Annotated in this window: 51 protein-coding genes (1 of these 51 running past the window's edge); 19 read left to right on the forward strand and 32 right to left on the reverse strand. The window is 59.8% G+C overall.

All coding sequences use genetic code 11. From position 1 onward, the window contains the following. Positions 1-3,430, reverse strand: a 3,430-nt coding sequence (locus EFR00_RS29650) for a N,N-dimethylformamidase beta subunit family domain-containing protein (RefSeq protein WP_125864881.1), incomplete at its 3' end; no start/stop codon positions are given. A 566-nt stretch (positions 3,431-3,996) separates the two neighbouring features. On the opposite strand from EFR00_RS29650, the gene EFR00_RS29655 reads away from it, so the two are divergent. Beyond that, positions 3,997-5,307, forward strand: coding sequence for a polysaccharide biosynthesis/export family protein (locus EFR00_RS29655; protein WP_040112889.1), 1,311 nt, complete (start codon positions 3,997-3,999; stop codon positions 5,305-5,307). Positions 5,308-5,437: 130 nt separating this feature from the next. Then, positions 5,438-6,946: an O-antigen translocase gene (locus EFR00_RS29660; RefSeq protein WP_077993527.1), complete on the forward strand. Its 1,509-nt coding sequence runs from the start codon at positions 5,438-5,440 to the stop codon at positions 6,944-6,946. A gap of 67 nt (positions 6,947-7,013) precedes the next feature. Here the strand turns inward: EFR00_RS29660 and EFR00_RS29665 are convergent, their stop codons facing one another. From EFR00_RS29665 to EFR00_RS29690, 6 genes are read right to left on the reverse strand one after another with little or no spacing between them, the layout of a single operon-like run. After that, positions 7,014-8,225, reverse strand: coding sequence for a DegT/DnrJ/EryC1/StrS family aminotransferase (locus EFR00_RS29665; protein ID WP_077993447.1), 1,212 nt, complete (start codon positions 8,223-8,225; stop codon positions 7,014-7,016). Next, the gene (locus EFR00_RS29670; protein ID WP_077993449.1) at positions 8,222-9,196 is read right to left on the reverse strand and encodes an NAD-dependent epimerase/dehydratase family protein; all 975 of its coding nucleotides are present in this window, start codon (positions 9,194-9,196) and stop codon (positions 8,222-8,224) included. Before EFR00_RS29670 ends, EFR00_RS29665 begins: the two co-directional genes overlap by 4 nt. Then, positions 9,193-9,912 (reverse strand): acyltransferase, encoded by a 720-nt coding sequence (locus EFR00_RS29675; protein ID WP_077993451.1) that lies wholly within the window; start codon positions 9,910-9,912, stop codon positions 9,193-9,195. Before EFR00_RS29675 ends, EFR00_RS29670 begins: the two co-directional genes overlap by 4 nt. Next, the gene (locus tag EFR00_RS29680) at positions 9,902-11,005 is read right to left on the reverse strand and encodes a DegT/DnrJ/EryC1/StrS family aminotransferase (RefSeq protein ID WP_077993453.1); all 1,104 of its coding nucleotides are present in this window, start codon (positions 11,003-11,005) and stop codon (positions 9,902-9,904) included. The genes EFR00_RS29675 and EFR00_RS29680 overlap by 11 nt, the downstream gene beginning before the upstream one ends. After that, positions 11,002-12,039 carry a Gfo/Idh/MocA family protein gene (locus EFR00_RS29685; RefSeq protein ID WP_077993455.1) on the reverse strand — a complete coding sequence of 346 codons (1,038 nt, stop codon included), beginning with the start codon at positions 12,037-12,039 and terminating at the stop codon, positions 11,002-11,004. The genes EFR00_RS29680 and EFR00_RS29685 overlap by 4 nt, the downstream gene beginning before the upstream one ends. After that, positions 12,036-12,542, reverse strand: coding sequence for an acyltransferase (locus tag EFR00_RS29690; RefSeq protein WP_040112884.1), 507 nt, complete (start codon positions 12,540-12,542; stop codon positions 12,036-12,038). The genes EFR00_RS29685 and EFR00_RS29690 overlap by 4 nt, the downstream gene beginning before the upstream one ends. Before the next feature lie 559 nt (positions 12,543-13,101). On the opposite strand from EFR00_RS29690, the gene EFR00_RS29695 reads away from it, so the two are divergent. Further along, positions 13,102-13,881: a response regulator transcription factor gene (locus EFR00_RS29695; protein ID WP_077993460.1), complete on the forward strand. Its 780-nt coding sequence runs from the start codon at positions 13,102-13,104 to the stop codon at positions 13,879-13,881. A 195-nt stretch (positions 13,882-14,076) separates the two neighbouring features. On the opposite strand, the gene EFR00_RS29700 is transcribed toward EFR00_RS29695, so the two are convergent. The 6 genes from EFR00_RS29700 to EFR00_RS29725 form a co-directional block, all read right to left on the reverse strand. Next, positions 14,077-15,918: a glycosyltransferase family protein gene (locus tag EFR00_RS29700; RefSeq protein WP_077993468.1), complete on the reverse strand. Its 1,842-nt coding sequence runs from the start codon at positions 15,916-15,918 to the stop codon at positions 14,077-14,079. A gap of 4 nt (positions 15,919-15,922) precedes the next feature. After that, positions 15,923-16,966: a UDP-glucuronic acid decarboxylase family protein gene (locus EFR00_RS29705; RefSeq protein ID WP_077993470.1), complete on the reverse strand. Its 1,044-nt coding sequence runs from the start codon at positions 16,964-16,966 to the stop codon at positions 15,923-15,925. 45 nt (positions 16,967-17,011) lie between these two features. After that, on the reverse strand, positions 17,012-18,505 hold the full coding sequence (locus EFR00_RS29710) for a sugar transferase (protein ID WP_164519072.1): 1,494 nt from the start codon (positions 18,503-18,505) through the stop codon (positions 17,012-17,014). Positions 18,506-18,511: 6 nt separating this feature from the next. Next, a complete protein-coding gene (locus EFR00_RS29715) occupies positions 18,512-19,375 on the reverse strand; it encodes a WecB/TagA/CpsF family glycosyltransferase (RefSeq protein ID WP_077993529.1) in 864 nt (287 codons plus the stop codon). Positions 19,376-19,926: 551 nt separating this feature from the next. Continuing rightward, positions 19,927-22,050, reverse strand: a complete 2,124-nt coding sequence (locus EFR00_RS29720; RefSeq protein ID WP_077993475.1) for a right-handed parallel beta-helix repeat-containing protein — start codon at positions 22,048-22,050, stop codon at positions 19,927-19,929. Positions 22,051-22,066: 16 nt separating this feature from the next. Beyond that, positions 22,067-23,365: an O-antigen ligase family protein gene (locus tag EFR00_RS29725; RefSeq protein WP_077993477.1), complete on the reverse strand. Its 1,299-nt coding sequence runs from the start codon at positions 23,363-23,365 to the stop codon at positions 22,067-22,069. 388 nt (positions 23,366-23,753) lie between these two features. Between EFR00_RS29725 and EFR00_RS29730 the strand changes: the two genes are divergently transcribed. The 7 genes from EFR00_RS29730 (at position 23,754) to EFR00_RS29760 (ending at position 31,237) form a co-directional block, all read left to right on the forward strand. After that, the gene (locus EFR00_RS29730) at positions 23,754-23,981 is read left to right on the forward strand and encodes a hypothetical protein (RefSeq protein ID WP_077993530.1); all 228 of its coding nucleotides are present in this window, start codon (positions 23,754-23,756) and stop codon (positions 23,979-23,981) included. Positions 23,982-23,990: 9 nt separating this feature from the next. After that, entirely contained in the window at positions 23,991-24,941 is a 951-nt protein-coding gene (locus tag EFR00_RS29735) for a glycosyltransferase family 2 protein (RefSeq protein ID WP_009995402.1), read from the forward strand. Further along, entirely contained in the window at positions 24,938-26,038 is a 1,101-nt protein-coding gene (locus EFR00_RS29740) for a glycosyltransferase family 4 protein (protein WP_077993478.1), read from the forward strand. Before EFR00_RS29735 ends, EFR00_RS29740 begins: the two co-directional genes overlap by 4 nt. Further along, the gene (locus tag EFR00_RS29745) at positions 26,032-27,174 is read left to right on the forward strand and encodes a glycosyltransferase family 4 protein (RefSeq protein WP_040112875.1); all 1,143 of its coding nucleotides are present in this window, start codon (positions 26,032-26,034) and stop codon (positions 27,172-27,174) included. The genes EFR00_RS29740 and EFR00_RS29745 overlap by 7 nt, the downstream gene beginning before the upstream one ends. Beyond that, on the forward strand, positions 27,171-29,438 hold the full coding sequence (locus EFR00_RS29750) for a GumC family protein (protein WP_077993533.1): 2,268 nt from the start codon (positions 27,171-27,173) through the stop codon (positions 29,436-29,438). Before EFR00_RS29745 ends, EFR00_RS29750 begins: the two co-directional genes overlap by 4 nt. Before the next feature lie 34 nt (positions 29,439-29,472). Next, positions 29,473-30,576, forward strand: a complete 1,104-nt coding sequence (gmd, locus tag EFR00_RS29755; RefSeq protein ID WP_040112874.1) for a GDP-mannose 4,6-dehydratase — start codon at positions 29,473-29,475, stop codon at positions 30,574-30,576. 403 nt (positions 30,577-30,979) lie between these two features. Further along, positions 30,980-31,237 carry a hypothetical protein gene (locus EFR00_RS29760; protein ID WP_009995491.1) on the forward strand — a complete coding sequence of 86 codons (258 nt, stop codon included), beginning with the start codon at positions 30,980-30,982 and terminating at the stop codon, positions 31,235-31,237. A 183-nt stretch (positions 31,238-31,420) separates the two neighbouring features. Here EFR00_RS29760 and EFR00_RS29765 read toward each other — a convergent pair whose 3' ends face one another. From EFR00_RS29765 to EFR00_RS33980, 8 genes are read right to left on the reverse strand one after another with little or no spacing between them, the layout of a single operon-like run. Next, positions 31,421-32,464 carry a UDP-glucuronic acid decarboxylase family protein gene (locus EFR00_RS29765; protein ID WP_040112872.1) on the reverse strand — a complete coding sequence of 348 codons (1,044 nt, stop codon included), beginning with the start codon at positions 32,462-32,464 and terminating at the stop codon, positions 31,421-31,423. Between the two features lie 12 nt (positions 32,465-32,476). Further along, positions 32,477-33,577 (reverse strand): CgeB family protein, encoded by a 1,101-nt coding sequence (locus EFR00_RS29770; protein ID WP_009995494.1) that lies wholly within the window; start codon positions 33,575-33,577, stop codon positions 32,477-32,479. Next, positions 33,574-34,665: a CgeB family protein gene (locus EFR00_RS29775; protein WP_040112870.1), complete on the reverse strand. Its 1,092-nt coding sequence runs from the start codon at positions 34,663-34,665 to the stop codon at positions 33,574-33,576. Before EFR00_RS29775 ends, EFR00_RS29770 begins: the two co-directional genes overlap by 4 nt. Then, positions 34,662-35,792: a CgeB family protein gene (locus EFR00_RS29780; protein WP_040112869.1), complete on the reverse strand. Its 1,131-nt coding sequence runs from the start codon at positions 35,790-35,792 to the stop codon at positions 34,662-34,664. The genes EFR00_RS29775 and EFR00_RS29780 overlap by 4 nt, the downstream gene beginning before the upstream one ends. 2 nt (positions 35,793-35,794) lie before the next feature. Then, complete coding sequence (locus EFR00_RS29785; RefSeq protein ID WP_040112868.1) at positions 35,795-36,898, reverse strand: glycosyltransferase family 4 protein; 1,104 nt, start codon at positions 36,896-36,898, stop codon at positions 35,795-35,797. Beyond that, positions 36,895-38,937 (reverse strand): NAD-dependent epimerase/dehydratase family protein, encoded by a 2,043-nt coding sequence (locus EFR00_RS29790; protein ID WP_040112867.1) that lies wholly within the window; start codon positions 38,935-38,937, stop codon positions 36,895-36,897. The genes EFR00_RS29785 and EFR00_RS29790 overlap by 4 nt, the downstream gene beginning before the upstream one ends. After that, complete coding sequence (locus EFR00_RS29795) at positions 38,934-40,037, reverse strand: NAD-dependent epimerase/dehydratase family protein (protein WP_040112866.1); 1,104 nt, start codon at positions 40,035-40,037, stop codon at positions 38,934-38,936. The genes EFR00_RS29790 and EFR00_RS29795 overlap by 4 nt, the downstream gene beginning before the upstream one ends. Next, positions 40,037-40,162 carry a hypothetical protein gene (locus EFR00_RS33980; RefSeq protein ID WP_010054990.1) on the reverse strand — a complete coding sequence of 42 codons (126 nt, stop codon included), beginning with the start codon at positions 40,160-40,162 and terminating at the stop codon, positions 40,037-40,039. The genes EFR00_RS29795 and EFR00_RS33980 overlap by 1 nt, the downstream gene beginning before the upstream one ends. A 56-nt stretch (positions 40,163-40,218) precedes the next feature. On the opposite strand from EFR00_RS33980, the gene EFR00_RS29800 reads away from it, so the two are divergent. After that, complete coding sequence (locus EFR00_RS29800) at positions 40,219-41,205, forward strand: MDR/zinc-dependent alcohol dehydrogenase-like family protein (RefSeq protein WP_040112865.1); 987 nt, start codon at positions 40,219-40,221, stop codon at positions 41,203-41,205. After that, a complete protein-coding gene (locus EFR00_RS29805) occupies positions 41,205-42,239 on the forward strand; it encodes a Gfo/Idh/MocA family protein (RefSeq protein ID WP_077993480.1) in 1,035 nt (344 codons plus the stop codon). The genes EFR00_RS29800 and EFR00_RS29805 overlap by 1 nt, the downstream gene beginning before the upstream one ends. Here the strand turns inward: EFR00_RS29805 and EFR00_RS33195 are convergent. Beyond that, positions 42,234-42,404, reverse strand: coding sequence for a hypothetical protein (locus EFR00_RS33195; protein WP_010045800.1), 171 nt, complete (start codon positions 42,402-42,404; stop codon positions 42,234-42,236). The genes EFR00_RS29805 and EFR00_RS33195 overlap by 6 nt on opposite strands. Positions 42,405-42,594: 190 nt before the next feature. Next, entirely contained in the window at positions 42,595-42,816 is a 222-nt protein-coding gene (locus EFR00_RS29810) for a hypothetical protein (RefSeq protein WP_040112863.1), read from the reverse strand. Between the two features lie 202 nt (positions 42,817-43,018). Between EFR00_RS29810 and EFR00_RS29815 the strand changes: the two genes are divergently transcribed. Further along, positions 43,019-43,825: a nucleotidyltransferase family protein gene (locus EFR00_RS29815; protein ID WP_040112862.1), complete on the forward strand. Its 807-nt coding sequence runs from the start codon at positions 43,019-43,021 to the stop codon at positions 43,823-43,825. Between the two features lie 10 nt (positions 43,826-43,835). Next, positions 43,836-44,558: a metallophosphoesterase family protein gene (locus tag EFR00_RS29820; RefSeq protein ID WP_040112861.1), complete on the forward strand. Its 723-nt coding sequence runs from the start codon at positions 43,836-43,838 to the stop codon at positions 44,556-44,558. A 23-nt stretch (positions 44,559-44,581) separates the two neighbouring features. On the opposite strand, the gene EFR00_RS29825 is transcribed toward EFR00_RS29820, so the two are convergent. After that, positions 44,582-44,788, reverse strand: coding sequence for a hypothetical protein (locus tag EFR00_RS29825; protein WP_077993484.1), 207 nt, complete (start codon positions 44,786-44,788; stop codon positions 44,582-44,584). 203 nt (positions 44,789-44,991) lie between these two features. Here EFR00_RS29825 and EFR00_RS29830 point away from each other — a divergent pair, with 203 nt between their 5' ends. Continuing rightward, positions 44,992-46,161: a zinc-dependent alcohol dehydrogenase gene (locus tag EFR00_RS29830; protein WP_077993491.1), complete on the forward strand. Its 1,170-nt coding sequence runs from the start codon at positions 44,992-44,994 to the stop codon at positions 46,159-46,161. Positions 46,162-46,170: 9 nt separating this feature from the next. Continuing rightward, positions 46,171-46,971 (forward strand): SDR family NAD(P)-dependent oxidoreductase, encoded by an 801-nt coding sequence (locus EFR00_RS29835; RefSeq protein ID WP_040142895.1) that lies wholly within the window; start codon positions 46,171-46,173, stop codon positions 46,969-46,971. A 48-nt stretch (positions 46,972-47,019) separates the two neighbouring features. Here the strand turns inward: EFR00_RS29835 and EFR00_RS29840 are convergent, their stop codons facing one another. The 3 genes from EFR00_RS29840 to EFR00_RS29850 all read right to left on the reverse strand — a co-directional run bounded on the left by EFR00_RS29840 (position 47,020) and on the right by EFR00_RS29850 (position 49,543). Further along, complete coding sequence (locus EFR00_RS29840) at positions 47,020-47,283, reverse strand: hypothetical protein (protein WP_010043920.1); 264 nt, start codon at positions 47,281-47,283, stop codon at positions 47,020-47,022. 44 nt (positions 47,284-47,327) lie between these two features. Further along, positions 47,328-47,573 (reverse strand): hypothetical protein, encoded by a 246-nt coding sequence (locus tag EFR00_RS29845; RefSeq protein WP_040112857.1) that lies wholly within the window; start codon positions 47,571-47,573, stop codon positions 47,328-47,330. A gap of 74 nt (positions 47,574-47,647) precedes the next feature. Beyond that, positions 47,648-49,543 (reverse strand): APC family permease, encoded by a 1,896-nt coding sequence (locus EFR00_RS29850; RefSeq protein WP_040112856.1) that lies wholly within the window; start codon positions 49,541-49,543, stop codon positions 47,648-47,650. A gap of 275 nt (positions 49,544-49,818) precedes the next feature. Here EFR00_RS29850 and EFR00_RS29860 point away from each other — a divergent pair, with 275 nt between their 5' ends. The 3 genes from EFR00_RS29860 to EFR00_RS29870 all read left to right on the forward strand — a co-directional run bounded on the left by EFR00_RS29860 (position 49,819) and on the right by EFR00_RS29870 (position 52,768). Then, positions 49,819-51,801, forward strand: coding sequence for a protein-L-isoaspartate(D-aspartate) O-methyltransferase (locus tag EFR00_RS29860; RefSeq protein WP_077993494.1), 1,983 nt, complete (start codon positions 49,819-49,821; stop codon positions 51,799-51,801). A 103-nt stretch (positions 51,802-51,904) separates the two neighbouring features. Further along, positions 51,905-52,432, forward strand: coding sequence for a DUF4142 domain-containing protein (locus EFR00_RS29865; RefSeq protein ID WP_077993496.1), 528 nt, complete (start codon positions 51,905-51,907; stop codon positions 52,430-52,432). 72 nt (positions 52,433-52,504) lie between these two features. Further along, positions 52,505-52,768 (forward strand): hypothetical protein, encoded by a 264-nt coding sequence (locus EFR00_RS29870; protein WP_077993497.1) that lies wholly within the window; start codon positions 52,505-52,507, stop codon positions 52,766-52,768. Between the two features lie 134 nt (positions 52,769-52,902). Here EFR00_RS29870 and EFR00_RS29875 read toward each other — a convergent pair whose 3' ends face one another. The 5 genes in view from EFR00_RS29875 to EFR00_RS29895 are tightly spaced (at most 21 nt apart) and all read right to left on the reverse strand, a layout consistent with a single transcriptional unit that may run on beyond the window. After that, positions 52,903-53,667, reverse strand: coding sequence for a FadR/GntR family transcriptional regulator (locus EFR00_RS29875; RefSeq protein WP_077993498.1), 765 nt, complete (start codon positions 53,665-53,667; stop codon positions 52,903-52,905). Positions 53,668-53,688: 21 nt separating this feature from the next. Further along, positions 53,689-54,753 (reverse strand): four-carbon acid sugar kinase family protein, encoded by a 1,065-nt coding sequence (locus tag EFR00_RS29880; RefSeq protein WP_077993499.1) that lies wholly within the window; start codon positions 54,751-54,753, stop codon positions 53,689-53,691. Continuing rightward, complete coding sequence (locus tag EFR00_RS29885) at positions 54,750-55,742, reverse strand: ABC transporter ATP-binding protein (RefSeq protein ID WP_040112851.1); 993 nt, start codon at positions 55,740-55,742, stop codon at positions 54,750-54,752. Before EFR00_RS29885 ends, EFR00_RS29880 begins: the two co-directional genes overlap by 4 nt. Beyond that, a complete protein-coding gene (locus EFR00_RS29890; RefSeq protein ID WP_077993500.1) occupies positions 55,742-56,749 on the reverse strand; it encodes an ABC transporter ATP-binding protein in 1,008 nt (335 codons plus the stop codon). Before EFR00_RS29890 ends, EFR00_RS29885 begins: the two co-directional genes overlap by 1 nt. Beyond that, a protein-coding gene (locus tag EFR00_RS29895) for an ABC transporter permease (RefSeq protein ID WP_040112849.1) crosses the window boundary here: on the reverse strand, positions 56,746-57,671 show its 3' portion. Its footprint extends 34 nt past the window's final position; the window shows 926 of its 960 coding nt (coding positions 35-960); its start codon lies off the right edge, out of view; the stop codon is at positions 56,746-56,748. The genes EFR00_RS29890 and EFR00_RS29895 overlap by 4 nt, the downstream gene beginning before the upstream one ends.

Here is a 57,671-nt window from a genome sequence, read left to right on the forward strand (position 1 = left end):
CACCGGCATTCGGATCGGTGTCGTTGGTCAGCACATTGCCGCTGGCAACCACGCCGCCCGAACCATTGGCCACCCCGCCCTTCTCGGTGGCATCACCCGCATCGGCAACTGCCGTCGGCGGCGTGTTCGAGGCCGACGTCGTAAACATCACATCGACCCAATAGTTTGTCGATTGGAAGGTGCTGGTTGGAAACAGGCTGTTATTGCCATAGCGGTAGACGCCGTTACCGCTGGCCGGCGCCGTCAGCGGACCGCTGGTCACATTTGAGGTGAAGTAGTTGGTGGTCGTCGAATAACGGCCGCTATTCGTGTGGTAGGATGCAGTGTAGGTTTGTCCGGCCGTCAATGACACCGGACTGGTGAAATAGGCAGTCTGCCAGCCGCTGGTCGTCTCATTCGTGAAGGTGAGGGTCGCAAGCCGCGTACCGGTGCTCGACCATAATGAACCAGTATGCGTGCCGGTATCTTGATCGCCCTTGTAGAAGCGGATGCCGGTGACGGTGCCTGCCACGGAGGTCTGGAATTTGACGCCGAGTTCGACGGCTGAGCTATCGTTGGTGTTAACGACCGCCGGCGTCGCCGAACCGAAGAGCGACGTGTAATTCGGCGCGCTGACGGTGACCGTGCGTCCCGCCGAAGGCGTTTCGAGATTGATGCTGTCGTCGACGGCCCGCGACCGGATCGTATAGCTGCCTGCAACTTGTGGCGACCAACTATAAGTCCAGTTCTCATCGCCTGTCGCCGGATGCCAGCTCGCCCCGTTGTCGGTCGAAACCTCGACACCGGCGATGACACCGCCGCCCGTGTCAGCCGCGGTACCCGAAATCGTGACGGTGGTTCCAACGGCCACCGTGGCGGGCACGGTAATGACGGAGGTCGGCGCAACATTATCCGTGGAACCGGTTGAGGCGACGAGCCCGGACTGCAGTGTTCCCGGCTGAATGCCCATATCGGCGAGCAGATTGACCATTGCCTGCTGCACGCGCGGGTCCGTCGGCGTCGCCTGGAGGTCGTGATTGTCGCTCAGGCCCCATGTCCAGTAGACGGTGCCGGCGCCGAACACCAGCGCGCCGCTCGGAGCGCGATAGAGCGTCAGATTATGGGTCGAGATGCCATTGCCGGTCGTGTTTCCGTAATCGAGCAAATAGGTGCCGACCGGAACCGTCGTCGATGATAGCTTGACGAGGCCGGCTGGATCGAAGCCGTTATCGACCGCTTCGTCCCACTCGTAACCAAGATAGTTCTTGGTGAGCGTCGCCGTCTGGCCGGGCTGAAGGTTGGCGACGCTCGTATTGCGCCAGAAACGCAGATTAGCGTCGTCATAAGGAATATTGATCGCCTGAAGATTGTTGCCGACATCGTCGACCTTGAACAACTGCCCGGTCAGTGAGTTTTCCGGGTTTCCGCCGCCGATCGCTGGTGGGCTGAGACGTGGATCGCGGAAGGTGCCTGTCCATTCGTTGGAAGGGTCGATGCTGGCGCTGGGCGACCATGTCTCTTTGTAGGAGATCAGCGTGCGATAGGGCGTCGCGTCGGCGCTATAGGCATTGCCCCAGCGGGTGCGCCAATAGACCTCATTGCCGCTCCAGAACTGCAGGTTGACGCCCGCGTCGCGTGCGGCCTCGACATTGGTTCGTTGCTGGCCGGACCAATATTCGTCGTGCCCGGCATCGATATAGGTCTTGTGATTGAGCAAGAGGCTACCGTAGCGGTCGGCGTCGACCCCCGCCATGTAGGAAACGTCATAACCGTTCTGCTCCAGCCAGTAGATCCCCGCGTATTCGGCGCCGAACAGATAGTCCTGCGGACCGGCAAAAGTGCCGACCCCGCCGCGGGTCGCAATCGGTCTGTTGTAACTGACTGCATAGGCGCGACCAGCACCCTGCCCCGTCGCCGGCCCATTGCCGCCATAGAAGTTTGCGCCGCCCCAACCGTTGTAGGCGTGCCAGGTTTGGTCGGCGGTCTGGAAGACGATGTCGCTTTGGCTGCTGTCGTCGCGCACGATGAACGGGATATGATTTGAGCCGGAGGTGCCATCCTGACGCACGAGCTTGGCGATATAGACGCCCGAAACGGCGTCCTCAGGTACGGTCCACGATGCCGAAACAGCCCAGTTTCCCGCGTCCACGGTGCCCGTCGTGGCATTGCGCAACGGATTAGGCTGGGTCTGCAAACCGGTGTGCTGCATGGTCGCGACCTTGCGGGCCCCCATGCCGCCATAATAGCCGAGCCGGTAGATATCGATCCGGTAGTTGGTGGAATTCGTGTTGATCTTGAAGCTGATCGTCTTGCCGTTGTCGACGCTGATATCGGTCGCAAACCCTTCGATGTTGGAGCTACCGGCACCGACGATGCCCCACTCGCTTTCCGGATTACCCGGCTTCTGATTTTCCAGGACGATCGCGTTGCTGGCCGCAGCCGCCGCGGCTGCCTGGTTTTGGGTCGTCAGCGACCGCTGCGTCGTCGGTGGCGTCGTCACAGAGCCGGAAAGGATGCCGACACCCTTCGTGTTGGTGCCCGTTCCGGTCTCACCGCCTCCTGGCAAGGATCCGTTCAAGGCCGTTGTTTCCGTCCAACTTGCCGTTCCGCGCCAACCCGAGAGGGGCGACAGGTTTCGATCGAGAAGCGGGTCGCTGATCGAGGCGGCAATGGCCCGCTTGGCCGTCGACACAAAGTCCGGCCCTTCGGTTAGCCTGGTCCCCTGCAGTTGGCCGTCCTGTTGGAGCATCGCGCCGCCATGCGCCCAATCGAGAATCCGCGTCGGAGACGTAAAATAGCCGCATCCGCAGACGCCAAAGGGCATGCCGAACGCCAGTGAATTTGCTCCCCCGTGCTGAGCGCTCGCCTGCGCTGACGGGCTCGATTCTAGAATGACGACGTTGCCCGAGGGCGCACGCTCGCCGGCCAGCGAGGCAGAATCGTGCGCCGAGGCCGTCGCCGCAGGGCTCTGCGGCAGATAAGGCGCCAGAGGATCGTCGCCGATGAGGCTCATTCCAGGGTAGCTGCGATAATGCGGCGATCGAGATCCGTTCGCGTTCTCGTTGAACCCTGCAAAGCCCGGCCCATGGGCAAACAACCGAGACGCAACCGTGTCACCTTCCCGGTCTCCGGTCTCGCGATCTACCGCGAAAGGCTCGAGCAAAGGCGGCAGTGGCTGGGTGATACTGCCCTGACCGTCCGGCTCGGCGATCACGCCCGTCTGATGTTCCCCGTCGTGCTCGGCGAGCGCCGGCATTTCGTTGGGATCGTCGACAAGCACGCCATCATGCTTTTTTCCATCGGCAGTTTGCGCGGAGGTCGCAAGTTGAGCACGATCCGCGTACGTTTCGGCCGGCTTGCGCGGCCTTCCTTTTTCGCCGGCCGCCAACCACCGGGGAATCAGCGAATCCACCAAAGAGCGCGAAGTCCACCGACGAGCGTTGCGATACATGGCAGATACCTCTCGCGAGATTTGCAGGATCGAATCTATAGGATCGTTTCGTACGTCCCCTGAATTGTAGTCGAAAAACACCAGGGTATATCCTACGCCTTTCGCTCTACAGGCGGCATCCTTTGGGCAAACGGGCCGTGTTGCGTCGCGGACGCTCTAAATGCGATGCACGAGGGCGACAATTCGCCCTCCCGCGCGAGTTTCGAAGCCGCAGCGGTGGCTAGGCCGTTTGTCATCCGGGAAAATCGACGATCCGACCAGAAAGCCTCTGCCGGCAGGATTGCGGTCCGTCCAAGCGAGCGCGCCTATTCCCGCGTGCAGAACCTGTTGATTTTCCCCGGTCAATACCTTCGCGTCGCGCCGAAGATATATGTTTCTACTCGATTTAGGCGGAAGTACCTCCCACCTCATCAATATTGATATGGCAAAACAAACGACCTCCACCTTCCTCAAGGCTTCGCCAGACTGCACACTGGCGATGTAACCTCGGACTTGGCGTCCGGTGTTCAAGCAGCGTTCAAACGTATTGTATCAGCGTCCTTGTAAGAATGTTTTGCAGGCGAGACATGTACATGAATCTACCACACCGCGCCCCTCGCGTGTTCCTCCGCGCGATGTCCGTCATCAGTGCACTCGTTTTTGTCGCCGGAGCTGTACCGCCAGCTCTCGCCGGTAGCTTGGCGCCACAAACGAAGATCCGCTTGACGGTCGTTCAATGGATAGCCTCCAAAGGCCAGTTTGAACGATGGGATGGGATCGGCGGCGAATATACGGTTTCCGATGCAGGTATCGTCTCCCTCCCCTTCTTAGGGTCGCTGGCGGTCGGCAATCTGGACAATGAGGGTCTTACCAAGGAGATCGGCAAGCGCCTTCAGGCAAAGATGGGCCTGGCCCAGGCACCTGCCGTGACCATCGAACTTCTCGAATACCCGCCGATCTACGTCGTGGGACACGTAACAACCCCGGGGCAGTATAGCTTCCGCCCCGGACTGACCGTCCTCCAATCACTGGCGATGAGCGGCGGGCCGCGTCGCGCCAAAGATCAGGAGAAAACGCATTCGACCCAACTCGTAGGAGAATTGCGCGAAATCAATCACTCGATCTTGCGCAGCACCGCGAGATTGGCGCGGCTCCAGGCGGAGATAGATGGAGCGCAGGAGATTACCTTCGATCAGGCGACCGGCGCCGATCAGCAATTTGCCGCCGGGATATACAATGAGGAAAGGATTATCTTTAGGGCTCGCGCCAATGCGCTGGAGAGGCAGGCAAGAGCATTCACCGAATTGCGCGATCTTTTGACCACTGAGATATCGACGTTGGAAGAGAAACTGACGGGCGCAGACGACAATATCAAATCCGTCGAGGACCAGTTGCTCAGCGTCAAGTCGCTAGTTCAGAAGGGCCTGACGGTCTCGTCGAGGCAGTTGGATCTGGAACGGTTGCTGACGACTTACCGCTCCGACAAGCTCGACCTTGTCACCGCCGTCATGCGGGGCCGCCAGGCAATCAGCGAGACGACACGGAACCTCGAGGGACTTTACGACGCACGCCGGAGCGAAGTGGCGATCGAAGCACAGTCCGAACGGGCAAGTCTCGATCAAATGAAGATGAAGCGCGACACAACGCAGAAGTTGCTCGTCGAAGACCTTGGAAGCAATGACGGCATTGAAAGCCTCGCCGAGGACCTTCCGCTTACCTTCAGCGTGACCCGTCGCAACGGAGGACAAATCGACCAGTTCCAAGCCTCGGAAACGACGACGCTGGCGCCGGGCGATGTCGTGAGGGTCGTTCAGCCTCGCATTTTGGACAGTTCGCTTCAGACCAATTCGAGCCGATCATCAGAAGCCCCCGCGCTCGCAGATCGAGCCGGCCAGTGACCCTCGACGAGCACCTATTCTCATTCAGCTGTAGCGGACGTTTGAGCGCGGCCAAGGCGCCAAGGTCGCCTGTCTGGAAGGAATGGCGCTTGATGGGGACCGGCCTGACCCGAGCGACAAGGGTTGAATGATGACTTTGCGCATGATCCCACCCAGCGGTCAGACTTATACCCAAATCCTCAAGTCGACGATGCTGATGGGTGGTTCCTCGCTGGTAAATGTCGCCCTGAGCATCGTTCGCAACAAGGCGCTCGCCGTTCTGCTCGGCCCTGAAGGCGTGGGGCTTCTCGGCCTTTACACGGCAATCCTCGATATCGCCCAAGCGATAGCTGGTCTGGGCGTGAGCAGCAGCGGTGTGCGCCGAGTAGCCGAGGCGGCGGGCGTCGGCGACGAAGAGAAGATCGCGCGGTCGGCGACAGCGCTCAGGCGCATCTCGATGGTGCTCGGGTTGCTTGGCGGGCTTTTACTTGCTGCGCTGGCCTTTCCGGTGTCGAATTTCACCTTCGGCGACTACCAGCATGCCGGCGGCATCGTGCTGCTGTCCCTGGCGGTATTCTTTCGGATCGTGTCTGCCGGGCAGGCTGCGTTGATCCAGGGCTTGCGGGGCATTGCAAATCTTGCCCGCATCAACGTGCTTTCGGGGCTCTTCGGCACGATGATCAGCATCCCGCTGATCTATCTGTTCGGCGAGCAGGCGATCGTACCCTCTCTCGTGGCGATCGCGGCCGTGTCAGTCCTTCCCACCTGGTGGTACAGCAAACAAATATCCACGCGCCCACCGCCAATGTCGGCACACCAGTTTGGCCCGGAAGCCAAAGCTCTGTTCAGGCTCGGCGTCGCTTTCATGGCAAGCGGACTCCTGACCTTCGGCGCGGCCTATGCCATCCGCCTTATCGTGCTGAATGAAGGCGGCATCGTAGCGGCTGGATTGTATCAGGCAGCCTGGGCGCTCGGGGGGCTGTATGCCGGTTTCATCCTTCAGGCGATGGGAACGGATTTCTATCCGCGCTTAACCGCAACCGCGAGCAACAATGCCGAGTGCAACCGGCTGGTCAATGAGCAGGCGGAAATCAGCATGCTGCTGGCAGGCCCCGGCCTGATCGCCACCCTGACCTTGGCGCCGCTCGTCATGAGCTTGTTCTATTCGGCCGAGTTTCATGGAGCCGTGGAGCTTCTGCGCTGGATCTGCCTTGGAATGATGCTCAGGATCGTCGCCTGGCCGATGGGCTTCATCGTGCTGGCGAAGGGTGCGCAGACGATCTTCTTCTGGACGGAGGTCGCAGCAACGCTGGTGCATGTGGGGCTGGCGTGGCTCTTCGTGTCAAAGTTCGGTACGACAGGAGCCGGCACGGCGTTCTTCGGCCTCTACGTCTGGCACAGCATCCTGATTTACGTGATCGTGCGTCGGCTTACCGGTTTTCGCTGGTCGCGCGCCAATCGCAGGCACGCGCTTCTGTTCCTGCCTGCATCGGGATTGGTCGTATCGGCCTTTTTGCTCCTGCCGGCATGGTCGGCGACGGTGATCGGCTGCGTCGCCGTTGTCGTGACCGGGCTTTACTCGCTGCGCATGCTGGTGGAGCTGCTTCCACCGGAGTCGATGCCCGCAATCGTCAGAGGATGGATCACGAAATCCGCATGAGAAAAAGCGCGCATTGGACAATGCGCGCTTTTCTGATGTGGTATTCCGCCGCGGGCAGGCACTCGCTTCAGGCCGGGATGACGGCCTGCTCGGGCTGACGGACGACGCGCCCGGCGTCGGCGACGGCCTGGCGTAATGCCTCGATGACTCTTTCGATATCGACCTCCGTCATCTGGGCGTAAAGCGGCAGGATGATGGTTTGCTGCTGCGCCGAAACGCTTCGCGTCAGGCTGGTGGCCGCGCGATGGGAGTTTTGGCCGGAATAGGCTCCCTCCAGATGAATGTTCATAACACCGCGTCGCGTCGATATCCCTTGATCGAGCAGCGCTTGCATGACGGCCCGCTGGTCGATTTCATCAGACAGTCTCACGCAGAAGCTTTGCCAGTTGCTTCGAGCCCAGTGCGGCTCGGTGGGCATCGACAGACCTTGGATCGTGGACAGCCCCTCGCAATACTGCGAGGCAAGCTGTCTCCGCTGCGCAATCAGCTCCGGCAGCCGCCGCAACTGCACTCGTCCCACCGCGGCCTGGAGGTCGGTCATCCGGTAGTTATAGCCCAGCTCATCATAGTCCTCAAAGATCACCTGCTTAGAGCCGTGGCGGACTGCGTCGGTGACGCTCATACCATGCTGGCGCCACAGCCGGAATTTTCGGTCATATTGAGGGTTCGCCGTCGTCAGCATACCGCCATCACCCGTGGTGACAACCTTTCGGGGATGGAAGGAGAAGCAGGCGATATCGCCATGCGGTTTGCCAATCTTTTCCCAACCGCCTTGCCACAGGATTTCGCTTCCCGTAGCACAGGCCGCATCCTCGATAACCGGTATCGAATATTTCTTGGCGATGTCCACAATCGAACGGAGATCGCAAGGCATGCCGAGCTGATGCACGCACAGGATTGCCTTGGTGCGGGGCGTGATTGCCGTTTCGATCAAGCGGGGGTCGATATTGTAGCCATCCGCCTCGATGTCGACGAAGACCGGCACTGCACCGCAGTATCGAACAGCATTCGCGGTGGCGATAAACGAATGGCTGACCGTGATGACCTCATCGCCAGCTTTGACGCCGACTGCCATCAAGGCGAGATGAAGCGCCGTTGTGCAGTTGGAAACAGCACAGGCGTGTGCCGCGCCGACAAATGCCGCAAATTCACGCTCGAAAGCGGCGACTTCCGGCCCTTGGGTCACCCATCCCGATAGAATAACGCGGCGCGTGGCCTCAGCCTCTTCCTCTCCGAGGACGGGTTTGGCGACGGGGATTGTGGATAAAAACGGGCTCATGCAGCTTGGCCTCCGGCCGCAGCAGTCTTCGACTGCCACCACGCGACAAGGTCACGAAGCCCCTGCTCCATCGAGATTTCCGCCTTGAAACCCAGAAGCCTTTCGGCCTTGCTGATATCAGCAAGACGGCGGGTTACGCCGTTGACCGTGCGCGCTTCTTTGTGCTGCGGCTCAAGTGAGGACCCCATGATGTCGCTCAGCATCTGCGCGAGTTGCAGCAGGCTTATTTCCCTGCCGCTCGCGACGTTGAACACCTCGTCGGTAATGTCGCTCTTCGCCGCCAGCACGTTTGCCCGGGCGATGTCGCGTGCATCGACGAAGTCCATCGTCTGGCTGCCGTCTCCATAGATCAGCGGCGGCATTCCGGCTGCAAGGCGTTCCATCCAGCGGATCAGCACTTCGGTGTAGGCGCCGTAAACGTCCATTCGCGGTCCGTAGACGTTGAAATAACGCAGCGCGACATAGCGCAGGCCATACATGTCGGCGAAGCTGCGCAGCAATCCCTCGTTGAAGGTCTTTGCCGCGCCATAGATCGTCCGGTTGTTGTAGGGATGATGCTCTTCGGTCGTCGGAAAACTTTCGGCAAGCCCCAGTACGGAGGCGGAAGAGGCGGCAACGACCTTCGAAACTCCCGCTTTGACGGCAGCTTCGAGAACGTTGAACGTGCCTTCGGCAAGGACTTCGAAAGCCAGTCGTGGCTCTTCGGCGCATTGGGTGATGCGGATGGCCGCCTGATGAAAGACGATATCGACGCCGTCAAAGGCTTTCGCCAGCAGTGCCCTGTCGCGGATATCTCCGTCGATGATGTTAAGGGGCGCGCTGCCGATTGCCGAGCTGAGATTGTCCCGGCGCCCGCGCACGAAATTGTCGAGGATGATGATCTCGCGAGGTTTTTCCAATGCGACAAGATCGGCAATATGCGAACCGATCAGACCGGCACCGCCGGTAATGAGCACCCGTTTGTTTTTCATGATCTTTCCTCACGCGACATGTTCGTCATCGGATCATTCTCCGAACGCCAACGAATAAATTTCGCAGGAACCCCTGCGACAACCGAGAAGGGCTCGACATCCGAGACGACGACGGCTCCCGCTCCAACGATCGCCCCCTTCCCGATAGTCACGCCGGGAAGAATGGTCGCATTCGTTCCTATATCGGCCTCCGCGCAGATGCGGACCGGCCTGATTTCAAGATCCGTCCGAATGATCGGGACATCCACCGGCAGTGCCGTGTGGCTCGAGCCAAGCACCTTGGCGCCAGGTCCCCACCCGACGGAATCCTCGATCACCAGATCGCGGGCGTCGAAATAGGCCGTCGGTCCGATCCAGACATTGTCGCCGATCGTGCATCGGCCGTCGAAGCGTCCCTGGATATAGGCCTGAGCCCCGATGAACACCCCGTTGCCGATCTCGAACGTCTCCGGGTGTTTGAAGCCGGCGCCGCCTGCAACCTGCAATCCCGTGCCGCAGCTGCGCGTTATCGCCTGCCAAATGGCTTTGCGCATCATGGTGTCGACGACACCATCCCCCGTCGCGAAGCGACCGTAGAGCTCGATCAGGCCGGCGCGTCCATAAGATTGCCTGAGTTCTTCGACGAGCCCCGCCTGGTAAGCCGGATCCGCCGGTCTTTCTTGACGGCCGTGCACCGCATGCACGATCCGAATCTCGCCCGCACGATCAGCTGACATAGGCGTCTTCCAACGCAGCTGCCACCTGATCGACGTGCCACGCGGGCATCTCAGGATAAATCGGCAGCGAGAGAACCTCTTTTGCAGCGGCCTCCGAGACCGGGAAATCGCCGGCTTGGTAACCGAGGTCGGCATGAGCCTGCTGCAGATGGACGGGGATCGGATAGTGCAGCCCGGACTGAATGCCCTCGGCGCTCAGCACGCGCTGAAGCTCGTCGCGATCGCGGCTTCTGATTGCATAGACGTGGTAGACGTGGCGCCGGCCGGCTTTCTCGACAGGCGTCGTCAAATGCGTCGATCGCCCAAGCAGCGACGAGTAGCGGCCTGCATGCGCGCGCCGCGCCTCGGTCCAGGCCTCGAGGTGCCTGAGCTTGATCCGCAGGATCGCGCCTTGAATGGCATCCATGCGGTAGTTGAAGCCCTTCAGCAGATGATGATAGCGCTGCTCCTGGCCCCAGTCGCGTAGCATGCGCATTGTTTTTGCCTGGTCGTCGCGGTTGGTCACGACGATGCCCCCCTCGCCGCAGGCTCCGAGGTTTTTACCCGGGTAGAAGCTGAAGCAGCCCGATGCGCCGAGGCTGCCGGCGCGCGCGCCTCTGTATTGCGCCCCATGCGCCTGGCAGGCGTCCTCGATAACAGGTATCCGGTAGTGGCCGGCAATCGCTTGGATCGCATCCATATCGGCCATCTGCCCGTAAAGATGGACGGGAATGATGGCCTTGGTGCGGGGTGTGATCTTTGCCTCGAGCTGAGCCGGATCCATCGTCAGCGTGACCGGCTCGACATCGACGAATACTGGCCGTGCGCCCGCATAGCAGATCGCCGATACGGTCGCGACGAAGGTAAATGGCACGGTGATGACTTCATCGCCGGGGCCGACGCCAGCCGCGAGAAGCGACAGATGCAGCGCGCTGGTCCCGGTGTTGACTGCGATCGCATGTTTGACGTTGCAATAGTCCGCGAATTCCTGCTCGAGGCGGGCGACCTCTTCGCCCAGTATGTATTGCCCCGAAGCCAGGACGCCGAGCACCGCGGCGTCGATTTCGCTCTTGATGGAATTATACTGTGCCTTGAGGTCCAGGAACGGAATCATGCAATGCGCCTCGCCTCTTCGAGCTCGATGATACGACCGCGCTGAGCGAGCGACCGGCTTGCGGCTTCAAGGATGCGGACGACACGCAGCCCGGCTTGGCCGTCGGTAATCGGCCGCGTATTCTGCTCAATGCAATCGACGAAGTGATCCAGCTCGCGTTTCAACGCCTCGGTCATATCGAGCTTGGGCGCCCACATGTCGCCGCTGCGGTAGCCGACCAGCATCTGATGGACCTTCTCGCCATATGCATCAGAGTTGGGGCACATGGTGATGCCCTTGTCGTAAACCTTGATCTTTTCGCTGGGCTCCAGATCGTCATAGACGATCATCTTGTTGCTGCCGCCGATCAGCGTACGGCGCACCTTGACCGGCGCCAGCCAATTGACGTGGATGTGGGCGATGAGCTTGCTTTCGAAGAAGAGCGTCAGATAGGCGATGTTCTCAGGTTCGCCGAGGACATGGCTCATCCCCGTTGCGGAAACCGCCACCGGCCTTTCCTGCAGGACATGGTCGAGGATGGACAGGTCGTGCACCGCGAGATCCCAGATGACGCTGACATCATGCTGGAACAGCCCCAGATTAACCCGAACCGAGTCATAGTAATACATGTCGCCGAGGCCACTTTCGACCAGCTCGCGCATTTTGCGGACAGCGCCGGTGTGGACGAAGGTGTGATCGACGGCGAGCACGAGGCGTCGCCGCGCTGCTTCCTCGACCATCCGCGAGGCTTCTTCCGTCGTCGATGCCATCGGCTTTTCGACGAAGACATGCTTTCCGGCCATCATCGCCTGCATTGCGAGCTTGTAATGGGTAGAGACCGGTGTCGCGATAGCGATGGCATTCACTCTCGGATCACGCAGGACTTCCTCGAAATTATCGGTGATCGTTACTGCTGGATAGCGGCTCTTGACCGCCGCCAACCGTTCGACATTGAGATCACAGACGGAAATAAGCTGTGCCCCCCCCGCCTCGGAGATATTGCGGACCAGGTTCGGACCCCAATATCCATATCCAACAACAGCAATGCCGATCATCGCATTCCTCCAAACGCTTGCATGTTTACTGACCGGTCATGAACGTGACCGGTGATCCTGGCCGGAACACCGGCAACAATGGCGCCGTCAGGCACATCCTTCGTTACGACAGCGCCGGCGCCGACCTGGGCGGCCTCTCCGATGGTCACGCCGGGCAGAATGGTGGCGTTACTGCCGATCGAAGCATGGCGCTTAACCAGTGTGGGAATGACAACCCAGTCGGCCTCGGTCTGCAGACTGCCGTCCGAATTGACGGCCCTGGGGTAAGTGTCATTGGTGAACATCACCCCGTGGCCGATAAAGACGCCGTCTTCCAGCGTCACGCCTTCGCAGAGGAAGGAATGGCTGGAGATCTTGCAGTCTTTTCCGACGATGACGTTTTTCTGGATTTCAACGAAGGTGCCGATCCGCGTTCCCGCGCCGATCGTGCAGCCGTAAAGATTAACCAGATCTCGATGGTGAATAACGCAGCCGTCATCCAGCTTGACGTTCGATGCAATCATCCGGTTCGTCCCCTACTCCAACAGGCCCTGATTTGGCTGAAACCGGTCACAATCTTGGGAATGCACAAGATTTCATTTCGACAGGGCAAATACTTCTCTGCCTCCAAGGAGAATTGTTTTCACCCTAATAGTAAAGGAAACAATACGTGGAACCTTATTCACCAAAAGGCGTATATGCTTACGGGGATCGGATGACGAGGCTCGCATGCATCTATCGCAATCGCTCGGCAGGAACGGTTGTCAGCCGATGGTCGATCCTGCCACTGGATCCATGCCGGGTAATTGATTTCACATGTTTGGTAAGTTTCATCGAATATATATAGTAATGTCACAAATCTTTATACAAAATGTTTATAAATATATTGATCGGCCCCACAAGTTGTTCTATTGATATCCAATGATGGAACAAAGGTGCAGGCCTAACCACTATTAATTAGTGTGACGACCCCGGAAGTGTGGTAATAAATTAGCACTTTTGTTAATCAAACTCTCCTTTTTGCGAGGGGAGTTCATGTTCGACTTGGCGTACAGCGTGGAAAAAGACTAGGAGGACGAGGCATTGGATACAATAAACATAAACCATAGGCAGGAAAATATATCACTTCCCCTAGAGATAGAAAACGGCCCGGCGGCGCTTGCCCGACCGGCAAGTCCAAAGCACTCACTTGTTATACTCGACAGGAGAGAACTTGATCGGCATTGCCTAGCGCAATGCATGGCCGCCCATACGGCAGATTTCGAGATTCTGGCGTTTGGATCGATTGAGGAGTGGAAGCAGAAGCACGAAGAATATCCCCCACTTTCGGCAATTCTCTTGAATGTCGGCGGCAAGATGGTCGATGACCCTGCCGTTTCGGAGCAGATCAAGAGCCTTTCGTCCGAATTCGTCTCGACGCCGGTGATCATCCTGTCCGATAGTGATGATTTCGCCCAGATCGTCAGGGCGATCGACTGCGGAGCCAAAGGGTACATACCAGCCTCCGTCAGCATTAGCGTTTGCATGGAGCTGATCGCACTGTCGGTCGCAGGTGGACTTTTTGTGCCTGCAAGCGCTCTGTTTGCCATGCGTCACTTGCTGCAGTCGAGCAGCTCGACGGCCCAGCCGCTGGCGGGGATATTCACTGATCGTCAGGCCGAAGTGGTAGCGGCGCTGCGGCGCGGCAAGGCGAACAAGATCATTGCCTATGAGCTCAATCTTCGAGAAAGCACCGTCAAGGTGCATGTCCGCAACATCATGAAAAAGGTTAAAGCCACCAACAGGACGGAAGTCGTGTTCAAGCTGAACGACCTCTTTCAGAATAATCTTTCGGGCGGCTCAACGGCAAGCAGCCTGTGCTGATGCGGCAGGCAGGCCCTATCGTGCCTCGCGCTGCGAGCACATTTTCTTCTAAACATCTCGGTGGCGGCACGGAAAATGCGCCACCGAGTCGATAATCTGACATCATGGATTGTCATCGGGTGGCGCCTAGGCTCAGTTGAGTTCTTTCCCACGCGCCTTCCAGGTGTCGCAACCCACACCTACATTTTTCGCAAGTCAATTACGGATGTTCCTTGGAGGCCGTGAAAGCGCCATTTGAATCCTGCGCAAAGAGCCTCTCTGCGAGTGAGGAACCAGACCCCGCGCCAGGTGCCAGAAATATCGGAACTCCGGCAGAGGCGGCACATTCGGGCGCAAGCCGTTCAGGCGCAGTTTCACCATCAGACCATCGATGCCTGAATAGAGTCGCAGGCGCAAACCGCCATCAGCTTCGAAGTGTGGAGCTTTCGTCTTCTCGCCGGCTGCGCTGCCCCCAAGGGTGGCAAGCCGCAGACTATTTGCAAGATCAAGCCGCTGACACCGCTCAAGAATATCGGTGAACCATACGAGCCACTCGGAATCCGTCCGATCGGGAAGCTGATGAACGCTTTTCCGATCGCTGCCATCCGATCTCGGGACAACCGCATCAACCGAACCACCGAGTTGCGCGATGACAAGGTGCGCGCGCCTGATTTCGTCGTGAAATAGAGATGGATAAAAGTCTTGCAGCTTGGACGCCTGCTTAAGCTGGCCTCTGCAGATCAAAGCGAGAAGGAAATAAGCCCATTCGACCGGATCCGGGTCGAGCGCCCCATAGTCTGTCATCGTTACCTTTACGAGGTCTACCAGAAGGCCCGAGGCGCGATCGGCGTCGCCCTCTTCCAATGCACATAAGGCAAGGCGGAATTTCGCTTCGGGCAGGTAGGAGACAAAGTCCAGGCAGCGTTCGTAGCAGTGCTTGGCGTCCTCCACTCTGCCCTGCTCGAGGAGCAAGTCCCCCTGCTTCAGCAAAGCGCGGTCGCTCGCTTCTCCCACGATGTGGACGCTTTGTTGCATTGAGGTACGCCCTACCTTCGCAAGTTTGCCGAAGGGGCCGGATTGGATGATCTTTTCGCCGACCTGCAGGCCTTGGCTGAGCATGAACCACTGATATATTTGCGGCCTGTGGGTCAATGTATGACACGAATGGACCAAGTCGTAACCAGCTGCGGTGATCCGCCGTATTTCGTCGGGATGAGCAAAAAGGTAATCCAGTTTCTCGACCACGTTGCTGCTGTCGACAAAAACACAGTTCTCCATGTCGACAAAGCCAGCCGCCTCCACCGCTGCCGTTCGTTCCGCCACGAGACAGGACTTTGCCCCGGGGATCTCAAAATGCTTGCGCACGACCTCGCCGCCCATGGTGCCGCATGTGGGGGCGACGAGGCTTGCGTTGAGCGCGCGCGCATAGGCCTCTCCGGATAAGAGCCGGGACGCCAGCTTGCTCTCATAGGCGTGTTGCGGTGAGACCAGGCAGGGATAACGGTCGCGGATGATCGGAAAAATCGCCTGTCGCCAGGGATAGAGGCCGTAGGCCTGACCTGTGAGGGTGACCGGGATGACCTTTTGCTGCCCATAGTCGCGGTAGACTTCGGGATCGATGAAATTTGGCCAGACGAACAGATTTTCCTTTACCGCCGGCATGTATTCCGGAGTCATCGTTGCGATTGCGAAATAGGTCTCGATGCCCCACTGCTCCATATCGGAAAGGAAGCCGGCGCGCCGATCGCACCATGGGTCGGCATTGTGAAGGCCAAGCTTCGGGACCGCGAGATTGGTAGTGGTGTTGGTAATTTTTATCCGACGTGAGCCGTGCGACCGATAGCCGCTTTCAAACAGCGTCAGATCCGGTTCGTACCTGTCGCATATCTCTGCATAATCGCAGTCGCGGTTAACGACGACGACATCGAAATGTGTTGCCAGGCATTTGACCTGCTGCTGCATGTGCAGCAGCAGGTAACCGGCCGCGTTCGCATTGGGTTGGTGGTCCCATTGGAAAAAAACGAGGCGCGGTTTTCGATGATCAACCTTGCTGTTCATGTCCCTATCGGATGGCTCCAGGAGCAGTGACTTCGACGCTCGGAGCTGCCAGATGTGGATAGGGCTCTTGCCAGGAGTTGACACCAATCCTGTTCTTTAATCCACCAGAAAGCTTCCACTCGAAATAAGCGATCGTTCTCTCAAGCCCCTCACGAAGGTTCACATTCGGTTGCCAGCCGAGGTCCTGCTGTGCGCGGGAAATGTCGGGCTTGCGCTGCGTCGGATCGTCCATCGGCAAGGGATTGTAAACGATGCGTGATTTCGAGCCCGTCATCGCGATTACCATTTCGGCCAGTTCCCGGACCTGGAATTCTCCTGGGTTACCGAGATTGATCGGACCGGTAACACCGGCCGGCGTCCCCATCAGGCGGATGAAGCCCTCGATCAGATCGTCTACATAGCAAAATGAGCGCGTCTGCGTGCCGTTGCCGAAGATGGTGATCGGTTCGTTTTGAAGCGCCTGAACGATGAAGTTGGAGACGACCCGTCCGTCATTGGTCTGCATGCGCGGCCCGTAGGTATTGAAGATCCGCGCTACCCGAATTTCCACGCCATATTGGCGATGATAGTCGAAGAACAGCGTCTCGGCGCACCGCTTGCCTTCGTCGTAGCATGCGCGCGGGCCTATGGGATTAACGCTGCCTCGATACTCCTCAGGTTGAGGGTGGACCGCGGGATCGCCATAAACTTCGCTCGTCGATGCCTGAAAGATTTTCGCCTTGGTACGCTTGGCCAAGCCAAGCATGTTGATGGCCCCATGTACATTGGTCTTCACGGTCTGCACGGGGTCGTGCTGATAGTGAACCGGAGATGCTGGACAGGCGAGATTGTAGATCTCGTCGACTTCCACATAAAGCGGGAAGGTAATGTCGTGCCGGAGCACCTCGAAGCGAGGATCGTCAAGAAGATGCAGCACATTGTCGCGCGAACCGGTGTAGTAGTTGTCCACGCAGAGGACATCATTGCCCTCTCGCAAAAGCCTTTCGCACAGGAATGAGCCCAGAAATCCGGTGCCGCCGGTAACCAAAATTCGCTTGTGTCCGTGCATTGATGTGCTCCGTTGTTTGATAGTTGCCCGCAGACGAGAAAAAGGTCAGCAAGCTCCCTTGCCCTTTAAGACCGCAGGAATTGTGCTGAGAAGGATGTGCCAGTCGAACCACAATGACCGGTTGTCGATATAGAACCCGTCGAGTTGCTGCTGGAGTTCGAGATCCGCATTGCTCCGTTCGGATATCTGCCAGAGGCCCGTCAGCCCCGGTGTGACCGAACGCCGCTTGTCGCGAAATTCGCCATCCATCGCCGAGAGGTGATACTCCGGAAACGGACGGGGTCCCACCAATGCCATTTCCCCTGCAATGATATTCACGAGCTGCGGGAGTTCATCGATGCTCGATGCGCGAAGGAGATGCCCGATCACCGGCAAGACGCGCGGGTCCTCCCGAAGCTTGAAGTGAGTGGACCATTCGGCTTGTGCGACTGGATTGTCTCGGAACAACGCTTCGAGGCGTTGTTCCGCATCTCTGTACATCGTCCTGAGCTTCAGCACGTGCACCGGCTTGCCAAACAAGCCTTCCCTGGCGTGCCTGAAGAAGACCGGCCCCGGATCGATGGCGTAGATCGCGGCAGCAGCAATGAGAATGATGGGCATAAGCACCAGCACCGCGGGGATTGCGATCGCGAGATCAAGGGCGCGACGCACCAGATTCGAGTTTGCCGCCCCCCTGCTGCTCGCCAGGCGAACACCGATCTCTCCGCCGATGTCAGCCGGCCGCAATCCGGTTACCTTGAGGTTGGGCGTGTCGGAGAGCAGGATGACCTCGGCGAAGGTCTTGCGTAATGTCGCCAACTCAGCGGTAAGCGAGCCCATATCATCGGCGATCAAGGCAATCGATGGGCGGTCATCAGGTGACAGTTCCGAAAAATTGGGCTCGCAGGGTTCCGGCCGAATGCCATACTGCCAATGGTCTGTGAAATGCGCCATGAGGGCGGGGATACGATTGCGGCCACCGATGATCACCGCCCGCTCTCCCCAGAATCCAAGTCTCCGCGACAGACCACGGGCAACCCCATGCATGGCAGGCTGAAAAATCAACCCGAGGCCGAGAAACCCGAAGATGGGAAGCAGCGCTCCGGTCCCTTCCGGTAGAAGGATCGCCGCCAGCGCTGCGATGACCGCGACCTTGCCCGACGCTGTCGTGCGGCGGCGCAGATGCTCGTGGTCATGAAGCCGATAGCCGGGATAGAGCGCGCTCGATGCATAGAGGATGATCGCTGCCAGGGCCGCGAGGGCGAAAGCACGCTCCAGCACCATGTTCTCCGACCCGTCGGGAAGAAACGGCAGAAGAACAGAATAGGCTATCAGATAACCCGCAATGTCGGCGCCAACCAACAATGATGACGTAGCGAGCCGAGGTATCCTGCGTCTGAGTGGAGCTGGCATATTCAGCCTTAGCCCCCTGCTGAACGCAGCGCCCGGCGTGGCGTTTGCCATTGGCGGGACAGAATTTGCCGGACCCGTTCGCGTGGCGGTCGCATCATTTGAGGTGATTGCCTTCGGCAGGTCGGATATCGACGCTAGTAGGGACATGTGGCTTTACACCTTTACGGCTACTGCTTTAGGCGCGCTCGACCCAAAAACCTCGTCTTCGATTGGAAACTTCCGAAGTCCCAGTCTCTGGAATGCTGTCAATGAGATGAAGGTCGGCACGACAAGCGCATAGCGCCGCCACAGCCGTCGCGGCTCGCATAGAAGACGAAACGCCCATTCGAAGCCGCTTCTTTGAATGATCCTGGGCGCCTGTCGCTTCAGACCGGCGTGGAAGTCGAAAGCAGCTCCGACGCCGATGAGCATCGAAGCATCCAGACGATCGCGCATGCGAGCCATCCAGAGTTCCTGCTTGGGGCTGCTGAGACCGACCCAGATAATATCCGCGCCTGACTGATTGAGCCGATCTGCAATATCCGCCTCTTCTTGCAGCGACAATTGATGAAAAGGCGGTGCGTAGGAGCCGACTATCTGCGCGTCCGGGAATCTTGCGAGAAGGCGCGCCTGCAACTGCTCCAGCGTCCGGGTTGTTGCGCCATAAAGGAAGTGGCGCGAGCCCTTGGATCTGCCCGCATCGAAAACAGAAAGCATCAGGTCAGGACCGTAAACCCGGTCGCTCTCCAAATGGCCAGCACGTTTCAATGCCCATACCAACGGCATGCCATCAGGGGTCACGAGGAACGCCCGGTTATGTATCGACCGAAGCTCGGCATCATCCTGACATCGGACGACGCCGTGTGCGTCCCGAACGCACACATATCCCTTCCTGCCGTCTTCGATCGCGTTTTGAATAAGTCCGGTCGCGCTTTTAAGATTGACCGCCGAAATGCGAACACCAAGGACATTCGTCCATTTGAGCGCGCCCTCTGAATGAAGAACTGAAGCCTGGCTGCCTGCTGGTTGCTTTCTCATGACCTGCGCTTTCGCGACCGAAACTGTCATCAGAATATCCTGGTAGGCCGATTGCCTCCATACTTGCTGCTCCAGCTATTGGACGTAGAATAGACTTCCCGTTTACGTCTTACGCCGAGATGACTTACAATATTGGAAGTAAGTCTGCGTACCCCATGGTGTGCCACGATGCTCCTTATGATAACCGTCGCCCCGAATTGGAGGCTTAGTTGAAGGCGAAGATGCCGAAGAAGTTTTGCGCCCCGAGCAAGATTGGCCAGGCTAGGGCATTAACAAAGCGGGAAGACAGACATGGTGAGCCGATAGGCAGATGACGGCTCCGGCTAACAAGCCTTTGGTCGATGCCGACAGAGGCAGGCGGCCGCAGAAAGATCAATGAGATCGCTAAACCGCCTAACGTCGTTCTCACCGGCTAAGGCCGGGACGGTCAAACGACATCGCCGGCGCTGCCTACATTCGTCGACCGGGCCCGTGCAGCATCTTGATCGGCGCTCTCCGCTGCATAACTCCGGACCTGACCGCAGAAGGCGCTCGTCATGGGCGCCCGTTTGTTACTCTGGCGCGATGACGCTTCCCGTATCCGCCCCGGCCCTCTGGAGATCACTCAGACTGCCAAATTCTCCGAAGCGCATGATCCTAGGTTCTATTCGGAAGCTTCTATCGTTCAAATTGCCGATGTAGCGGTTACCGGAGAACTGCACATATCCAGGCCCGTGGTCTGGAGCGTAGACGTATGCTGCCAGCCGGCTGCTACTGTCAATCGACACAACGTTGTTCTCGATACGGTTTGGCTCAGCCCATGGCGGGTGCCAGCCTCTGCCGGTACTGTCGTCAACTCGAAAGGCCGCACCCGATCCGCGTGCAATCACGTTTCCGGTCACCAGGTTGCTCCAGCCGCCGTTGATGCCGATCGCCGCGACGTTATCCGAGAGCGAATTTCCTTCGATGCGCAGCCCGCTCGCCTTGCCATCCGTATAGATTGCCCAGCTGATTGGAGTGGGCCATTCGCTGGTGTTTTCATATCCGGGAGGCCAGAACGTTCCGTCAGCTCTGTTCATGAGATGGCCGGTCCCGGTCACGAGATTGGAGCGGATGGTGCTTTTCAAGGAGTCGGCCTGCTCGCCCATCATCTTGATGGCACCGCCATCTGCGGTCCGCTGGTTGGCGTTACGGATCACGTTGTGCTCTATGACGGCGTTATAGACGGCGTCGTTAGAACCCCACAGCGAACCGCCGGTGATGCCGAACTGCGCCGTGTTTTCGATGAGGTTGTCGGCAATTCTGACATTGTCGGCCGCCTGGAACCATACTCCGGCGGTCTCCAGATACACAGTTCCAATGTCATGGATGTGGTTTGAAAGGATTCTGGCTCCGTCCGACTTGCCGAAGGTGCCATAATTCGTGCCGACGTAAATGCCGTTGCCAGCCGCATCCGCGATCACGTTGCCGGCAATCAACGCGTTCTTGCTTTCCGTCACATGGATCCCGACGCCGACATTCTCGATATTGTTGCCGAGGATTTGGACACCGTCGGCGTGTTCGATCCGGATGGCGCCAAACCCTCTTGTATCCGTATAGAATTTCCCGCTGCCTTCAGGCGCTCCGTCTCTAATCTCGAGCCCGGATACAACCATCCCATTGGCGCCATCCAATTTCAAGAATGTCGGCAGGACACCCGCAACGACGACGGAACTCGGAAACGACTGACCGATAGGGATATAATGAAGCCGGCCCACGACACGGTCGTGCCACCACTCTCCAGGCGCGTCGAGCAAGGCCTTGGCTCCGCTCAAAAAGTAGCGACTGCCTTCTGCGGTAAAGAAATAGCTCGTGCCTTTGGTACGGACGGTCCGGCCGGTGCCATCGATTGATACGACCGGAAGCGTATCATTGCCCCACTGGCTTCCGGGTTGAAAACCTCCAACGATGTCGACGACCAGCCCGCTCGCATCCCCCAGTTCCGGAAGATCGCCGGCATGGAAACAAAAGCGCGTGTTTCCTTCCCACATATCGATTGCTGGCTCGCACTTTGCCGCGAATAACCAACCCTTGCGTGGGTCGCCATCAGCGGGAGCGTTGGGGAATCGAGCCCGGTTTTGCCGTATCCCATCGACGAAAAGGTCGCCGACGCCTGCATCCGGCGGCAGCGTCAGCGGCGCCGTCCAGCGGCCATCAGACTGCTGCGCCCAGTTGGGCAGTCTTGGCCCCCCATGCAGAACCGGCGTTTCATTGCATCTTGCCGTCAGGATCAAGCCCGCGTCGCGAGCGTCGAAGACAATCGGCTGAGTAAGATAGTAATCGCCCGTACCGAGCGCGATCGTGGCAGGCCCGCCCTTGTCACGGGCTGCATCACGGGCCCTTTCAATGCTGGCGAAGGGGCCGTCGCCGCCCGGCTGACTTGCAGTCGGGAGCAGGCCGCTCCAACTGTCTTCTCCATCGGGAGAGACGTAAAATATCGTCCGCGCCGCGGTGCTGCTTCTCAACACGTCGTTTAGATCCGTCCCCTGCAATTTGACTGACGAGGTCGCGAAAGCTTCCGCGCAGATCGTTTCCCGGATGAGCATTTGCAGGCGCTCAGGCGCGACCATATCCTTTTCGGCTGAAGCCGAACTGCCGGAATTGGGAAAGAGCATGACAGGCAAGATGCTCAGGATCAGTCCAAAACGCCGCCTCATGATTTCTGCAACCCTCTCATACGGCCACGCGAGACGCCTGCCAAGATGGCGAAGGGCTGCTCGAAACGACGGGCGCATACAGCGAAAACATGATGATGGCTGTGGTGAACAGGATGAAGATCGCGTCATTCTGAACCAAAAAAATACTCTCGGTCAGATTCATCACCAGGATCATGATCGTAAGGACATTGAGCCAGAGCCATCCATACTGCGCATCATAACAATGAAGGAAAGCGCCCTGGCGGATTGCATGGGGAAGCATCAGGGCAAACGGGATCATTCCCATTACTCCAAAGCTTAACAAGATATCGCGATATCCATTATGTGAGTGGGGCGCGGCCCATCCTATCTTTGTCCAGATGTGCGCCGCTTCGGGGTTCGCGTCCGTCCAGAATGCCTGGTAACCATAACCGAGCAGCCAACGATCGGATATCTCGCGATCAACCAGCTCCCATAATGGCACCCGACCCGTCAAGGTCGCGTCCTTGCCGAGCGCTTCAAGGGCCGGAACCAGGAATTCGTGAAGCGAAATCAGAATGCCGACAGACAGCTGGATGAAAAACAGCACGATGACGATGCGGCCAATGCTACTGCTTCTTTGCAGGAGGGAATAAAAGCCGATCAGGCAAAACGCGACTATCGTCGCAATGATTGCGGTCATCGATCCGGAGCTCGCCAGGCAGATGATACCCGCGGCCAACAGGATGAACGCGGTTCGCCGGAGGTCGAGCTTGCCGTCGATCAGCACGGCGGTCGCCACCAAGATCATCAGCGCCGCGTACCAGCCAAGCACGTTCTTGTGAACGAAGACTCCCCGCATCGCACCATCCGGCATAGTGGCGAGGGCTGGTGACACCACAGAGATAACCACACTGAGGAGGATACAGGCTCCCAGGGTCACAAATAACAGGAACAGCAACTGCCTTGGCGTGAAACGGATCGCCAGGACGTAGGAAAGAAGCACGCAAAATAAAAGGCCGATTGCGCGCCTCAAGGTCGATGAAGGTCCTATTGACCACAAGGTCGACAAAAACGGCAGGGCGAGGATCAGGGGAACAATCAGATTTCGCCTGACCGCCGTTAGAAATTGCGGAAAATTGCGTATCAGGACCAAGATTGTAAATGCATATATTGGAAGGCAAGGAAGACGCAGTATAGATTTGGCAGATTCGCTGAGCGTGCCGTCCGCGTCTGACAGCATAAGTGGCAGAAGGGCGCCTGTCTGAAAAAAAAGGGATATGCCGGCGCCCCAGCATTCTATGGCCCGCCAACTGATGGTTGGTCCGCTGGCAGTTCTGAGGCTAGCTACTCCCATGATCCGTTCCGACTGAGTTGAACAGACAAGCGACTCTTGATCCGACGGATCAAAACAACAGGTCTCGGCCTTTTGCGGCACTGCTTTCAAGCAATCATCCGGCCACATCAACAGTCAACCTGTCCTAGGGAAGGGCCGGCTACGCCTAATGCACCCTCTCTCCACCCAAAGGCGATGTTGTGGTTAAGCTCCGAGCTTGCATTACCCCAAAGGCGGGTCGTCATGCCCGCATGATTGCCCTTAAGAGCAGATGTTGCGCATGTCCGTTCACCGGTACCGTGGCGACGATGTCTTGTGAATCGTGGTGAAGCCGCGCTCCACTGGACTGAGGCAACAATTCTGGCAGAGGCTGTTTCTGCAGTCGAAGCCTGCAAGGTTTAGGATTGCTATGTTCCTGCGTCATGATCCTAGTTCTCCATCCAACGCCACCGGCGCAACACTCGCCGCGGTGTCGTCAGCGGCGATCTCATTGGCTCCGCGCCAGGCGCTGTTCGGTCGACGCGGTACTTTGAATATCGCCATCAGCGGGGCACTAAACTTCGTCGGCTGCGTGACGGTCGGCCTCCTGCGCAACTTTGCGCCGCTGCAGAGCGGCGCATGGCGACAACCTACCTGAGGGGGCGTCATGGAACGGCCGACCCTCAGTGTCCTCATCAACAATTACAACTACGCACGCTTTGTCGGGCGGGCGATAGACAGCGTGTTGAGCCAAGCCAAGGGCAACGTCGAGATAATCGTCGTCGATGACGGATCCACCGACCACTCGCGCTCCGTTCTGGAAGCATACGGCAACCGGGTGAAGGTGATCTTTCAGGAGAACGCCGGACAGGCCGCTGCGATCAATGCCGCGGTAGGATCGAGCACCGGCGAGATCCTCTGTTTTCTGGATGCCGACGACTGGTGGGCACCGAGCAAGCTATCAGCGACCGCCGCAGCGTTTCGCGCGAACCCCCAAGCATCGCTCGTCTATCATCGACTGCAGCCGACGCTTGTCGATGGCACGCCGACGTCCAAGCCAATCCCTCGAACCCTCTGTTCGGGCGCGTTGTCGTCGCTGCTCACACGCTCTGCAGGTTGGTGGCCATTCCCGATGACCTCGGCGGTCGCGGTACGACGCAGCGCTTGGGATGATGCGGGCAACATTCCAGAACAGTTCCGCATATCGGCCGACGCCTGGCTCGTGGGAATCTATCCGTTTCTGGGGGATGTGATCGCCATGCCGGATCCGCTTGGATTCTACCGCATCCACAATAACAATTGGTATCGCCCCACCGAAGATGCCGCGACGCTCAGGAGACGTATGACGCACTGGCAGCATACTGTTGAAGCAACGAACCTGTTTCTCTCAACTCATGAACTGCCGGCAAGACTACATCTGAGGGATCACTATCCCTATCGCGTTGCGTCGGCAAAGCTGCAGGGCGCCGATGCGCTCACGCGGTTAAAGCTTGCTATCGAGGGCCTCTTCTTTGCCGGCGAGCCGAACCTGCTCAGGCGGACGCGCGACAGCTTGCGCTCGGCGCGCGGCCTGTCGCGGCTCGGTCTGGATGTGGGCTTGTCGGGGGTAGCGAAATGAAGGCGCTGCTATTGGTTTCCGAACTGGAAGACTATACCATTTCCTTTGCCAGCGGCGTTGCTCAGCACCTCGATGTTGTGCTTGCCGTGCCGCGCCGGCGCTATGCACATCTCGCCTCTTCCTTCGACCCGGCTGTCGATTTGCACCTTCTGGACTGGCCGAGACACCGTTCTCTCTCCAATCCGTGGTTCCTGTACCAGCTCACGCGCCTGATCCGGCGCGAACAGCCGAACCTCATTCATCTCCTCAGCAATTCGACGCTTTGGCTGAACCTCGCCGTTCCGTTCTGGCGCCCTATCCCGCTTGTGACGACGATCCATGACGTCGAAATCCATCCGGGCGACGCGGATACGCGTACCTTGCCCGGCTGGGCTCCCGAACTGATGGTGAAGCAATCCGGACACCTTGTCGTGCATGGCGAGGGGCTGAAGCGGATGGTCCTCGACCGATATGCAAAATCGCCCGACCGCGTCCATGTTCTTTCGCACCCCTCCATCCTTCGCTATGCGGAGCTCGCCCGGCGACAGAAGATGACGGCGCGCGAAGCGGATGGAACGATACGCGTCCTGCTGTTCGGACGGATATTCGCCTATAAGGGTCTGGAACATCTGGTCCGGGCCGAAGCGATGCTCAAGGACGCGCTTCCTAACCTGCGCGTCACGGTCGCGGGCCGTGGCGACAATCCGGCGATATTCCTGCCGCTTATGGGGGATGCCGACCGCTACGATATTCGCAATCGTTTTATCGAGGATGCAGAGGTCGCCCAGCTTTTCCTGGACACCGACATCGTCGTGCTTCCCTATGCGGAAGCCTCCCAAAGCGGCGTGCTCAACCTTGCCGCCGCATTCGGCAAACCGGTCATCGTTACTGATGTCGGCGAGTTGCGGGATACCGTTGAGCCCAACGGGTTGGGGATGGTGGTCCCCCCCGGCGATGCCAAAGAACTCGCGGCAGCGATCAGAACATTGGCAGACAACGGCGAGCTCAGAACCAGGTTGGGCGCCAATGCGCTCGAATGGGCCAAGGGGCCGAATTCGCCTGAACGGGTCGGCGGCCGGGCCGCGGCAGTTTATCGGGAGGTGGTCGGGTCATGCTGATGGAAGCCCTCACAGACAGAAGCCGGCCGGCGGCCCGCAGCGCGGCTAGCGTCCGCCATTATCTTCCGGGCGGCTGCGAGAACGGCGGCGGCATCGGCAGGCTTGTCGGCTATATAATAGAGACGGCGAAAGAGACCGGCGCGAAGCATTTCGTCACCGATACAAGAGGGGCTCGATGGTCCAAACTGACTTCGCCGGCGCGACTGGTCGGGGCCGTCCTGACAATGGCAAAGGACCGGATCGTTGCGCCTGACCGCATTCACCATATCCACATCGCTGGCCGCGGCAGCACTTCTCGCAAACTGATCCTGACCGAGGCTGCCCGGCTATTAGGGTGCTGCCACATATTGCACCTTCACGACTACGATTACGCCGGCGATTTCGCGCAACGCTCGCCGCGTCAACAACGGCTCATACGTCGGATGTTTCAGAATGCCGACCGTGTCGTGGCGCTGGGCCAGCGCGATCGCGCGACGCTGACGACCCTTCTGGGTGTTGACGAGCGCCGCGCGGTCGTCGCCCATAATTGCGTCCCCGATCCCGGGACGCATAATATTTGCGACGGCGGGACACCGCTGATCGTATTCCTCGGCCGGTTGAGCGAACGCAAGGGGGTCACGGAGCTTCTATCGGCCCTGAACCACCCGCTTATGAAAGAACTTGGGTGGCGGGCCGTACTGGCCGGCGATGGTCCTGTCGAGCATTATCGCCGTCTGGCTGACGCCATGGCGCTTTCCGATCGGGTCGAGATGCCCGGCTGGCTTGACGCCGGTGAGGCGCGAGCCTTGTGCGCGCGTGCAGATATTCTGGTCCTGCCGTCGCACGCCGAAGGGCTCGCAATGGCCGTGCTCGAAGGACTGTCCCATGGGCTTGCCGTCGTAACGACGCGTGTTGGGGCGCATGAGGAAGTCATTACCGATGGTGAGACCGGGATTTTCGTGCCGGTGGGAGACCAGAATGCCCTGGCCGCAGCTTTGGCAAAGCTGGTGTCTGACCGAGAATTGTGCATCCGCCTCTCCGTCCAGGGGCGCGCGCATTATGTCAACTATTTCAGCATGATGGTCTATATGCGCTCGCTTGAAAAACTTTACGAAACCGTATCCGCGAAACACCAAGGATGGGCTGCCGCACGATGACGATTTCCACTGTTCCGCCGGACCGCAACCTTCCGATCTCGCCAATGCGGTATGATCCTCGCGCTCAGGTCGACATCAAGGCGGATAACCTAGACCTCGCATCCGCCTTTCGTATGCTGCGGCGAAGAATGGTCTTGATCATTGCGATAACCTTGCTGCTGGTGGCGCCCGCGGCGATTATGATCTCTGGGTTGAAGCCCACCTATCAGGCCTCGGCCCGATTGATCGTCCACCAGCCTCTCGCGACATCACTTGGTGCGGAGGATACCAGCCGCGGCAATCCGCTTGACGTGAAATCGGAGACTGAGCGGCTTTTATCCAGAAGTATTGCAGAGCGAGTCGTGCGCGAAATGCGGCTTGACATGCGGGACGAGTTCAATCCAGCGCTGCGGAAGGTCTCGTTCTTTGAGAGTATCCGGGCAAACCTGCGAGGCCTGTTTGACGCGGAAAAGCCCGCTTCGGCGGCACGAGACAGCATCGAGGCCACTATCCGGGAATATTATCAAGCACTCGGAGTGTGGCACGAAGAGAGGAGCGAAGTTATCCAGATCAGCTTCACGGCAAATGATGCTGAACTCGCAGCCGCTGTTCCTAACCGTGTCGTCAGCATTTATCTCGACGAGCGGAAGGGCAGCGTCAGTGCCCGCCTGGATGCAGCGGAAACATGGATCCGACAGCGCATTGCCGAACAGAAGGGTCGCGCGGTTATTGCTCGCGACGCTGCCCGCAACTATCAAGAATCGATGGACATCCTCTCGAAAGAGGACGCTCAGGATGAACGTATCAAAACCCTCCTGGAACTCACCGGGCGCGAAGGTAAAATCGAGGAAAGCCGGCTTGAGGTAAAAGCGACGATATCGGCGCTGGAAGCCGCGGATAACCCTTCGGCGGCGGTGCAGAACATCGCCGTCCCCGATAGCATCACCACGAAGCAACGCGATCTTCGCGCACAGGAGGAAGATCTTTCCCGTCTGCTCGAGCTATATGACAGCAATGCCGAGGCCGTGGTGGATTTACGCAGGAAGATCGAACAATCCCGTATCGATCTCGACCTCGCAACCAAGCAATATCTCCAATCAATGCGCGCCAAGCTTGCCGCCCTTGATCATGAAGCCAACGCAGTGCAATCCATCTTGGCTGTCGCTAAGGAAAAACGCACACGCGATGCCCTGGCGCAGACCGAATTGACACGACTGCAGCGTATTGCCGAAAACGAGCAAGCCGCACTCGACAAGCTTGAGGACCAGCGTCGGGACCTCGCCGCCAAGGCCACACTGCCGGGCGCGGAATTGGAGGTTTTCTCACCGGCTTCGGTGCCGCTCGTGTCACAGGGACGCGGAAGGCTCTTCTATCTGGTGGGCGCCCTCCTGGCTGCAATCTCGGCAGCCGTGACCGCTGCTTTCGTACTTGAGATGTGGGACCAGTCCGTCCGGAGTTTCGATCAAATAGCAGGAATGGCCCGCACGATACCGGCGGGACTTATTCCACGGCTGGCGCGGAGGGAAAATCCAAAGACGATTTTCAGGCTTGTGCAGGTCCCGATGTTTGACGAAGCACTCCGTACCGTGATCCTGACACTCAAGCAGTCCAACGGCGGCAAGGTGCCGAACAGTATCGTCGTTACGTCGGCTCACAGCGGAGAAGGCAAGTCGCTTGTCGCAAGATCGCTGGCTATCGAACTCTCCGCCGCCGGAATTCCAGTACTGCTGGTCGATGGCGACCTTCGACGCGGGGAACTCGAGTCGTTCTTCAGGTCGGGGCTACAGCAGGGTTTGAACGAATACCTGAACGGCCAGGCAGATATCCGCGACATCGTCTACCACCATCCAAGCGGTATCGACTTCATTCCATCTGGCAAATTCAGTCTTCAGCGACGCGTTCGTCCGAACGGCCTGGCAGATATCATCGAGGTGGCGGGCGCGGCCGGCCGGATTGTCATCTTCGATAGCGCGCCCGTGCTCGCCTCGACAGACACCGTGCTTCTGACTGCGCTCGCGGAAAGAACACTGGCCGTTGTCAGATGGGGGAAGACGAGCCGTCGCGCGGTCGAGTTCAGCCTGCAGCAAATGAAAAGCCCGCGAAATTCGGAAATCCTAGTCGCGATCAACAATGTAAGCCCCGACAAACACGCGCTGTATAATTTCAGTGATTCAGAGCTTTTTTCCAAATCTCTGATGAAATATTACCAGCCTCACACCGACGATACTCAGAAAACAATAATTAATAATATATTTTCTTTGAAATCGAAGATAATACATAAATGAACTGCCGCACTATTGTTCGAGTTGGAGGGCAATCATGGATATGGGTATGACAAAGAACCAAAAAGTTGCACTGATTACGGGCATAACAGGTCAGGACGGTGCGTATTTGGCTGAAATGCTCCTGGACAAGGGCTATATCGTTCACGGCCTCAAACGACGCTCATCGTCCTTCAACACCAGTCGTATCGAGCATCTGTACGAGGATCCCCATGTCGAGAATCCTCGCTTCATTTTGCACTTCGGGGATATGACGGATTCGACCAATCTCATCCGCGTCATCCAGGAAACGCAGCCGGACGAGATTTATAATCTCGCCGCACAGAGCCACGTTCAAGTTTCGTTCGAGACACCGGAATATACCGCAAACGCCGATGGAACCGGCACCCTGCGGCTGCTCGAAGCAATTCGCCTGCTGGGGCTGACCAAGAAGACGCGCTTCTACCAAGCGTCCACCTCGGAGCTCTATGGCAAAGTCCAAGAAGTGCCGCAGAGCGAAACGACGCCTTTCTACCCTCGATCACCCTACGCGGCAGCCAAGCTCTATGCCTATTGGATCGTGGTCAATTATCGCGAAGCGTACGGCATGCATGCTTCGAACGGCATCCTGTTCAATCATGAAAGCCCGATCCGCGGAGAAACTTTCGTTACCCGCAAGATCACGCGGGCGGCGGCGGCGATCCACCTTGGATTGCAGGACAGGCTCTATCTCGGCAATTTGGATGCCAAGCGCGACTGGGGACATGCTCGCGAATATGTCCGCGGCATGTGGCTGATGCTGCAACAGGACGAACCGGGGGACTATGTCCTTGCGACCGGCGAGACGCATTCGGTGCGTTCCTTCGTCGAAAAGGCTTTTGCCAAGGTGGGCATGCCGATTGATTGGCGTGGGAACGGGGTCGAGGAAAAGGGATTCGACAAGACTTCAGGTCAGTGTGTTGTAGAGATCGATCCAGCCTACTTCCGCCCGACCGAAGTTGATCTTCTGATTGGCGATCCGACGAAGGCGCACACGACGCTTGGCTGGAAACACGAGACCAGTCTCGATCAGCTGATCGCGGAAATGGTTCGCGAGGATCTGAAAGTCATGGCGCGAAATGTTCCTTCGGTCGGTGTGACCAAAGGTTTTGCTTACGCCTAAGGTGATTTACAGCCTTGCCGGAAAAAGCGTCGATATTTGCGGGGTCACGGCGGCAAAGGTCGCTTCTGAGCTGCCGTGCTTGCCGCAATCTCAGCCTTTGCGCCAACCTTCTGCCCCCCGCAATAGGCCGATGATCCGGTCCTGTTCCGGCGAGCCGTCGTTCTCGCCTCTCATCCGTAATCGCTTCTTTCTGACGCCTGCGTCCTTAACGGGCCGACCCCATTCTCAAAATGACGGGCGGCGACTGGGACATCAGCCCTAACGCACGCCTCTGAGGCGGCGACGCAACAACGCTCCTGGCGCCAATGAGACTGCTCGAGCCAGGATCGAAGGGAACGAAATCGAGATGGTCTGGTTAGGCCGGAGAAGGGCCCCGGCGATGAGGCGAGCCTAGGAGCGCGTCGTGAATGTTTTAAGCTTCCCCGGCAGGAAAGAGCGCCGCGACAATCCGGATCGCGCTTTCGTAAGCACCGACGCGGATGAGCGACGGCTCTACAGATTCGCCCTTCAGTACGAGATGGATGGAAAGAGCTGGGCGACCGAAGTCTGGGCCTATTCGCTGAAAGACGCCGAAGATCGCGTCGCTGCCATGCGACGATCGCTGACGATGTGCGGCCAGCTCTATGCCGAGGTGGAGGCCGATGCTCCAACACAAATCTAAGCGCATGTAACGCGGCTGGGCCGGCTTCCACTCATCTTTCCGGGATCGGGGACTGGCGGGACCGCGTGACGCTTCCCTGGTTGGCAGGGGAATAGCTTGTTTCTCGGGGAGCTCGGCGAGCGAAGTAACGGGCGGTGCGGCGTTTCCAAGCAAGGTTGGTCATCCTTCGCACCTCAGTTTCCATCAGCTTTGCGCGGGGGCCGCCTGCGAAACAGCGACGTTCCGTGGCCGGCGGGGCGCCGCTGCGCGCCGCACACGGCCACCGAGACTATTGGCAAACCACTCCACCGTGTATCCAAGACCTTCGGCAAGCGGCACCGTCGGCCGCCAGTCGAGAAGGTCCGTCGCCCGGGAAATATCAGGACGGCGGCGCTGCGGGTCGTCCTTCGGCAGCGGCCTGTAGACGATGACGGTCTTTCTCGGCACCATTGAACGGATCATCTGGGCGAGTTCGTTGATGGTGAATTCGCCGGGATTGCCGAGATTGACCGGCATTCCGGGATTAGGCGTGACATCCATCAGCGCCATAAGACCGCCGACCAGATCGCTGACATAGCAGAATGATCGCGTCTGCATGCCGCTCCCATAGATGGTAAGGGGTTTTCCCGAAAGCGCCTGGACGATCAGGTTGGAAACGATACGGCCATCATTCGCCTGCATGCGCGGCCCATAGGTGTTGAAAATACGCGCAACCCGAGCATCGACGCGACGGGCACGCAACATGTCGAAGCAAAGCGCTTCCGCCGCGCGTTTTCCCTCGTCATAGCAGGCCCGCGGTCCGGTGCAGCTGACATTGCCCCGGTAATCCTCACGTTGCGGATGTTCGGCCGGATCGCCGTAGACCTCACTGGTCGAGGCCTGGAGGAAAGACGCGGCATGCCGTTCGGCCAGCGCCAGCAGGTTGCCTGTACCGGCGACACAAGTCATCATCGTGTGGACGGGGTCTGCCTGATACTGCGGCGGCGACGCGGCGCAGGCCAGATTGTAGATCTGGTCAAGCGGCTCGCCGATGTCCAGGAACTGGCAAACATCCTGTTCCACGAGCCGGAAGCGCGGATGGTTCGTCAATGGCCGGACATTGTCGCGCGAGCCGGTGATATAGCTGTCGACGCAAATGACGGAATCGCCACGGGCGAGGAGCGCGTCGCAGATATGCGAACCGACGAAACCGGCACCTCCTGCCACCAGAACAGTCTTGCCTTTACCGCGACGATTTCCCTGCAGCATCGATACTCTCCTTCAGGCTGAGATACGCTCGTAAGCTCGATTTACCGGTAGCTCCGACAGCGTCCGGGCAAATTCGCCGGCACGGGCCAGACCGGTATGGCCGTCCATCACGCGTCTCCTGGCCGCAGCGGCGATCGCCGCACGGTCGCTGTCGGCAAGCTCCGTTAGCACTGCGACGACATCTTCCGGCCCACGGGCGATGATCAAAGCTTCGCCATCCGGCAGCAACTGGTCCAGCCCCTGCCAGAAATCGCTGATAACAGGCGTTCCGCAGGCGGCGGCTTCGAACAGGCGCACGCTCGGAGACCAGCCGGCAGCGATCATGTCCGAGCGGGTCACGTTCAAGGTGAACCGTTGTCGCGTGTAAAAGCTTGCGTGCGCGGCAGGCGCCAGGTGTTCGATACGCTGCACATTGGCCGGCCAATCGATATCAGCCGGATATCGCGGTCCGGCAACGACAAAGCGCATGGACGGCAGTCGGCGCGCCGGCTCCAGAAGAAGGCGCTCAAGTGTCGGCTGCCTGTCCTGGCTGTATGTTCCGAGGTAGCCGAGATCCCAGCATTTGGGCTCGCCGGTGTCGGCATAGCGGCTCTCATCCACGGAGCAGTAGAGCGCGATTGCCCGCCGCGCACCGTAACTGCGCTCCAACAAGGTCAACACCGTCCCTCCGGAAAAGGAAAAATAGGCATCGAACAGTAGGATCTGCCTCAGCGCTAGATATTCTTCATCGCCGCGATCGAGCTTTGCGAGGGTGACCGGCGTGTCGATGTCGTAAAAGCAGAACCGTTTCGGCCCGAGCCTTTCGAGTTTGTCAATGAGGGCGACGCCGTCCGGAACATAGGATCCGACGACGACGGCATCGGCCCCGCGCAGCCTGTCTCCATGAAGTCCGATCATGACGTCGACATCGGTATAATAGGCGAGATCGCAGAATTCAGGCGAGACGAGGTCGCGGTGGCTGGCGTACCAGGGCACGTCGCGTTCAAGGAACAGAATCCGGTGGCCTTCCTGCCGCAAACCCTTGATGAGGGCGCGATAGGTCGTGGCATGACCGTTTCCCCAGGAAGAGGAAAGTGAAAGTCCGAGGAAGACGATATCGAGTGGTTTCGTCATTCGGCGGCCTCCATCCGCGCGCCGAGACGCGCGCGGAAGATTTTGTCCACCACCTCGGCACGATTGACATAGGTGTGCTCTGCCAGCACGCGCATGCGCGCCCTCTGCCCGATCTCCTGCGCGGACCGGCGGGATAACGCCGCAACCAAGGCAGCGACATCCTGCCCGTCACGCGCGACCAGCACTTCTTCGTCGGGCTTGAGGAAAAGCTCGATACCCTCCCAATGGTCGGTGATGAGGCAGGCGCCGGCGCCGGCCGCTTCGAAGACCCGGGTCGCAGGCGAGAAACCGTTTTCCGCCATGCTGGCGCGCGAGATGTTGAGAACCGCCATAGGGGTTACGTTGAAAGCGTTATGATCCCCTGTCGGCACATGGCCGATATAGCGGACATTTGCGGACATCGGCTTGTCCTGCCAGCCCGAGCCGCCGAGCAGAAAGTTGCGGTCCGGCAGGCGAAACGCCGGCTCCAGGAAGAAGTGCTCGACTCGCGCCTCCCGGTCCGGCAGACGATTGCCGAGAAAAGCGAGATCGGCAGTAAAACGACCCTCCTCCGGCACCGGGTGATGCGTTTGCGGATCGAGCGCATTATAGATCGGCACGCAGTCTGCCGCCCCGACCGAGCGGTACGCGGTCACGACAGGGTCGCCTCCGCCGTAGGTCAGCACCAGATCGATTTCAGCGAGTGCACGCCGCAGCGGGTGATCCGAACATCCCTTCAGTTCGGCGAGCGTTGCGGGCGCATCGACGTCCCAGAAGATCTTCAGCGCCTGCGTCTGCGCATTACGAAGGACCTCTTCCAGCAGCAGATCGTCTTCGAAACCGACGCCGCTTGCCTTGACGACGATATCGGCCTCAGCCGCTTCGCTCGCAGCGGCCTTCAAGGCGTCGATCGTCCCGTCATAAACGACGACCTTGCACCAGTCCGGCGGATCAATGTCGCGGTGCTTCTGCCGATCGTAGACATCGGGCTCGTAGAAAGTGATGTCGTATCCTTTCGCCGCCAGGGCTCGCAACAGACCGCGATAATAGGTGGCAGCCCCATTCCAGTAGGCGGAGACGAGACTCGAACCGTAAAAGGCGATTTTCATTCGGCTGCCTCCCGAGAGTGCAGATCCTGCGCAACCCTCTTGCTGCCGCAGTGCGCCAGGATCGTGAAAAGTTCGTCGACGCGGTGCCGGCAGGTGTGGCGAGCCTTGATGGTCTCCAGGCCGGCGGCCGTCAGGCTCGCCGCCCGGTCGGCATCGCACAGAAGCTCACGCAGGCTTTTCTTCATCTCCGCGCCGTCGTGAACGACAAGGTAGTCGGTGCCCGGCGCAAAGAGGTGCTCGGCGTCGTCCCAGGGCGCCGAGATCAGCGGGATGCCACAAGCAAGAGCCTCGAAGATGCGGATCGTCGGGATCCCCGGCAGGTGCTCGACATATGGCCGGCGCGGAATGTGCACCGTGACCTTGTGGCGGGCAAAGGCGACGGGGACATCGGCATTGGCGATCCATCCACCGTAAGCGATGCCGGCAGCGCGCAGGGCATCGAGTGCATGATCGGGATAACGGACCCCGCGAACCGTCGTCTTCAGGCCGAGCTCCATTGCCGGGCGGATCAGGAATTCGGCAATCTCGGCGGAGCGCTCATCATCGCCCCAGTTGCCGATCCAGATGAGATCTCCGATCCTTTCGATCTCGGGCATCGGCCGAAACAGGACCTCGTCCGCCGCCTCGTGCCAGACAAATACAGACTTGCCCCAGCCGGCGCGAAGATAACGTTCGCGCAACGTCTGCCCGAAGGCCAGCACGCCGTCATAGTCCTCGAGGATAAGCGCCGCGATATCGCCTTCAGCGGAAACCGCCCGATGATGCGTGTCATGGAAGAGCAGGGTAAAGGCCGCGCCATTGCGCCGGATGCAGCCGAGACGTTCGACCAGTTGCGGGTCCGTCCATTCGTGGACGATCACCACATCAGCATCGGCCAGTGCTGCTTCATGATCGAAGTCCCTGGCGTAGATCTGCGAGCGGTGCTGCGGAAAGGCCGCATGGAACTTCTCGACCGCAGCCGGGCCCTGATCCCTCACAAGGTTGGTGCGGCTCCAGGCATCCTCCGGCTCCAATGCCAGCGTCTCATGACCGCGCCGCTGGAGATCGCGCATGACGCCACGAAGGAAATGCGCGTTGCCATGGTTCCAGTCGGAAACCAGCGAGTGGGTATAAAAAACGAATTTCATGATCACTCCGCTGCTGTCGAGAAGGTGCGGCCGGATATGCCGGAATAGATCCCGCACATGGCCTGCGCCTGCGCCGCGAGGTTGAAGCGGGCAGATTGCCGGCGCGCCGCCAGGCCGAGCGCGACACGCTGTTGCGGATCCTCGGCAAGATTGTTGAAGGCGTCGGCGAAAGCGTTCGGATGCCGCGGATCCGCAAACAGGGCAGCACCTTTCCATATCTCGCGATAGGTGGGGATATCGGAGAGCACCAAAGCCGCGCCCGCCCTTGCCGCTTCCAGGGCCGCGAGCCCGAAGGGCTCGTAGAGGGAGGGTGACGCCACGACGGCCGCCTGCCGCATCAGGATCTTCGTCCGCTCATGGGAAAGCTCGCCTTGATGGTCGGCGTGGCGGAACGGCTGGTATTGATCATTGGGACCACCGTTGGCACCCACCGCCAGCACCCGCCAGCGTGTCAAGGCTGCGGCCGCATCCAGCGCGGCGCCGTTTTTTCCCTCATCCCACCAGCGGCCGGCAGCGACAACGAAGTTCCGTTTGGGCTCATCGGAAGCAACGAGCGCGCTCGAATTATAAACAACGTGAAGGTTCTGGATCGGTCCATAGGCCGCTTCCATCGCCTCCGCCTGGCTGCGACTCGGCGCAATTACAGCGTCTGCGCGGGCGAAGCCTGCCTGGTTCAGCCGATATTGCCATTGCCAGTTCCGCGGCACCTCGGTGCCGCGTACGGCGGCGAACCAGGTCACCACACAGGAATGGCACACCACAATTACCGGCAGCTCCGTTTGCAGGTCCGCGGCCTGCGACGGCAGATTGAGATGCAGAAGATCGGCCTTTTCGCGACGGGCGAGATCGGCGATGAGGCGCGGCACTTCGGCAACAGACTTTTCGTCCTGCACCATCCAATCGAGCGGAGCGTCCAGCCAGACGAGTTTCCCAAGCCGCCTAGCCTCGGCAATCTTGTCCTCCGCGGGCATGGGACCAAAACCGGCGAAGACGATTTCAATGTGCTTCGCCTTCAGGGCTGCCGCCAAATCCATGGCGTAACGCCACACGCCACCGATGGCATCAAGCGTCATCATCACACGGCTGTGCCCGTTCTGTCCGGTCATGCCGACGCCTTCCGCTTTTCACTGCGGATGCGCCGACCGCCGAAACGATTGGCGATCAGCCATTCAGCAAGGTGTCGCAGACCGTCTCGCCATCCGACGCCCGCTTTCCAGCCGATCTCGGTTTCAAGTTTTCCGGTATTGGCAACGAAATAGAACTGATCGCCGGCCCGCCACGGGCCGAAATTCGTTTCAACAGAATATCCCGTAAGCTCTTCGATCTCGCGTAGCACCGCGAGGACGCTGACCGCATTGGACGGGCCTCCTCCGAGGTTGAAGGCATTGCCGGCGAGCCGATCGATATTGGCGAGCAGCAGGCGGTAGGCGGCCACCGCATCATCCACATGCAGGATGTCCCGCACCTGCTTGCCGCTGCCGTAGACCGAAATGGCTTCGCCGCCAAGCGCACGGATGAGGAAATGCGCCACCCAGCCTTGGTCCTCGGTGCCGAATTGACGCGGCCCATAGATGCAGCTCATGCGCAGGACGGCAGCCGGTATGCCGTAGGACTTCGCATAGTCGAGGATATATTGGTCGGCGACACCCTTAGAGCACCCGTAGGGTGTGCAGAAATCAAGCGGCCGATTCTCGGCAATGCCTTGCGCCCGCACGATCTCATCTTCGGGGACATAGCGATCATCAAGCTCGACCATCCGCAGATCGTCCAGAGCACCATAAACCTTGTTGGTGCTTGCGAAGATGACCGGCGCCCGCCGGCCTGCCTTGCGGACGGATTCCAGCACGTTGAGCGTACCGCGGGCATTGGTTTCGAAATCTTGCAGCGGATCGGCGAGGCTGGTGGTCACGGCTGTCTGCGCGGCATAGTGGAAGACGGCTTTGGCATCCTTGAAGGCTGCTTCGATCCCCACCAGGTCGCGAACATCGGCAAGAACCGGATGCACCCGTGCTCCATGCCGTTCGATCAGCCATGAGAGGTTCTGATCGACGCCCGAACGTCCCAGATTGTCGAGAATAATGACGTCTTCACCGTCGTTCAACAGACTGTCGGCGAGATTGGACCCGACGAATCCGCTGCCGCCGGTCACGACAACAGGCGCGGCATCGGAGGCGAGATGGGGCGCAGCGAGCGCCGCAACCTCCTCCAGCCTGTTGATGCCTCCCTCCATCAGAAGGCGGGCAAGCAGCTTCGGCCTATTGTCGTGGGTGACTGCGCCGAGATGATAGTGCCGCGGATCGAACCACAGACCTTCCTGAACCGGCACATCCGGCGGCACATCGCCCCATGAATACCAATAGATGCGGTCGGCCCGGACGTTGAGCGCCTTGATGAAGCGCCGTGCCTGTTCGATCTCGTCATTGCGCCAGGTCGAATAGCCGGTTTCGGTAATCCATATTTCGGCTTCGGCATTATAGCGATCGATGATCCCGCGCATCTCGCCGAGATGCATGTCCCAACCGCCCCACGTTGCTTCCTCACTGTCCCAGGTCCCGGGGAAACCGTGGAAGCCGACGGCATCGACGACACCGAGCACGCCGCGCGTGCCCATCAGGTTGAGCCAATAGGGATCGAAGGGGCACGGGCCGCCGAGCACCGGTTTGTAGCCTCGCTGCTTGGCCCAATAGGCGGCACCGCCGACCATCTCGCAGAAGAGCAGAAAATCGCTGTCCTGGCGCCAATCCCAATCGAGCAGATTGTTCGGTTCGTTCCAGAGCTCGATGTGGCGGAAATAGCCGCCGTAGCGCGTCAGGATATGATCGACGAAGTCGGCGTAGGATTTGAGATCGAGCGGCGCGCCTGAAGACTTCCCCGTCCTGGAAAGGCATGGCGGCGTGTAGTGGATGCAGGGCAGAAGATCGATTTCGCTGCCGACGCGTGGAATGAACCAGTCGAACCATTCCTGCCCGCCCGGCGCCAGATATTCGGCCCAGGATAGATGTGTCCTGAGATAACTCGCGCCGCTCGCCAGTATATCCGGCAGTAGGGTCTCGGTCCGCTCATGTTCTCCCGGTCGGAACCATTCGACGAATCCGAAGCGCCGAGTCTCCCGCTGGCTGGATGCTCGAGAGCCGGCCTTGTTCATGAAACCAGCCCCCGTTCTTCAAGTTGCCGCTTCATCTCGGCGCCACGGTCGATCGCTCCTGTCTGCCGGACCCAGTCGACGAAAGGAGCGAGCGAATTTTCGAGATGGTATTTGGGCTCGAAGCCGAGCAGTTCACGTGCCTTGGAGATATCGGCAAAGCAATTGCGTATGTCGCCGGAACGCGCCTTGTTCATGATATCGGGGGCGATCTCCGGCACGCCCATCGCGTCGGCAAGAAGCATTGCGACGTCGGCGATCGAATAGGCCAGGCCGCTGCCGATATTGATCACGTGGCCCGACGCCGCGGGCTTCTCCAGAGCCAGCCGGAAGGCCCTCGCCACGTCGCGCACATGGACGAAATCGCGCCGCTGCTTGCCATCCTCGAAGATCATCGGCGGCTGCCGGTTGGCGAGGCGCGAGCCGAAATTTGCGAGCACGCCGGTATAGGGGTTGGAAAGGGCTTGGCCGGCGCCGAAAACGTTGAAAAGTCGCAGCGCGACGGCATCCAGGCCATAGGCTTCGCCGAAGATCAAGACCTGCTTTTCCTGGGCATATTTTGTCAAGGCGTAGATCGAAGCCAGGTCGACCGGCTTCTCCTCGTCGGTGGCGACGGGCGTCAACGGCTCGTCATCCGGGCCGAGCGGATCCCATTGGCCACGCTTGATATGGTGGCTTCGCCGCCTGACATAGCCGAGCCGTCTGCCGTCCCCGGTCAGATAAAGCCCTTCTCCATAAACGCTCATGGAGGAAGCGACGACGATCTTTCGGACAGGCATGCCGATCATGGCTTCGAGCAGCACCGCCGTTCCGAGGTCGTTGCAGCTGACGTAGCGGGCAATTTCATACATTGATTGTCCGACGCCGACTTCGGCGGCAAGATGAATGACGCCATCGACATTCGCGAGCGCCGCGCGCACCGCGTCCTTGTCCCTGACGTCGCCGCGAATGACCTCGGCACCCTCCGGCACGACAAGCTCGGCGTCGGCATGCACTTGGTCGATCAAGGCATCGAGGACGCGCACCTCATAGCCGCTTTGCAGAAGTTCTTCAGCAACATGGCGGCCGATGAAGCCGCACCCTCCTGTTATCAAGATCGTCATTATTGGATCCGTCCGGTTGAAGAAATTGCTTCGGAGATAGCGGCCGAACCGAGCGTGGATAGAAAAGTTCCTGCATCAATGACATCTTTATTGACTTCATCATCTTTGACTTCTTTGACCTCCACCGGGAACTCTTCGCGGGCCTCACGGGTTCGATGGACGCCAGCTTGGAGGACATCCCATGAACATTGCGGCGAGGCCCGCGGGCGAGCTGATGCGGGCGGCGATCGTGACCGGTCCCGGTCATGTTTCGGTCGAGACTCGTGCCCTGCCGGAACCGGGGCCGGGCCAGGTCAGGGTGAGACTGGAAGGCTGCGGCGTCTGCGCTTCGAACCTCACGCCCTGGGCCGGGCCGGAGTGGATGACTTTTCCGACGGAGGCGGGCGGTCTCGGGCACGAGGGCTGGGGTGTCGTGGACGCCATAGGCGACGGCGTCACTGACCTGCAAAAGGGAGACCGGGTCGCGGCGCTATCCTACCATGCCTACGCCACGCACGACCTCGCGGATGCCTCGATGGTTGCCGTGCTGCCAAGGGAATTGGATGGTCAGCCGTTTCCGGGGGAGCCGCTCGGATGCGCCATGAACATCTTCGGCCGCAGCGGTATCAAAAGCGGCCAGACCGTCGCCATCATCGGCGTTGGTTTTATTGGCGCCCTCCTGACACGGCTCGCCGCGGCAGCGGGAGCAAGGGTGATCGCCATCTCTCGGCGGTCCTACTCGCTCGAGGTCGCAAAGCGGATGGGCGCTGCCGAGGTCATCCCGATGGACGATCACTGGCGCATCATCGAGGACGTCAGGACGCTGACGGACGGATGTTTCTGCGACTGCGTCATCGAAGCAGTAGGCAAACAATGGCCGCTCGACCTGGCGGCCGAGCTTGCCAAGGAGCGGGGCCGGCTTGTGATCGCCGGCTATCACCAGGACGGCCCTCGCCAGGTGAACATGCAGCTCTGGAACTGGCGCGGGCTCGATGTCATCAATGCTCACGAGCGTGATCCCGCCGTCTATATGAGGGGCATTCGCGAGGCGATAGAAGCGGTGCGCCAGGGCCGGATCGACCCCCAGCCGCTTTATACGCACATCTATCCCCTGGAGCGGCTGGACGAAGCACTGAATACCACACGCGACCGGCCTGACGGTTTCCTGAAAGCCTTGGTGCAATATTGATGGATAAGCTGGTTTCGGCACAGACGGCGACCGCCCTCAAACAGGTGAAGCTCGGTTTTCTCGGCGTCGGTTGGATCGGCCGGCAGCGCATGAAAGCGGTGCTCGACAGTGGCTTTGCAGAGGCCGTCGCCATTGCCGACCCGTCGACCGAGATGATGCGCGAGGCCTGTGCCCTTGCACCCGATGCCGTGATCGCCGCCGATCTGGAGGAGCTGCTCGATCAGCAGCTCGACGGCATAGTCATTGCCACGCCGAGCGCCAGCCATGCCGCGCAGTCCATCCGCGCGCTCGAGGCCGGGGTTGCCGTCTTTTGCCAGAAGCCGCTCGGGCGAACGGCATCGGAAGTCAGGGCTGTCGTCGATGCCTCCAGGGCGGCGAACAGATTGCTTGGGGTCGACCTTTCCTATCGCCATACGGAAGGCATGCGGCAGATCCGTGAGCTCATCCGCTCCGGTGCACTTGGAAAGGTATTCGCGGCGGACCTGACTTTCCATAACGCCTATGGTCCCGACAAGGCCTGGTTCTACGACAAGACACTGTCCGGCGGCGGCTGCCTTATCGATCTCGGGGTTCATCTGATCGACCTCGTCTTATGGTGTCTCGATTTCCCATCCGTCGCGACCGTCACGAGCGAGTTGAGAGCCGGCGGAAACCGCCTCGGGGAAAGCCGCACCGTCGAGGACTTTGCCGCGGCGACTCTCACACTCTCCGGCGGTCAAGTGGTGCGCGTGACTTCGTCGTGGCGACTTCAGGCCGGCTGCGACGCCGTGATCGGCGCCGATTTCTTCGGAACGGAAGGAGGCGCCTCATTCAGAAATGTCGACGGATCGTTCTATGACTTCACCGCTGCAAAGCTATCCGGCACGTCCCGCCAAAGCCTGGCCGAGCCGCCAGAGGAATGGGGCGGACGAGCCGCCGTCGATTGGATGAGGAGACTAGCCCGAGGTCAACGCCACGATCCTGCCGCTCAAGAGTTCGTCGCGGTCGCGGAGGTCATCGACCGCATCTACCAGCAGGCGGATACGATCTCATGAACCAGTAATAAGGCCGTAGAAGACGATCGTCGCATAGAGGATGAATGCGACCACGCCGACCGTGCCGACCAGGATGAGTGCAATTCTGCCAGCATTGAGCCTGGTGCGTTTGCCTGCCGAAGAAGATGATGGTCGCTGAACAGGATCTTTATCCCCGTCGCTCATCGTGCCTGCTCCGTAGCCGGCGTGGGTGATTTCTCATCGGGTTCACCCGGATGTGTCGTCAGCACGAAAGCCAGAGCAACCAGACAAGCGATGAGAAAGATAGTGATGACGAATATCATCATTCGCCATGGCGGCCTTTCATCGTCGAAGCCTGAGCCCGAGGCGGAAGGACCGACTTTCCTCACCTCGGTCACGGCGCGCCCCTTTGCGGAAGATCGATCTGTTCATCGAGCTCGTCCTTGAGATTGTCGAGCCGATCGCGCAACAGCGAAGCTTTCGTGCGTTTGATTTCCTCGTCCGTCAGCTCGACCATGCGGCCGCTGTCGTCGGGAATACCCGGGCCGCTTCCGGCAATGGTTTCGTTTCTCGGTCTGTCGTTCGCGCCGGTCGATATCTTCGCTCGTTTGTCCATGACATCCTCCAATCAGCATCCGGGGCCTTCTGGAGACGCGGCACGCGTCTCATGGTCCAAACGACACGGAGATAGCGAAGTTCCGGGCTAATCGGGCGGGCATGACAAACACCTCTCACGTCAAGGCCGCCGCCTTCAGCGACAGGCCGGAACATTGAACCGCTCCAGGTGTTGCTTTGCGTATCAAACACAGGAATCGACGATGACCGTGCGAACAGCCGGAAAGGGCAGAGACAATGATGTGCTGATCAAGGCAAAGGCGGTCCCGCAGCTCATCGATCCCGCCGCCGAGCCGTTCGTCACCGAAGTCGTTGAGGAGCTCGTCAAATCCCGCATTCCTTTTCTCGTCGCCGGCACCTACGCCGTCTGCGCCTACACCGGCATCTCCCGCCAGACGAAGGATTTCGACATATTTTGCAAGGCCGGCGACTATGCGCGCATCTTGGGCCACTTCAAATCGAAGGGCTATACGGTCGAAGTCGAAGACGAACGCTGGCTCGGGAAAGTGCTGAAGGGCCACCACTTCTTCGACGTCATCTTTGCTTCATCCAACGGAACCATGCCGGTCGGCGACGACTGGTTCGAGGATGCGCGAAAGGTCGAAATGTGCGGTCACACGGTTAGGATCGTCAGCCCGACCGAGCTGGTCTGGTCGAAATGCTTTGTCCAGCTGCGACATCGCTATGATGGTGCCGATGTCGCGCATGTCATCTTGAAGGCACATGATGCCATCGATTGGCGCAAGCTGCTCGCCTATCTCGAAGTCCATTGGGAGGTGCTTCTCATCCACATTCTGAACTTCCGATGGATTTACCCGACCGAGCGGGACAAGATTCCCCGGTGGCTGCTGGAGGAGCTTCTGGACCGGCTGAAGGCACAGCAGGAATTGCCACTGCCGCAAATGAAAATATGCCGCGGACGGATGTATTCCCGCGTCGATTTCGAGATCGACGTGAAGGAATGGGGTTTTGCCGATGTCGGTGGCGAAGGTGAACTCAGAGGCGATTAGGAGAAATGCGATGGATGATCAGCGAAAGAGCGTGAAGGTTGCGGCAGTGGCCGACCTGCATATGACTGAGGACGGCGCAAAATCCTACAAGGATCTGTTTGCCGAAATCTCACTGGTCGCCGATGTCCTGGTCATTGCCGGCGACCTGACCGATCTCGGCCGGCCGAAGGAGGCCGAATTGCTCGCCATCGATCTCAGACATTGCACGGTGCCGACGGTCGCCGTCCTCGGCAATCACGATCATGAAAGCGGTCAAGTCGAGGACGTCTGCAAAATTCTGACCGATGCCGGCGTGAAATTGCTGAACGGCCATGCAGCCGAGATCGCCGGTGTCGGTTTCGTTGGCGTCAAGGGTTTTGCCGGCGGCTTCGGGCGCCATATGCTCGGTTCCTTCGGCGAAACCGCCATCAAGGCGATGGTCGCCGAGAGCGTCGAGGAATCGATGCGGCTGGAAAACGCGATGCGGCAGGTGCGTTCCGATCGCTCCCTCGTCGTGCTGCACTATGCCCCGATCGCCGAAACCGTTGCAGGTGAGCCGTTGGAAATCTATCCCTTTCTGGGCTCCTCGCGGCTTGCGGAAACCATCGACCGGTTTCGCGTGAACGCCGTCGTGCACGGCCATGCCCATCGCGGATCCTATGAGGGCCGCACACCGGGCGGCGCCCCGGTCTACAATGTCGCGGCCCATGTCGAGAAACCGACCGGCAAAGCTTACGCCTTACTCGAGCTTTGACGGCGGTCAGCCGAGGGCGGCGGCTATTTGTTGGTCCTTCCGCGGCGGCGCGGGTCGACACCGCCCTGGGTCGTCGTATCGTTGGCGGCATCGCCGTCGACAGTATTTTCGGCCTGCATCGCCTCGTCCTCAGGTGGAGATACGATGCCGCGGGAGCGGCCGATACCTGGGTCGTTCGACAGGTCGAGGTCGCTTGGTTTGGTGGTCTTTGCGTGTTTGGGCGAAGTCATGATTTGCTCCTTCGTGATGGGAAGCTTTGTGGTTCGAGCCGGACGTTGCGGCGGATTTGCCGTGCTTGCATCCTCAGGACGAACTCGTACCGCGAGTCTCTGTTCCGAACTCCTCGGCGCTCCGATCGGGAGCCGCGAACAACGGGAACATTTCACAGAAGCTGAGGTTGGAGCGCCATCGACGAGCGCCGAGGAGAAAAAACGTGAGAGCTCTGACCTGGCACGGCAAGCATGATATCCGCTGCGAGAGCGTGCCCGATCCTAGGATTGAAGACGGCCGGGATGCCATCATCAAGGTCACTACCTGCGCGATCTGCGGGTCCGATCTGCATCTTTATGACGGTGTCATGCCGGAAATGCACAGCGGCGACGTCATGGGCCACGAGACCATGGGCGAGGTCGTGGAGGTCGGCAGAGACAACACCAAACTCAAGGTCGGCGATCGTGTCGTTGTCCCCTTCACAATTTCCTGCGGCGAATGTTTTTTCTGCAAACGCGGTTTTTATTCGGGCTGCGAGCGCTCCAATCCGGATCGTTCGAAAGTCACGAAGATGTGGGGCAATTCGCCGGCCGGGCTGTTCGGCTATTCGCATCTGCTCGGCGGTTATGCCGGCGGGCAGGCGGAATATCTGCGCGTGCCCTACGCCGATGTCGGTCCGATCAAGGTGCCGGACGGGCTCTCCGATGATCAGGTGCTTTTCCTGTCGGACATTTTCCCCACCGGCTACATGGCGGCGGACTTCTGCAATATCCAGCCCGGCGATACGATCGCGATCTGGGGCTGCGGCCCGGTCGGCCAGATGGCGATCCGCTCCGCCTTCCTGCTCGGCGCCGAAAGGGTAATCGCTATCGATGCGGTGCCCGAGCGGCTTGCGCTTGCACAAGCTGCCGGAGCGATCACACTCGATTTCATGGACAAGGATGTCTACGACCAGATCATGGATTTGACCGACGGGCGCGGCGCAGATGCCTGCATCGACGCGGTGGGAACCGAGGCCGAGGCAGCCGCCAGTTGGGATTCGCGCCTCGACCGCATCAAGGTCGCAATGTTCATGGGCACCGACCGGCCGCATGTGCTGCGTCAGGCGATCCATTGCTGCCGCAATTTCGGCACGGTCTCGATCGTCGGGGTCTATGGCGGCTTTCTCGACAAGATCCCGATGGGCTCGGCCATCAATCGCGGCCTGACCTTCAGGATGGCCCAGACACCGGTCCAGCATTACTTGCCGATACTGATGGAACGTATCGAGAAAGGAGACATCGATCCGTCCTTCGTCATTACCCATCGCGGCTCGCTGGAAGACGGGCCTTCCCTCTACAAAACGTTCCGCGACAAGCAGGACGGATGCATCAAGGTCGTCCTCAAACCCTGAAGGAGCATGATGGCTGATAATGAAGGAGGCAAGGGCCTCGCCGTCGTCACCGGCGCCTCCACTGGCATCGGCTACGAACTGGCGAAATGCGCGGCCCAGGATGGTTATGATCTCATCATCGCCGCCAACGAGGAGCGCATCAATCAGGCCGCAGCCCACCTCAAGGAGTTCGGCACCGCGGTGGAGGCCGTTGAGGCCGACCTGTCGACAACTCAAGGCGTAGATCGGCTTGTGGAACGGATCACCGCCAGCGGCCGGTCGGTGGACCTGTTGATGGCCAATGCGGGACGCGGGCTCGGCAAGGCCTTCCTCGACCAGGATTTCGCTGAGGCGCGCAAGGTCGTCGAAACCAACATTACCGGAACGATCCACTTGATCCATGCCGTCGGCAACCAGATGCGCAGCCGCGGCGAGGGACGTATCCTGCTGACAGGTTCGATCGCCGGCTTCATGCCGGGCTCTTACCAGGCCGTCTATAACGCTACCAAGGCTTTCATCAACAGCTTCTCTTTCGCCTTACGCGAGGAATTGAAGGATTGCGGCGTAACCGTCAGTTGCCTCATGCCCGGAGCAACGGAAACCGAGTTCTTCAAGCGGGCAGGTCTTTTGGATACGGCGATCGGCCAGTCGAAAAAGGATGACGCAGGCGAAGTCGCACGCATCGGCTATGACGCGATGATGGACGGCGAAGGCGATGTCGTCAGCGGCTGGAAGAACAAGCTCCAGGCCGCCGTTGCCAACGTCACGCCGGCGAGCGTGCTCGCCCACCAGCATTCGAAGATGGCGGAGCCGGGCTCTGGTCGCAAATAACAACGGCCCTCGGCAGGAACGCGGCGATCGATCGCCGCGTGAGGGCGTTCAGTCACGCTCGACGAATTTGTTGAAGCGGCTTGTCTTCCCGTCCTTGGTCTTATCCTGGTAGAGAAAGGCGAGCTTGTTTTCGTCGAAGATCTTGAAGAATTCGTCCCAGCCGATCTCGTCGAATTCCTCTTCCTTCTCTCCGAAATCGATGCGCAGGACGCCGCCTTTGCCGCCGGTTCGGATAGCAGCCGGCCTGCCTTCCCTGTCCTCCGCCCATTTGCGGATCTTCTTGTGGTCCGTCGTTGTCTCAGAGCTGCTCATCTATACCTCCGTCTATTCTTTTGCATTGCGCAAACCCGTCACAGTCACAGGAGCGGCTGTCTTTGCTTCCAGTCGCGATACGGTGCCAGCAGTCGGCCGGGATAGCGCCGTTCGATTTCGCTTTCGGTCAGAGCGATGCGGGACAGAACCTCCTCCATTGCGTCTTGGTCGGCTCTGTCGCTCGCTTTTTCCAGCTCATTCATGGTTTCGAACAACTCGTCATCCGTCATCGCTTCCAGGCGGTTGGCGAGATCTTCGACCGGTTCGCTCATCAGGGGATTGGTGGACATTGGCGCCTCTTGCTGATGGCTGTCCAACTTCGCTCTTCACACTAAGTTCCCCGGACGACACGAACGAAAGGTCCTCATGCTGGCGGCGGCTCTTCCCGATATAACCGCCAGGGAACCGTGGCCACAGTCAGCCGCGGCCCCCCAAGCTTGACGAGTTTTGTCCGTAGCCGCCCTGCCCTGTTCATGTGCAGAAGCTTCTGCCACCATCTATCTTTGACGGTTTCGGGAATGAGAACCGCGACACGCCTTTCCGGGCTGTCCGCATCCAGCTTTTCGACCAGCCGCAGAAGCGGTTGGTGCAATTGCCGATAGGGAGCAGGGATGAGCATGAGCCGCGGCGGTCTCAAACCCAATGCGGCGATCGGCTCTTCGACGTCGATGCGCCATTTCTCGCGGAGCGCCTTTTCGCCCTCCTCCCGATCAGGTCCGCCAAGACGGATGAAATGAACCGCAACGACATCAGGCGAGATGGTCAGGGCAAATTTAATGGCGCGTTCGCTCAGTCTGTTCCATGCTTCGGTTATAACTAGAACCGTCGGCGGCTCGATATCTTCGAGGGTGATCGGACCCGGCTTCCGCAGTTCGCGTTGAAGCGAGATATAGTAGCTCTTGATCATCTTCAAAACGGCTATGGCTACCGGAACAGCAACCAGGGTGATCCATGCACCCTCGGCAAATTTTGCGATCAGAATGATGACTAGCGCTGCCGCAGTCGAAACCGCGCCGACCGCATTTATCGCGAGCTTTGCTCCATACCGCCTGGACCGGCGGCGCCAATGCTGGGTCATACCGGCTTGAGAGATCGTGAACGTCAAAAAGGCCCCGATCGCGAAGAGGGGGATCAGATTGTCGGTAATCCCTCCGAAGGCGATAAGAAGTAGCGCGGCGAAGCCGGAGAGAAAGAGGATGCCGGCGGTAAACACCAGCCGGCGCCCCGGCTGAGCAAAGGCCTTAGGAAGATAACCATCGGCGGCGACCATCTGGCAGAGCCGGGGAAAGCCGACAAAACTAGTATTGGCCGAAAGGCAAAGGATGCTCAGAAGGCTTGCCATGGCGATATAATAGAAGGCGCCGTGGCCGGCAATGGCGGCAAGCAGCTGCGACAGCACGCTCTGGTAGCCTTCTCTCGTCTGATCCATTGCACCGATCTCAAAGGCGGTGGCGATCGTCGCGACACCGCCAAGCAGCAAACCGAGAACAACGACAATAATCGTAAGAGTGAAGTAGGCGTTGCGCATGACGGGTTGCCTGAACGAACCCATTCCGTTGGAAACAGCCTCAACGCCGGTCATAGCCGTGCAACCGCTGGCAAATGCATGCATGAGGAGCCAGAGTGTTGCGCCTTGTGCCGCCGGGCCGAGCGGCGGCGGCGCGACGACCGGTGCCTTCTCCCCCAGGCCTAGTCCGACCAGCCCATAGGCGATCGCACCCAAAAAGCAGATGATGAAGAGATAGGTCGGCAGTGCGAACAACCAGCCGGCCTCCCCCGTCCCGCGCAAGTTGGCCAGCATGACGACGAAGACGATCGCGAGGCAGAGCGGCACGATGTAGGGGTGAAGGCTCGGTATTGCCGAGACAAGCGCCCCGACCCCCGCAGAAACGCCAACCGCGACATTCAGCACGTAATCGATCATCAACGCCGCGGCGGCAAGCAAGCTCGGATATTCCCCGAGATTTTCCTTCGCCACCACATAGGCGCCGCCGTTCGTCGGATAGGCCGCAAGCGTCTGCCTGTAGGAGAAATAGAGGATCGCCAGCAGAGCGACGATGCAGCCCATCACCGGGCCGATATAGACCAGGCCGAGCGCACCGAGTGGAATGAGAACGGTGAGCGCTGCTTCTGGGCCGTAGGAGGACGATCCCAGGCCATCGAGTCCAATCGCGGGCACGGCTTCGACCCAACCGATTTTCTTGTCTTCGTGCTCGCGGTTGGCAAGACGCCGACCGAACATGAGGGTGCTGAGGTTCAATTTCTATTCCTTATCCAGGCTGAGCGATAACCAACAACGGGAGACCGCCACGGTTCCCGAGGCAAAGTCATTGAAAGATGCGACCGAGAGGCAGGACGGCCGGGCGCGATCCTCCGACGCGCGCAAATCAATGCCGCTCTGACGGCCGCGGCGATCCGGTTGCCGGCGGAGACCATGGCTGAAACGAGCCTAAGCCATAGCCAGACCAGCGGGCCCGGCTGCTTCGGAACAACCACCTGCTTTCGGCTGTTGTCTTCGAGAGTGGAGGTAATCCCATGGATATGACCCGCATCCGAGACCACATGGTAGAACATCACGTCGTGGGCCGCGGCATCCATGATCAAAACGTCACCAGGGCGATGCGCATGGTGCCGCGCGAAAAATTCGTCGATCCGGGCTTCGAGGAGTTCGCCTATGAGGATGCGCCCTTGGCGATCGGCGAGGGTCAGACAATCTCGCAGCCTTTCATCGTTGCCCTGATGATCGAAAAGGCCGATCTGGATGCGGGTGACAAGGTTCTCGAGGTCGGAACCGGTTCCGGATACGCCTCTGCCCTCATCAGCCGGATCGCGCGACACGTCTATTCCGTCGAGCGCCATGAACGGCTGGCGCTTCAGGCCAGAGAACGGTTTGAAAAGCTGGGCTATCGCAATATCGACGTCCGGGTGGGCGACGGCAGCAAAGGCTGGGCTAAAGCTGCTCCCTTCGATGCGATTATCGTTTCCGCTGGCGCACCCGAGGTGCCGGCCGCTCTGAAGGAGCAGCTGGATCTCGGCGGGCGGCTCATCATCCCGGTCGGCGGCGGCGAGGAACAGCGCCTGAAACGCATCACACGCACGGGGCCGGCCACCTTCGAGGAGGAAGATTTGGGCGGCGTGCTCTTCGTCCCGCTGATCGGCGAGGATGCCTGGACCGCGGCCCATCCAATGTACACGGCAACAGCCCTGTCGTCGCTCACGGAAGAAGTATCCAGCAAACTGATCTCGGCAGCGGCGGAAGAATTTTCATCGATCGAGGACAAGAGCTTTGCCACCCTTTTCGATCGATTTGCTGACAGCCGCATTGTTCTGCTTGGGGAATCCACCCACGGGACAGCCGAATTTTATCAGACGCGGGCTGCCATTAGCCGGCATCTGATCGCACATCATGGGTTCAATCTTATTGCAGTCGAAGCGGATTGGCCGGACGCTTCCGCAATAGACCACTGGATCAATGGCCAGAGACCGACAGACGGCGAGCCATTCAGCCGTTTTCCCCGGTGGATGTGGCGGAATCTGGAGTTTTCGCGGTTCATCGGCTGGATGAAGGAGGAAAACGAACGGGGCAAGGCATCGCACAAGGATCCGATGCGGTTCTATGGCCTCGATCTCTACAACATGTCAGGGTCGATCCGCTCCGTCCTTCACTATCTCGAAAATGTCAGTCCGGAGACAGCCAAGATCGCCAGGGAGCGCTACGGCTGCCTCAGCCCCTGGCAGAGCAATCCCGCCACCTATGGTCGGGCCGTGCTGACCGAAGCCTACAGATCATGCGAGGACGCAGTGCTAAAGCAATGCACCGAACTTCTGGCCCGATCGCTGAATGACGCGGCCTCGGACAATGATGACTTTCTGAACGCCGTCCAGTCCGCAAGATTGCTCGCCGCCGCCGAACGATATTATCGCGTCATGTATTACGGCGGTGCCGAAGCCTGGAACCTGCGCGACTCTTATATGGCAGACACGGTCGAGCACCTTCTCGACTTTCACGGACCAGCGGCAAAGATCATCATCTGGGCTCACAACTCACATATCGGCGACGCCCGCTACACAGACATGGCAACGGCTCGCGACGAACTCAGCCTCGGTCAGCTGTGCCGGCAGCGTTTCGCCGGGATGACAAGCCTGATCGGGCTGGGAACACATTGCGGCGAAGTGATCGCCGCCGACGATTGGGACGGGCGGGCGGAGAGGAAGCAACTCAACCCGTCGCTCCCGCAGAGCTACGAGCGCTTATGTCACGACGCCGCAAAGCCGCAATTTCTCCTCGACCTCAAGGCCGATGAGGAACTGCACGCAAGCCTGGTCGAACAGCGGCTTCAGCGCTTCATCGGGGTGATCTACAGGCCGGAATCCGAACGGCTGAGCCACTACATGTCGACATCCCTGTCGCGGCAATACGACGCCTTCATCTGGTTCGACGAAACGCACGCGCTGTCACCGCTTGTCGCTCAGCAGTCCGGGAAGGGCGATCAGGAAACCTTCCCTTACTGTTTCTAGGCCCGGCACCTCCATCGAAGCAGCCGAGATCAGTCTCACGTGCGAAGCCGGGAACTCTCGGCGCATCCGCAAGTTTAGCGGATCACCAACCCAGGAGATCAGTATGAAACGCTTTGCTATCGCTTCGCTCGCCCTTTCGCTTGCCGTTCCCGCTTTCGCGCAGTCGGCGGCTGAAAAGTCCGGCGTCAATTCCCTGATGGGCGTGCCGCCGAAAACGGAGGATTTCGTCAAGGAGGCGGCGGCAAGCGACATGTTCGAAATCGCCTCAAGCAAGCTCGCGGTCGAACGCGGCGATGAAGCGACAAAAGCCTTTGCGCAGCAAATGCTAACCGAGCACCAGAAAACCAGCGAGGAACTAAAGGCGCTGGTATCGGGCGGCAAGGTCAAAGCGACCCTTCCGGACGCAATGACCTCGGATCAGCAAAGCATGCTCGACAAGCTGAACGGCCTCAAGGGCGACGATTTCAACAAGCAATATCACGCGGATCAGGAAGCTGCCCACGAAGACGCGGTCGATCTCTTCAAGCGCTATGGCGACGAAGGCGATAATCCGGAACTGAAGGCGTGGGCGGCAAGCACGCGGCCTGCGCTGGAACACCATCTCCAGATGGCCGAAGAACTTAATAAATAGCGGGAAGACAAAAGGATCCAAGGCAACAGGAGCTGCCGGAGGCGCAGAAAACCCCAGCAACAGGCGGAAGATATGCACGAATATGTCAGGTATTCCGCAGGCGCCGTCCCGGCCGGCTCGCTGATCGTCAAGCTCTATCGATCGGGGAACCAGATCAGAGGATATGTCCGCAAGGTCGCAGATACGGATCAGGACGATACGATCTTTCCCGGCGAGGAAATGGAACCTGAGGCAGCGTTCAAGCTGGCGGAAAACCATCGCGGCAACGCCCCCATCTTCGTCGATCTTGTCGAAGACGTTGCGTGGGATCCGTCCTGGGGCCGCCTCAGGCAATAGCGTACCGAGCGATCATCATGCCGCCGGCTTGCCAGAAGCTCTGGACCACCTACGGCGACGATAACCCTGCGTCCGCGCGCAGGCTATTACCTACGCCACGCATTGTTCGGGGCAGATCCGCTCCCCCCCGCCGCTCAGAAGGACAAATCGAGCACCCTGCCCTCGAACAGACGGTCCCTTGAGCCTTCAAGATGCGTCTTCATCAGCCGCTGCGCGTCATCGGCCCGGCCGTCGGCGATCGCTTTGTAGATGGCGTTATGCTCTTCATAGACCTGTTCGAGCCCCTGACGAGGGCCGAGCAAAGAGAGGCCGTGCAGATGCATGCCGACGGCGATATGGGCTTTCAGCGCATCGATCGAGGCGGTGTAATAATGGTTGTTGGCAGCCTCCGTCACCGCGCGATGGAAGATGAAATCGGCGTCGGTGCGGTGAAGTTGATGGCTGGTCGCCTCGCGCAAATCTGCAAGCGCATTGGCGATCTTCTGGATCGCCTGCTCATTGCGGCGCTTGGCGGCGAAATAGGCGGCGGCCGGCTCGATGGTCAGGCGGAATTCGTAGCAGCGCTGAATATCGGCAATGGTCTTAACAGGCGAATAGGCAAGCTGGGCCGTCGGCGATCCATGCGCACTGACGAAGGTGCCTGCCCCCTGGCGGGCATAGACAATGCCCTGGTCGCGCAGGCGCGCCAGCGCATCGCGGACGATCGGTCGGGAAACACCGAGCATCGAGGCAAGTTCGTGTTCGCCGGGAAGGCGGGAATCCGGCGGATAGTTTCCGCCGCGGATCCGCTCGAGCAGCTGGTCGAAGACGCGATCGACCAGCTTGACGGCCTTGCCGCGTTCGGGCTTGCCCGGCGGGCCGGCTTCCGCGTTCAAAGATTCGCCATTTGCTTCAGTCACGTCATTCTCCCCGACGGTATCTTATGCCGCCTGATTCCGAAGAACCAGCTTTAACAAACTATCCGGCTTACCGAAGCCCCCCGACTTGACGGCACACCGAAAAGGCCGCCCGCCGGCGGCCGTCACATCGAACCACGGAATACCCGCCTCGATTTCGCCCTTCGGCTTGAGCACCTTCACCTCAAGCGCATGGAGGATTGCCAGCGCCGTATCGCCGCCGCCGACCATCAGCATATCGGGCCGCGTATCGTCGATCACCCTTTTGACACCTGCCGCAAAGTCACCGGCAACGAGCGCCGCATCGGCCGCCATGTCGCCGGTACAGCGCAGCAGCACCGGCAGCGCCAGGCCCTCGCCGTATTCGATCAGCCCCATCGGCGCGTCCACCACCATACGTAAGGCGCCGGAGGCTTCGAGCCGGTTCATCTGGGCTAACGTGATCGGATCGCGCGAACCGAAGGCAAACAGCGTGCGCGGGGTCGGCGTAAATTCCGTCACCGGCCGCCGCCCGGCTTCACCGAGCCGCCGGGCGAAGGCCGCACCGAGGCCGCGCGCACCGACGCCGAGCGTCGTCAGCCAGACATGACCCGCGACGATCTGATCGAGATCGGCATCGTCCGCGGCGTCGGCAACGATGACATTGTCCGAGCGGCTCTCGAACAGATCGGCGATCGGCAGCGGCTTGTTGACGCCGCGGCCGACGACACAGCCACGGTAGGTCAGGCGCTCCTGGTCGGGAATGGCGGGCGCTACGAGGATATCCTTCAGGCCGAGCGCATCCGCAAGCACCAGGCTTTCCGCCGCGACATTTCCCTTCAGCCGGGAGTCGATTTTCTTCATGACGATGGCAGGCTTCACGTCGCGAAACACCTTCGCCGCCGATCGGACCTTTTCGGCGGCATCGCGCTCGCCAAGTGCGCGCGAGGCGGTATTGACGACGACGACATCGCAGCCGGTGGCGATCGCCTCCTGCGCCGCTCCGACATCGACGGCGACTGCGACCGAGAGGCCGGCCGCAACGAAGGGGGTGCCGGTATCGAGCGCCCCCGTCAGATCGTCGGCGATGATCGCGGCCTTCAGCGTCATGTGATCTCACCCGTATTGACGGCGTGGCAGGCGACGAGATGGCCGGGCTTGGCTTCCTTCCAGACAGGAATGACCTTGCTGCAGACATCCATCGCGATCGGGCAGCGCGTGTGGAAACGGCAGCCGGAAGGCGGGTTCAGCGGGCTCGGCACGTCGCCCTGCAGGATCTGGCGCTGACGGGTGCGCTCATGCTCCGGATCGGTCTCCGGAACGGCCGACAACAGCGCCTTCGTATAGGGATGCAGCGGGTTGTCGAAAAGTTCCTCGCGCATCGCGAGTTCGGCGAGCCGCCCGAGATACATGACGCCGACGCGGGTGCTGATATGGCGCACCACCGCGAGGTCATGGGCGATGAAGAGATAGGTCAGACCGTATTTCTCCTGCAGATCGAGCAGCAGGTTGATGATCTGTGCCTGGATCGACACGTCGAGAGCCGAGATCGCCTCGTCGCAGACGATGAATTTCGGCTGGCAGGCGAGCGCCCGGGCGATGACGACGCGCTGGCGCTGGCCGCCGGATAGCTCGTGCGGGTAACGCTGGGTAAATCGCGTGGGCAGGCCGACATCGGTCAGCAGCATCGCCACCTTTTCCTTGAGCTCGGCCTTGGTGCACAGCTTGTGAAAGAGGATCGGCTCGCCGATCGCCTCGCCCACCGTCATGCGCGGATTGAGCGTCGAATAGGGGTCCTGGAAGACGATCTGCAGGTCGCGGCGGAACGGCCGCATCTGCTTTTCATCAAGCTTGGCGAGATCCTGGCCCTTGTAGACCACCTTGCCGCTGGTCGCCTTGTAGAGGTTGAGGATGGTGAAGCCGGTCGTCGATTTGCCGCAGCCGGATTCGCCGACGAGGCTCAGCGTTTCGCCTTCCATGATGTCGAGATCGACATTGTCGAGCGCATAGACGGTTGCCGAGCGTTCGCCGAAGGCGCCGAGCTTGACGTGGAAATGTTTGACCAGATTTTCAACCTTGAGCAGCGGTTGCGCAGCCATCACGCGGCCTCCTGCATTCTCTGGACGACGAAACAGGCGGCGCGATGATTGCTGCTGCCGCTCAAGGGTTCGAGTCGCGGCACCTTCTCGTGACAGACCGCCTCTACGAGCGGGCAGCGCGGCGCAAAGGGGCATCCCTTCGGCCGGCGGCCGGGCTCCGGCGGCGTGCCGCCGATCGAGCTCAGCCGGCTTGCCGGCGGATCTGACAGTTTCGGGATCGAGGAGAGCAGGCCGCGCGTATAGGGATGGCTCGGCCGCGCATAGAGCTCGTCGACCGGGGCGTCCTCGACGACCGTGCCGGCGTAAAGCACCGCGACGCGATCGACGAGGCCGGCGATCAATGCCAGATCGTGGGTGATCCAGACGACGGACATGCCGAGCTTGGCGCGCAGATCCTTCACCAGATCGACGATCTGGGCCTGGATGGTGACGTCGAGCGCCGTCGTCGGCTCATCGGCGATCAGAAGCTTGGGATTGCAGGCAAGGCCGATCGCGATCATCACGCGCTGACGCATGCCGCCGGAAAGCTCGTGCGGAAAGGCCTGCAGCCGCTCTTCCGGGCCGGGAATACCGACGAGGCGCAGAAGCTCGACGGCACGGACGCGGGCCTCCGACTTTTTCATTCTGCGGTGATAGATCAGCGGCTCGCAGATCTGGTCGCCGACCCGCATGACCGGATTGAGCGAGGTCATCGGATCCTGGAAGACGAAGCCGATATCGCCGCCGCGCACCTTGCGCAGCTCGGCATTCGACATCGTCTGCAGGTCGCGGCCGGCGAAGGTGGCTGTGCCCTTGGCGACCTTGATCTTGTTCGGCAGAAGCCGCATCAGGCTCAGCATGGTGAGGCTCTTGCCGCAGCCGGATTCACCGACGACGCCCAAGGTTTCGCCTTTGTCGACATGGAGATCGATGCCGTCGACGACGATGGCCGGGCCGTTGCGGCCATCGATCTCGACGGTAAGCGCCCTGACATCGAGCAGGCGTTCTCTGTTTTGAGTGTCCATCATTTGCTGCCCCGCGGGTTGAGCGCGTCGTTGAGGCCATCGCCGAGGAAGCTGAAGGCAACTGAGGCAAGGCCGAGCACGGCCGCCGGAGCGGCGAGAAGATGCGGATAATGCTGCCAGACGCGAAGGCCGTCCGAGATCATGTTGCCCCAGCTCGGCGTCGGCGGATTGACCCCGACGCCGAGGAAGCTGAAGGCGCTTTCCAGCACCATCGCCGTGCCGAGGCCGGCGCTGACCGAGACGATCAGCGGCCCGAGCGCATTCGGCACCACATAACGCTTGATGATGACCCAGTTCGAAAGCCCGAGCGCCTGGGCAGCGGTGATATAGGGCCGGCTGCGGATCGACAGCACCTGGGCGCGCACCAGGCGCGCGTAAGGCGGCCAGGAGATCAGCGCCATCGACCCGAAGACGAGAATGAAATCCACCCAGATCGTCTGGCGGTAGAAGGGATTGAGGGTCTCGAGGTAGCGCGCCTCCATCCAGCGGGTGATCGGCGACTTTAGCGAGGCGTTGATGACGACGACGAGCAGCAGGTTGGGCACCGACATCGTCACGTCGGTCAGCCACATGATGGCACGGTCGAAGGGATTGCCGAAGAAGCCGGCGACGGCGCCGAGCGTCAGGCCGATCAGCACCGCGAAGAAGGTGACGATGACGGCAACGAGGAAAGCGGTCCGCGTGCCGAAGACCACGCGGCTGAAGACGTCGCGGCCGAGGTCGTCGGTTCCGAAGAGGTGGCTAATCGACGGCAGCGCATTGCGGGCGTTGAGATCCTGGCTGAGATAATCATAGGGCGTGAGATACGGCCCGAAGATCGCGGTGAATGCGAGGAGCAGCACGACAACGAGGCCGAATACCGCAAGCTTGTTGCGCTTCAGCCGATGCCAGGCGTCGCGCCAGAGGCTGACCGGCGGTTCCTCGA

Origin of the sequence: Rhizobium sophoriradicis (genome assembly GCF_003939025.1) — a bacterium.
Taxonomy (GTDB): Bacteria; Pseudomonadota; Alphaproteobacteria; order Rhizobiales; family Rhizobiaceae; genus Rhizobium; species Rhizobium sophoriradicis.

Coding starts and splice junctions, on each gene's coding strand:
- EFR00_RS29655 (WP_040112889.1), top strand. CDS start 3,997: ATGTACATGAATCTACCACACCGCGCCCCTCGCGTGTTCCTCCGCGCG.
- EFR00_RS29660 (WP_077993527.1), top strand. CDS start 5,438: ATGACTTTGCGCATGATCCCACCCAGCGGTCAGACTTATACCCAAATC.
- EFR00_RS29665 (WP_077993447.1), bottom strand. CDS start 8,225: ATGAGCCCGTTTTTATCCACAATCCCCGTCGCCAAACCCGTCCTCGGA.
- EFR00_RS29670 (WP_077993449.1), bottom strand. CDS start 9,196: ATGAAAAACAAACGGGTGCTCATTACCGGCGGTGCCGGTCTGATCGGT.
- EFR00_RS29675 (WP_077993451.1), bottom strand. CDS start 9,912: ATGTCAGCTGATCGTGCGGGCGAGATTCGGATCGTGCATGCGGTGCAC.
- EFR00_RS29680 (WP_077993453.1), bottom strand. CDS start 11,005: ATGATTCCGTTCCTGGACCTCAAGGCACAGTATAATTCCATCAAGAGC.
- EFR00_RS29685 (WP_077993455.1), bottom strand. CDS start 12,039: ATGATCGGCATTGCTGTTGTTGGATATGGATATTGGGGTCCGAACCTG.
- EFR00_RS29690 (WP_040112884.1), bottom strand. CDS start 12,542: ATGATTGCATCGAACGTCAAGCTGGATGACGGCTGCGTTATTCACCAT.
- EFR00_RS29700 (WP_077993468.1), bottom strand. CDS start 15,918: ATGAACAGCAAGGTTGATCATCGAAAACCGCGCCTCGTTTTTTTCCAA.
- EFR00_RS29705 (WP_077993470.1), bottom strand. CDS start 16,966: ATGCACGGACACAAGCGAATTTTGGTTACCGGCGGCACCGGATTTCTG.
- EFR00_RS29710 (WP_164519072.1), bottom strand. CDS start 18,505: ATGTCCCTACTAGCGTCGATATCCGACCTGCCGAAGGCAATCACCTCA.
- EFR00_RS29715 (WP_077993529.1), bottom strand. CDS start 19,375: ATGAGAAAGCAACCAGCAGGCAGCCAGGCTTCAGTTCTTCATTCAGAG.
- EFR00_RS29720 (WP_077993475.1), bottom strand. CDS start 22,050: ATGAGGCGGCGTTTTGGACTGATCCTGAGCATCTTGCCTGTCATGCTC.
- EFR00_RS29725 (WP_077993477.1), bottom strand. CDS start 23,365: ATGGGAGTAGCTAGCCTCAGAACTGCCAGCGGACCAACCATCAGTTGG.
- EFR00_RS29730 (WP_077993530.1), top strand. CDS start 23,754: ATGTTCCTGCGTCATGATCCTAGTTCTCCATCCAACGCCACCGGCGCA.
- EFR00_RS29735 (WP_009995402.1), top strand. CDS start 23,991: ATGGAACGGCCGACCCTCAGTGTCCTCATCAACAATTACAACTACGCA.
- EFR00_RS29740 (WP_077993478.1), top strand. CDS start 24,938: ATGAAGGCGCTGCTATTGGTTTCCGAACTGGAAGACTATACCATTTCC.
- EFR00_RS29745 (WP_040112875.1), top strand. CDS start 26,032: ATGCTGATGGAAGCCCTCACAGACAGAAGCCGGCCGGCGGCCCGCAGC.
- EFR00_RS29750 (WP_077993533.1), top strand. CDS start 27,171: ATGACGATTTCCACTGTTCCGCCGGACCGCAACCTTCCGATCTCGCCA.
- gmd (WP_040112874.1), top strand. CDS start 29,473: ATGGATATGGGTATGACAAAGAACCAAAAAGTTGCACTGATTACGGGC.
- EFR00_RS29765 (WP_040112872.1), bottom strand. CDS start 32,464: ATGCTGCAGGGAAATCGTCGCGGTAAAGGCAAGACTGTTCTGGTGGCA.
- EFR00_RS29770 (WP_009995494.1), bottom strand. CDS start 33,577: ATGACGAAACCACTCGATATCGTCTTCCTCGGACTTTCACTTTCCTCT.
- EFR00_RS29775 (WP_040112870.1), bottom strand. CDS start 34,665: ATGAAAATCGCCTTTTACGGTTCGAGTCTCGTCTCCGCCTACTGGAAT.
- EFR00_RS29780 (WP_040112869.1), bottom strand. CDS start 35,792: ATGAAATTCGTTTTTTATACCCACTCGCTGGTTTCCGACTGGAACCAT.
- EFR00_RS29785 (WP_040112868.1), bottom strand. CDS start 36,898: ATGACCGGACAGAACGGGCACAGCCGTGTGATGATGACGCTTGATGCC.
- EFR00_RS29790 (WP_040112867.1), bottom strand. CDS start 38,937: ATGAACAAGGCCGGCTCTCGAGCATCCAGCCAGCGGGAGACTCGGCGC.
- EFR00_RS29795 (WP_040112866.1), bottom strand. CDS start 40,037: ATGACGATCTTGATAACAGGAGGGTGCGGCTTCATCGGCCGCCATGTT.
- EFR00_RS29800 (WP_040112865.1), top strand. CDS start 40,219: ATGAACATTGCGGCGAGGCCCGCGGGCGAGCTGATGCGGGCGGCGATC.
- EFR00_RS29805 (WP_077993480.1), top strand. CDS start 41,205: ATGGATAAGCTGGTTTCGGCACAGACGGCGACCGCCCTCAAACAGGTG.
- EFR00_RS33195 (WP_010045800.1), bottom strand. CDS start 42,404: ATGAGCGACGGGGATAAAGATCCTGTTCAGCGACCATCATCTTCTTCG.
- EFR00_RS29810 (WP_040112863.1), bottom strand. CDS start 42,816: ATGGACAAACGAGCGAAGATATCGACCGGCGCGAACGACAGACCGAGA.
- EFR00_RS29815 (WP_040112862.1), top strand. CDS start 43,019: ATGACCGTGCGAACAGCCGGAAAGGGCAGAGACAATGATGTGCTGATC.
- EFR00_RS29820 (WP_040112861.1), top strand. CDS start 43,836: ATGGATGATCAGCGAAAGAGCGTGAAGGTTGCGGCAGTGGCCGACCTG.
- EFR00_RS29825 (WP_077993484.1), bottom strand. CDS start 44,788: ATGACTTCGCCCAAACACGCAAAGACCACCAAACCAAGCGACCTCGAC.
- EFR00_RS29835 (WP_040142895.1), top strand. CDS start 46,171: ATGGCTGATAATGAAGGAGGCAAGGGCCTCGCCGTCGTCACCGGCGCC.
- EFR00_RS29840 (WP_010043920.1), bottom strand. CDS start 47,283: ATGAGCAGCTCTGAGACAACGACGGACCACAAGAAGATCCGCAAATGG.
- EFR00_RS29845 (WP_040112857.1), bottom strand. CDS start 47,573: ATGTCCACCAATCCCCTGATGAGCGAACCGGTCGAAGATCTCGCCAAC.
- EFR00_RS29860 (WP_077993494.1), top strand. CDS start 49,819: ATGGATATGACCCGCATCCGAGACCACATGGTAGAACATCACGTCGTG.
- EFR00_RS29865 (WP_077993496.1), top strand. CDS start 51,905: ATGAAACGCTTTGCTATCGCTTCGCTCGCCCTTTCGCTTGCCGTTCCC.
- EFR00_RS29870 (WP_077993497.1), top strand. CDS start 52,505: ATGCACGAATATGTCAGGTATTCCGCAGGCGCCGTCCCGGCCGGCTCG.
- EFR00_RS29880 (WP_077993499.1), bottom strand. CDS start 54,753: ATGACGCTGAAGGCCGCGATCATCGCCGACGATCTGACGGGGGCGCTC.
- EFR00_RS29885 (WP_040112851.1), bottom strand. CDS start 55,742: ATGGCTGCGCAACCGCTGCTCAAGGTTGAAAATCTGGTCAAACATTTC.
- EFR00_RS29890 (WP_077993500.1), bottom strand. CDS start 56,749: ATGATGGACACTCAAAACAGAGAACGCCTGCTCGATGTCAGGGCGCTT.